General features: G+C 32.5%; 37 protein-coding genes and 2 pseudogenes. 37 read left to right on the forward strand and 2 right to left on the reverse strand.

Going from position 1 to position 43353, the window contains the following annotated elements:
• The first annotated feature begins 414 nt into the window (after nucleotides 1-414).
• The 12 genes from rnjB (at nucleotide 415) to rny (ending at nucleotide 15436) form a co-directional block, all read left to right on the forward strand.
• On the forward strand, nucleotides 415-2088 hold the full coding sequence (rnjB, locus tag SBL16_RS11430; protein WP_016930684.1) for a ribonuclease J2: 1674 nt from the start codon (nucleotides 415-417) through the stop codon (nucleotides 2086-2088).
• 235 nt (nucleotides 2089-2323) lie between these two features.
• Nucleotides 2324-4741: a DNA translocase FtsK gene (locus tag SBL16_RS11435; RefSeq protein ID WP_317954159.1), complete on the forward strand. Its 2418-nt coding sequence runs from the start codon at nucleotides 2324-2326 to the stop codon at nucleotides 4739-4741.
• A 3-nt stretch (nucleotides 4742-4744) separates the two neighbouring features.
• Nucleotides 4745-5461 carry a GntR family transcriptional regulator gene (locus SBL16_RS11440; protein ID WP_037537329.1) on the forward strand — a complete coding sequence of 239 codons (717 nt, stop codon included), beginning with the start codon at nucleotides 4745-4747 and terminating at the stop codon, nucleotides 5459-5461.
• 25 nt (nucleotides 5462-5486) lie between these two features.
• Complete coding sequence (gene yfmF / locus SBL16_RS11445; RefSeq protein WP_107612115.1) at nucleotides 5487-6761, forward strand: EF-P 5-aminopentanol modification-associated protein YfmF; 1275 nt, start codon at nucleotides 5487-5489, stop codon at nucleotides 6759-6761.
• Nucleotides 6761-8050 (forward strand): EF-P 5-aminopentanol modification-associated protein YfmH, encoded by a 1290-nt coding sequence (yfmH, locus tag SBL16_RS11450; RefSeq protein ID WP_119472213.1) that lies wholly within the window; start codon nucleotides 6761-6763, stop codon nucleotides 8048-8050. The genes yfmF and yfmH overlap by 1 nt, the downstream gene beginning before the upstream one ends.
• Entirely contained in the window at nucleotides 8050-8754 is a 705-nt protein-coding gene (ymfI, locus tag SBL16_RS11455; protein ID WP_107612117.1) for an elongation factor P 5-aminopentanone reductase, read from the forward strand. The genes yfmH and ymfI overlap by 1 nt, the downstream gene beginning before the upstream one ends.
• A gap of 173 nt (nucleotides 8755-8927) precedes the next feature.
• Nucleotides 8928-9758 carry a YmfK family protein gene (locus SBL16_RS11460; RefSeq protein WP_037551607.1) on the forward strand — a complete coding sequence of 277 codons (831 nt, stop codon included), beginning with the start codon at nucleotides 8928-8930 and terminating at the stop codon, nucleotides 9756-9758.
• 21 nt (nucleotides 9759-9779) lie between these two features.
• Nucleotides 9780-10172, forward strand: coding sequence for a helix-turn-helix domain-containing protein (locus SBL16_RS11465; RefSeq protein WP_053017099.1), 393 nt, complete (start codon nucleotides 9780-9782; stop codon nucleotides 10170-10172).
• Nucleotides 10173-10205: 33 nt separating this feature from the next.
• A complete protein-coding gene (gene pgsA / locus SBL16_RS11470; RefSeq protein ID WP_037551603.1) occupies nucleotides 10206-10781 on the forward strand; it encodes a CDP-diacylglycerol--glycerol-3-phosphate 3-phosphatidyltransferase in 576 nt (191 codons plus the stop codon).
• 154 nt (nucleotides 10782-10935) lie between these two features.
• A complete protein-coding gene (locus SBL16_RS11475) occupies nucleotides 10936-12078 on the forward strand; it encodes a CinA family nicotinamide mononucleotide deamidase-related protein (RefSeq protein ID WP_317954166.1) in 1143 nt (380 codons plus the stop codon).
• 175 nt (nucleotides 12079-12253) lie between these two features.
• The gene (gene recA / locus SBL16_RS11480; protein WP_037551602.1) at nucleotides 12254-13300 is read left to right on the forward strand and encodes a recombinase RecA; all 1047 of its coding nucleotides are present in this window, start codon (nucleotides 12254-12256) and stop codon (nucleotides 13298-13300) included.
• Between the two features lie 576 nt (nucleotides 13301-13876).
• Nucleotides 13877-15436 carry a ribonuclease Y gene (rny, locus tag SBL16_RS11485; RefSeq protein ID WP_011275913.1) on the forward strand — a complete coding sequence of 520 codons (1560 nt, stop codon included), beginning with the start codon at nucleotides 13877-13879 and terminating at the stop codon, nucleotides 15434-15436.
• Nucleotides 15437-15706: 270 nt separating this feature from the next.
• On the opposite strand, the gene SBL16_RS11490 is transcribed toward rny, so the two are convergent.
• Complete coding sequence (locus SBL16_RS11490; RefSeq protein WP_037537291.1) at nucleotides 15707-15922, reverse strand: hypothetical protein; 216 nt, start codon at nucleotides 15920-15922, stop codon at nucleotides 15707-15709.
• Between the two features lie 159 nt (nucleotides 15923-16081).
• On the opposite strand from SBL16_RS11490, the gene SBL16_RS11495 reads away from it, so the two are divergent.
• The 17 genes from SBL16_RS11495 to hfq all read left to right on the forward strand — a co-directional run bounded on the left by SBL16_RS11495 (nucleotide 16082) and on the right by hfq (nucleotide 35974).
• Nucleotides 16082-16876, forward strand: a complete 795-nt coding sequence (locus SBL16_RS11495; protein ID WP_037537290.1) for a TIGR00282 family metallophosphoesterase — start codon at nucleotides 16082-16084, stop codon at nucleotides 16874-16876.
• A 134-nt stretch (nucleotides 16877-17010) separates the two neighbouring features.
• Nucleotides 17011-18771 carry a 2-oxoacid:acceptor oxidoreductase subunit alpha gene (locus SBL16_RS11500; protein WP_107612118.1) on the forward strand — a complete coding sequence of 587 codons (1761 nt, stop codon included), beginning with the start codon at nucleotides 17011-17013 and terminating at the stop codon, nucleotides 18769-18771.
• Complete coding sequence (locus SBL16_RS11505) at nucleotides 18772-19638, forward strand: 2-oxoacid:ferredoxin oxidoreductase subunit beta (RefSeq protein ID WP_107612119.1); 867 nt, start codon at nucleotides 18772-18774, stop codon at nucleotides 19636-19638.
• Between the two features lie 226 nt (nucleotides 19639-19864).
• A complete protein-coding gene (locus SBL16_RS11510; protein WP_053017102.1) occupies nucleotides 19865-20476 on the forward strand; it encodes a poly-gamma-glutamate hydrolase family protein in 612 nt (203 codons plus the stop codon).
• A gap of 60 nt (nucleotides 20477-20536) precedes the next feature.
• Nucleotides 20537-20833, forward strand: coding sequence for an MTH1187 family thiamine-binding protein (locus SBL16_RS11515; protein ID WP_011275907.1), 297 nt, complete (start codon nucleotides 20537-20539; stop codon nucleotides 20831-20833).
• Nucleotides 20834-21130: 297 nt separating this feature from the next.
• Nucleotides 21131-22675 carry a tRNA (N6-isopentenyl adenosine(37)-C2)-methylthiotransferase MiaB gene (gene miaB, locus SBL16_RS11520; protein WP_037537282.1) on the forward strand — a complete coding sequence of 515 codons (1545 nt, stop codon included), beginning with the start codon at nucleotides 21131-21133 and terminating at the stop codon, nucleotides 22673-22675.
• Nucleotides 22676-23041 carry a RicAFT regulatory complex protein RicA family protein gene (locus SBL16_RS11525; protein ID WP_107612120.1) on the forward strand — a complete coding sequence of 122 codons (366 nt, stop codon included), beginning with the start codon at nucleotides 22676-22678 and terminating at the stop codon, nucleotides 23039-23041.
• A 21-nt stretch (nucleotides 23042-23062) separates the two neighbouring features.
• Nucleotides 23063-23554: an energy coupling factor transporter S component ThiW gene (gene thiW / locus SBL16_RS11530; RefSeq protein ID WP_107612121.1), complete on the forward strand. Its 492-nt coding sequence runs from the start codon at nucleotides 23063-23065 to the stop codon at nucleotides 23552-23554.
• 267 nt (nucleotides 23555-23821) lie between these two features.
• Nucleotides 23822-26473: a DNA mismatch repair protein MutS gene (gene mutS, locus SBL16_RS11535; RefSeq protein WP_107612122.1), complete on the forward strand. Its 2652-nt coding sequence runs from the start codon at nucleotides 23822-23824 to the stop codon at nucleotides 26471-26473.
• A gap of 12 nt (nucleotides 26474-26485) precedes the next feature.
• Complete coding sequence (mutL, locus tag SBL16_RS11540) at nucleotides 26486-28498, forward strand: DNA mismatch repair endonuclease MutL (RefSeq protein WP_317954176.1); 2013 nt, start codon at nucleotides 26486-26488, stop codon at nucleotides 28496-28498.
• 15 nt (nucleotides 28499-28513) lie between these two features.
• Nucleotides 28514-29047, forward strand: a complete 534-nt coding sequence (locus tag SBL16_RS11545) for a glycerol-3-phosphate responsive antiterminator (RefSeq protein ID WP_037537275.1) — start codon at nucleotides 28514-28516, stop codon at nucleotides 29045-29047.
• A gap of 226 nt (nucleotides 29048-29273) precedes the next feature.
• Nucleotides 29274-30092 carry an MIP/aquaporin family protein gene (locus SBL16_RS11550; RefSeq protein ID WP_107612124.1) on the forward strand — a complete coding sequence of 273 codons (819 nt, stop codon included), beginning with the start codon at nucleotides 29274-29276 and terminating at the stop codon, nucleotides 30090-30092.
• Between the two features lie 130 nt (nucleotides 30093-30222).
• On the forward strand, nucleotides 30223-31722 hold the full coding sequence (gene glpK, locus SBL16_RS11555) for a glycerol kinase GlpK (protein ID WP_053017106.1): 1500 nt from the start codon (nucleotides 30223-30225) through the stop codon (nucleotides 31720-31722).
• 152 nt (nucleotides 31723-31874) lie between these two features.
• Entirely contained in the window at nucleotides 31875-33548 is a 1674-nt protein-coding gene (locus tag SBL16_RS11560) for a glycerol-3-phosphate dehydrogenase/oxidase (RefSeq protein ID WP_107613425.1), read from the forward strand.
• 292 nt (nucleotides 33549-33840) lie between these two features.
• Entirely contained in the window at nucleotides 33841-34764 is a 924-nt protein-coding gene (locus SBL16_RS11565) for an alpha/beta fold hydrolase (protein ID WP_107612126.1), read from the forward strand.
• Nucleotides 34765-34779: 15 nt separating this feature from the next.
• Nucleotides 34780-35778, forward strand: a complete 999-nt coding sequence (miaA, locus tag SBL16_RS11570; RefSeq protein WP_037537267.1) for a tRNA (adenosine(37)-N6)-dimethylallyltransferase MiaA — start codon at nucleotides 34780-34782, stop codon at nucleotides 35776-35778.
• Nucleotides 35732-35974, forward strand: coding sequence for an RNA chaperone Hfq (gene hfq / locus SBL16_RS11575; protein ID WP_011275895.1), 243 nt, complete (start codon nucleotides 35732-35734; stop codon nucleotides 35972-35974). Before miaA ends, hfq begins: the two co-directional genes overlap by 47 nt.
• A gap of 192 nt (nucleotides 35975-36166) precedes the next feature.
• Here the strand turns inward: hfq and SBL16_RS11580 are convergent, their stop codons facing one another.
• The gene (locus tag SBL16_RS11580; protein ID WP_037537208.1) at nucleotides 36167-36643 is read right to left on the reverse strand and encodes a glutathione peroxidase; all 477 of its coding nucleotides are present in this window, start codon (nucleotides 36641-36643) and stop codon (nucleotides 36167-36169) included.
• A 109-nt stretch (nucleotides 36644-36752) separates the two neighbouring features.
• Here SBL16_RS11580 and hflX point away from each other — a divergent pair, with 109 nt between their 5' ends.
• The 8 genes and pseudogenes from hflX to SBL16_RS11620 all read left to right on the forward strand — a co-directional run bounded on the left by hflX (nucleotide 36753) and on the right by SBL16_RS11620 (nucleotide 42871).
• Nucleotides 36753-37991 carry a GTPase HflX gene (gene hflX, locus SBL16_RS11585; protein ID WP_317954184.1) on the forward strand — a complete coding sequence of 413 codons (1239 nt, stop codon included), beginning with the start codon at nucleotides 36753-36755 and terminating at the stop codon, nucleotides 37989-37991.
• Between the two features lie 19 nt (nucleotides 37992-38010).
• Nucleotides 38011-39249 carry an aminotransferase class I/II-fold pyridoxal phosphate-dependent enzyme gene (locus tag SBL16_RS11590; RefSeq protein WP_107612128.1) on the forward strand — a complete coding sequence of 413 codons (1239 nt, stop codon included), beginning with the start codon at nucleotides 38011-38013 and terminating at the stop codon, nucleotides 39247-39249.
• Between the two features lie 203 nt (nucleotides 39250-39452).
• Nucleotides 39453-39818 carry a MerR family transcriptional regulator gene (locus SBL16_RS11595; protein WP_011275891.1) on the forward strand — a complete coding sequence of 122 codons (366 nt, stop codon included), beginning with the start codon at nucleotides 39453-39455 and terminating at the stop codon, nucleotides 39816-39818.
• Between the two features lie 20 nt (nucleotides 39819-39838).
• Nucleotides 39839-41179 carry a type I glutamate--ammonia ligase gene (glnA, locus tag SBL16_RS11600; protein WP_011275890.1) on the forward strand — a complete coding sequence of 447 codons (1341 nt, stop codon included), beginning with the start codon at nucleotides 39839-39841 and terminating at the stop codon, nucleotides 41177-41179.
• A 117-nt stretch (nucleotides 41180-41296) separates the two neighbouring features.
• Nucleotides 41297-42145, forward strand: a pseudogene (locus SBL16_RS11605) (minor capsid protein); the annotation flags it as partial.
• Nucleotides 42145-42354: a hypothetical protein gene (locus SBL16_RS11610; RefSeq protein ID WP_002433602.1), complete on the forward strand. Its 210-nt coding sequence runs from the start codon at nucleotides 42145-42147 to the stop codon at nucleotides 42352-42354. The pseudogene SBL16_RS11605 and the gene SBL16_RS11610, both read left to right, overlap by 1 nt.
• A 55-nt stretch (nucleotides 42355-42409) precedes the next feature.
• Nucleotides 42410-42503, forward strand: a pseudogene (locus SBL16_RS11615) (hypothetical protein); the annotation flags it as partial.
• A complete protein-coding gene (locus tag SBL16_RS11620; protein ID WP_107612129.1) occupies nucleotides 42494-42871 on the forward strand; it encodes a DUF4355 domain-containing protein in 378 nt (125 codons plus the stop codon). The pseudogene SBL16_RS11615 and the gene SBL16_RS11620, both read left to right, overlap by 10 nt.
• Nucleotides 42872-43353: the final 482 nt, after the last annotated feature.

Genomic DNA, 43353 nt, shown 5'->3' on the forward strand with positions numbered 1-43353 from the left:
TATTCAAAAAATTAAAATTGAACGGTTTAGTTAAGTAATGCTTATTTTATTTGTAAATGCTTGACTAATCGTAGGAAGGGAGTTGGACAGAAATAATATTTTCTCAAAATTTATTTCGTTGTCCTACCCCGTCAAAGATGACTAGGTTTGAAAAAAGCTTGATTCAAGCGCATTTTCAAATCAGTCAGCTACTGACAAAATGTTAAAGTAGGCTGAGACATTTTATTTTGTCCCAGCCTCTTTTATTAGTTTTCAGGAATCATTAAAATTAAGAATTATATAATATCTAATACTAAATTCGATTGTTACTATAATGCCTCAAGAAATACTTTAATAGTGTACATCCAACATAAATTAAACTATAATAAATTATGAGTTTATATGGACGGGGATTTTATAATAGGAGGTAACATTTTGAGTTTAGTGAAAAAAAAGAATGACGATATTCGCATCATTCCACTTGGTGGTGTCGGCGAAATCGCAAAAAATATGTATATCGTTGAAGTAGACGATGAAATGTTTATGTTAGATGCGGGGTTAATGTTCCCAGAAGATGAAATGTTAGGTGTAGATATTGTAATTCCTGACATTCAATATGTCATTGAAAATAAAGAAAAACTAAAAGGTATCTTTCTAAGCCATGGTCATGAACATGCTATTGGTGCAGTTAGCTACATTTTAGAACAAATTGATGCACCAGTATATGGCTCTAAATTAACGTTAGCACTTGTTAAAGAGAATATGAAGTCGCGTAATGTTAAAAAGAAAGTACGTTATTATACTGTAAATCATGATTCAGTAATGAGATTTAAAAATGTTAATATCACTTTCTTCAACACTACACACAGCATTCCTGATAGTTTAGGAATTTGCATTCATACTTCATACGGTTCAATCGTTTATACAGGTGAATTTAAATTTGATCAAAGTTTACAAGGACACTACACGCCAGATATCAAACGTATGGCTGAAATAGGAGAAGAAGGTGTCTTCGCATTAATCAGTGACTCAACAGAAGCTGAGAAACCAGGATATAATACACCTGAGAATGTTATTGAATCGCACATTTACGATGCTTTTGCGAAAGTAAAAGGACGCTTAATTGTGTCATGCTATGCTTCAAACTTTATTAGAATTCAACAAGTTTTGAATACTGCAAGCAAATTAAATCGTAAAGTTTCATTTTTAGGTCGTTCACTTGAAAGTTCGTTTAATATTGCACGTAAAATGGGATATTTTGACATTCCTAAAGACTTGTTAATCCCTATTAACGAAGTTGGAAATTATCCTAAAAATGAAGTCGTAATTATTGCCACTGGTATGGAAGGCGAACCTATCGAAGCATTGAGCCAAATGGCCCAACAAAAACACAAAATAATGAATATTGAAGAAGGCGATTCAGTATATTTAGCAATCACAGCATCAGCTAATATGGAAGTTATCATTGCTGATACACTAAATGAATTAGTGCGCGCAGGTGCATATATTATTCCTAACAATAAAAAGATTCATGCATCTAGTCATGGTTGCATGGAAGAATTAAAAATGATGATTAATATTATGAAACCTGAATACTTTATCCCTGTTCAAGGTGAATTTAAAATGCAAATTGCGCATGCTAAATTGGCTAACGAATCTGGTGTGGCGCCGGAGAAAATTTTCTTAGTCGAAAAGGGAGACGTTATTCATTACGACGGTAAAGATATGGTATTAAACGAGAAAGTTAATTCTGGCAATATTCTTATCGATGGTATTGGTGTAGGAGATGTCGGTAATATCGTATTGAGAGATCGTCATTTACTTGCAGAAGATGGTATTTTTATTGCAGTTGTTACATTGGATCCGAAAAATAGACGAATTGCTGCTGGTCCTGAAATTCAATCACGTGGTTTTGTATATGTCCGTGAAAGTGAAGAACTAATGAAGGAAGCAGAAGATAAGGTTCGTGAAATTGTTGAAGCAGGTCTTCAAGAGAAACGTATTGAGTGGTCTGACATCAAACAGAATATGCGAGATCAAATCAGTAAATTACTATTTGAAAGTACAAAACGTCGTCCAATGATTATTCCAGTTATTTCAGAAATTTAAGATATATACAATCAAAAAGAGGTCGGGACAACATCACAGTTGTGTAATAATTTAAAAGGTTATGAAAACTCATTACTTAAATTATTCACTTTAGTTTATGACGATAAGTCTAAATGTGGTTGGTATTGTTCCAACCTCTTTCATACTTTTAAAAATACTATTAATACATATCGGAATACTATAAATATTTGTATTAGAAGAAATACTAAGTGAGAAATAAAGAAGGTGTACTATTTTGCCACAAACTAAGAAAAAAACAACAACTCGTAAAAAGGGTGCAACAGCTCGTAAATCGACTAAGAAAAAGCAACAGAAAAAAGATAGCTCAATTCGCTATATCGTTGCAATCATTATAGTCATTTTGTCGGTTTTGGGAATGTTCCAATTAGGAATTGTTGGTCGAATGATTGATAGCTTTTTCAATTATTTGTTTGGAATGAGTCGCTATTTAACATACATATTACTAAGTTTGATTACAGTCTATATTGCAATGCAAAAGAAATTTCCTAAAACAAGACGGACTTTTGGGTTAATATCATTACAATTTGTCTTATTAATTACAACACAAATTATTTACCATTTTCAAAAAGGTGCAGTATCTGAAAGAGAACCTGTTTTATACTATGTGTATAAGGCTTATGAACATAGTCATTTCCCGAATTTTGGTGGGGGATTAATAGGATTTTATTTACTTAAAATATTTATTCCACTCATTTCAATTGCTGGTGTTATCATCCTTACATTAATTTTATTAAGTTCTAGTATTATTTTATTGCTTAAACTTAGACATAGAGATGTTGTTAAAGCATCAATTGATAAAATGAGAAACTCAAGTCAAAGTGCATCATCTAATTTCAAAGTAAAAAGAGAACAAAACAAACTTAAAAAAGAAGAACGTCAACGTGAAAAAGAAGAAGAGCGTGAACGCTTACGACAACATCAATTAGAACAAGAACAACTTGAGTCAGAACAAATCAAAGATGTTAGTGATTTCCCTGAAGTTAATACTGAACCAGAAGATATTCCTATATATGGACATAGTGAATCGCAAGAAAGTAAACAAACAACTACTAATAAACGTAAGAAAAGACGTTTTGGTTTAAATAGTGAAAATATTGATAAAGAGAATAGTAGTAACGAGGAAACAAATCTAGAGGATAAAAATTTACCAGAGTCGAATTCAAATGATAATCATCAAATGAATGGAACAATTTCCGAAGCTGGTGAAGAGTCGAATGTGGCATATCACATTCCTCCATTATCATTACTTAATCAGCCAGCTAAGCAACAATCTACATCTAAGTCTGAAGTTCAACGTAAAGGCCAGATACTCGAATCAACAATGAAAAATTTTGGTGTAAATGCAAAGGTTAAGCAAATTAAAATTGGTCCAGCTGTTACACAATATGAAATCCAACCAGCCCAAGGGGTTAAGGTTAGTAAAATTGTTAATTTGCATAATGATATTGCACTCGCTTTGGCAGCGAAAGATGTGCGAATTGAAGCACCAATTCCAGGTCGATCAGCTGTTGGTATAGAGGTACCAAATGATAAGATTTCTTTAGTTACGCTTAAAGAAGTTCTTGAATCTAAATTCCCAGCGAGTAATAAGCTGGAAGTTGGACTTGGTAGAGATATTTCTGGTGAACCAATGACAATTCAATTAAATGAAATGCCCCACCTATTAGTTGCAGGATCAACTGGTAGTGGTAAGTCAGTATGTATCAATGGCATTATTACTAGTATTCTTTTAAATGCAAAACCTCATGAAGTTAAACTTATGTTAATTGATCCTAAAATGGTGGAATTAAATGTTTATAATGGAGTACCACATTTATTAATACCGGTAGTTACAAATCCACACAAAGCTTCTCAAGCATTAGAGAAAGTAGTTGCTGAAATGGAACGACGATATGATTTATTCCAGCATTCATCTACACGTAATATTGAAGGGTATAATAAATATATACGCCGTCAGAATGAAGAACTTGATGAAAAACAAGCAGAATTACCTTATATAGTAGTCATTGTAGATGAGTTAGCTGATTTAATGATGGTTGCAGGTAAAGAAGTTGAGAACGCAATTCAACGAATCACTCAAATGGCTAGAGCAGCAGGCATTCATTTAATTGTTGCTACTCAAAGACCATCTGTAGATGTAATCACTGGTATAATCAAAAATAATATACCATCACGTATTGCGTTCGCAGTAAGTTCTCAAACTGACTCCAGAACAATTATAGGCTCTGGGGGAGCTGAAAAATTACTTGGTAAAGGTGATATGCTATATGTAGGAAATGGTGAATCAGCTCAAACGCGTGTACAAGGTGCTTTCTTAAGTGATCAAGAAGTACAAGATGTAGTTAACTATGTTGTTGAACAACAAAAAGCAAATTATGTGAAAGAAATGGAACCAGATGCGCCAGTAGATAAATCAGAAATGAAGAGTGAAGATGCTTTATATGAAGATGCATATATATTTGTAATTGAACAACAGAAAGCTAGTACTTCACTATTGCAACGACAATTTAGGATTGGCTATAATCGTGCTTCTAGATTAATGGACGATTTGGAACGTAACCAAGTTATCGGATCACAAAAGGGCAGTAAACCTAGACAAGTATTAGTAAATTTAGATGATGAAGAGGTGTAAATGATGACAGAGTTAAACTCAGCTTTTAAAGTGAAAGAATATATTCTTAAGCAGATTAAAGAACAATCTTTAAAACCTGGTGATAAACTACCTAGCAATTTATCGATTGCTAGAGAATTAAATGTAAAAACTGATGATGTCTATGAAGCGATTGGTGAACTCATAACTGAACAAGTCTTGACTGATAACTTTGAAGAAGGACCAAGCGTAAAAACATTGCACCCCTTCTTCTATCCATTGAATAAATTATTTAGCATCAACGATATGATTAAAGAAGCTGGCTACCACTCAGGCACGGAATATTTAAGTTTAGAGCAACAACCTGCCTCCATACTGGATGCACAAATGTTAGGTATCAATGATAAACAACCTATTACAATCATTGAACGACTGCGTACTGCCAACCACCAACCAGTAATTTATTGTTTAGATAAAATAGCAGAAGATTATCTAACATGTGCAGATTATCAAGTGAGCGATGGTTCTATGTTAAATGCAATAGAGACTAATACGGGACATAAAGTCGCTTCAGCTGAAACAGAGGTTGAAGCCATTAGTTATGAACCACATATTTCTGATATTCTAAACGCATCTCCACATGAAGGTTTAATGCTATTAAAGGTTGTACATTATGACGAAATGGGTAAACCTATTTTATACTCATTAAATTATGTGAAAAGCAGTCTAGTTAAATTTAAACTGACGCGTACAAAAATATAGAAACAATATTGAGGAGTGTGGATGAATGTTAGAACAACAAACCAATAATGAGCATCAAATACATATTGATGTGTTACCTACAGATAAATTTAAGACAACTATGATTACCTTTAAATTTATGGCACCTTTAGAATATGAAACTATTACAGCACGATCATTGTTAAGCAAGTTGTTAATACGTGCTACAAAAAAATGGTCCACGGATAAAGCATTTAGTAAACATCTATCTGAACTATATGGTGCATACATACATAGTTTTGTCTCAAAATTTAAAGATAAACACGTTATCACTATCTCATTAGAAATAGTTAACGAACGCTATTTAAAAGATTCAACACCCTTATTTGAAAAAGGGTTAAATGTACTATATGAAGTGATAATGAATCCACTTATAGAGAATAATGCCTTTAACACAACGTTTGTAAATCAAGAAAAATCATTATTATCAAAGAAAATTGAAGCTGTAATTGATAATAAAGCACAATATTCTTTCTTGAATTTATTAAAATATATGTTTAAAGATGAACCTTATCGTCATTTAGCGACAGGTCAGATTGAAAAAATTAGTACAATCACACCTGAAAATTTGTATAATACATATCAAAACATGATTAGTAATGACCTATGTTCCGTTTATGTAGTAGGTAACGTAAATAAACAAGAAGTTAAACAATTAATTCAATCTAAATTTACGATTAATCCATTTAAAATAGCGAAAACTAATCAACTTAATTTAAAAGATTCAAGTTCAGAAACACAATATATAGTTGAAGAAGATGAAGTCGATCAAGCTAAATTAAATATGGGTTATCGTTTTCCAACACGATTCGGGGCAAATGATTATTATGCATTGGTTGTATTAAACACGATGTTCGGTGGCGATCCATCATCTATATTATTTAATGAAGTCCGTGAAAAGCAAAGTCTAGCATATTCAATACACTCTCAATTAGATGGTAAAAACGGTTATCTTTTTGTATTAAGCGGTGTTTCAGCAGATAAATATGAACTAGCTAAAGATACAATTTTAGAGGAGTTTGATAAGTTTAAACGCGGTGAATTTGATATAGATAAATTAGAACTTGCTAAAAAAATTATCATTTCTCATAGGCACGAAATAACCGATCGACCTAAAAGTATCATCGAGGTCATGCAAAATCAACTACTTTTAGATTATAAACAAACAGACGAAAACTACATAGATCACATTCAAAGAGTAACAAAGGATGATGTGATATCAATGGCTAATAAAGCAGAACTAGATATGATATATGTACTTACAAAGGGGGATCATTCTTAATGAGGGAAACATACTATGAACTGATTGATGAACGTGTTTTTGAACATGAATTAACTAATGGTTTACGTTTATTTGTTATCCCCAAAAAAGGATTCCAAAAGACGTTTGTAACGTATACTACTCAATTTGGCTCTCTTGATAATACTTTCAAACCTCATAATCAAAATGATTTTGTGACCGTACCAGATGGTGTCGCTCACTTTTTAGAACATAAGTTATTTGAGAAAGATGATACTGAAGATTTATTCACTGCATTTGCCAATGATAATGCACAAGTAAACGCATTTACTAGTTTTGATCGCACTAGCTATCTGTTCAGTGCAACAGATAATGTTGAAAGGAATATTTTAAGATTATTAGAAATGGTTGAAACGCCTTTCTTTTCTAAGGAAACGGTAGATAAAGAAAAAGGTATTATTGCTGAAGAAATAAAGATGTATCAGGAGCAACCTGGTTATAAAATTATGTTTAATACTTTACGTGCTATGTATCAAAATCACCCTATTAAAGTTGATATAGCAGGAAGCGTTGAAAGCATTTATAACATTACTAAAGATGATTTATATTTATGTTATGAAACATTTTATCATCCATCAAATATGGTGTTATTTGTCGTTGGAGATGTCAATCCTGAAAACATACGTGACATAGTTGAAACTCATGAAAATAAAAGGGATAAAACGAATCAGTCTAGCATTGAACGAGCAACTGTTGATGAACCAACAAATGTAATAACACCATTTGTTTCAGAAGAAATGAAATTACAATCTCCTAGATTAATGTTAGGTTTTAAAAATGAACCAACTGAAGCGTCACCACATGAATACGTACAACATGATTTAGAAATGACACTATTTTTCGAATTAATATTTGGTGAAGAAACTGAATTTTATCAGACCTTATTAAATGAAGATTTAATAGACGAATCTTTTGGATATCAATTTGTACTCGAACCTACATATTGTTTTTCAATTATCACCAGTGCAACGCAATATCCAGATAAGTTAAAAGAAGTGTTGTTAAGTGAACTAAACAAGTATTGTGGCAATCTTGATGATCAAGAAGCATTTGAATTGTTGAAAAAACAATTTATTGGAGAATTTATTTCAAGTTTAAATTCTCCTGAATATATTGCAAATCAATATTCTAAATTATATTTTGAGCGCGTCAGTGTATTCGATATGTTAGATATTATAGATAATATAACATTAGATAGTATTAACGAAACTGCATCTAAATTTTTAAATATCAATAATATGGTTGATAGTCGATTGGAGCCTAAAGCTTAATGAGAGCGTTAGTACTTGGTGGGTCAGGCACTATAGGAACAGCAATTGTAGAGCGTTTATTAGAAGAAGGTAATGAAGTAATTATTCAATATTTTCAATCAGATTTAAAAGCATTACAAGATAAGTACAAAGGCGAAGCAGTCGAATTTATACAAGTTGATTTGACGCAAAATATTGATTTGGAAACTACGTTTGCTCACATCAAACATTTAGATTGTTTGATATACAGTAGTGGTACAGCTTTGTATGGCTTATTGCAAGATATGTCAGATAAAGATATTGATCTTAGTTATAACATTCATGTTAAGCAGTTAATTAGATGTTGTCGTTATTTTATAGACTTAATACGTCAAAGTGAGTTTGGTCGAATTATTGTTATTTCATCCATTTGGGGTGAAACAGGTGCGAGTATGGAAACAATTTACTCGGCAATGAAAAGTGCACAAATCGGTTTCGTCAAAGCGCTAAGTCAAGAATTAGCGATGACTAATGTCACTGTTAATGCTATCACGCCTGGTTTTGTAAGTGGAAATATGTCACAAGTTTTTAATTCAGATGAATTGAAAGCTATATTAGCAGAATTGCCTCAGCAAAGAATGATTAATTCTTGTGAAATTGCGCATACGTGTGCTTATCTATGGAATCCTTTGGCGAAAAGTATTACTGGAACTGTTCAAAAAGTAAACGGTGCTTGGTATATTTAAGTTATGACAATTAGGGATGTGATAGCATTTAACGTCACTACTCTATTAGCTATAGTAAATTTCCCTTACACAGTAAAAAAAGATTTTTGAACCAAGTTCTAAATGCTATAATATGATTACTAATTTTAATATTCCGATGGTAGGTTACCATTTAAAACAAGGGGCGGATATTGATGACAGTAGCCGAAAAGAAAGAATGGTATCTTGAATATGAAATCACAGTTAACCGAGCAGGTTTACTGGGTGATATTTCGAGTTTACTTGGTATGTTAGGTATAAGTATCGTTACGATTAACGGGGTTGATCAAGGTCGACGGGGTTTATTAATTAAAACGGACAGTCTTGAGAAAGTTAATCGCTTTGAACATATAATCAATGAGCTTAGTGAGATAGAAATTACTAAATTAAGAGTACCTGAATTACGTGATAGATTGGCTGTTAGACATGGACGTTATATTGAACAAGACGCCGATGATAAAAAAACTTTTCGTTTTGAACGTGAAGATTTAGGTTTATTGGTAGATTTTTTGGCTGAACTTTTTAAAGAGGAAGGTCATAAATTAATTGGTATCAGAGGTATGCCGCGTGTCGGAAAAACGGAATCAATCGTAGCAGGAAGTGTATGTGCGCATAAGCGATGGCTATTTATTAGTTCTACATTGATTAAGCAAACTGTACGAAGCTCTCTTATTAAAGGAGAATATGATTCTAACCATGTTTATATTATTGATGGCGCTGTCACTGCTAGAGAATCAAACCCTAAGCATCAAGAATTAGTGCGTGAAGTAATGACCTTACCATCAATCAAAGTGGTTGAACATCCAGATTTATTTGTGGAATCGGGTAATTATAGCATGGATGATTTTGATTATATTATTGAATTAAGAGAAAATGAAAATCAAGAAATTGAATATGATCAAATGAAACAACAAACAGTTAAAAGTAAAAACACGCTAGACTTTGGAGAAGACATGTTTGGCGGAGGATTTGGATTTTTTGAATAGTGGTTGTGGAGGCTTTTAGAAGTGAAGACAATTGGTGAAACATTAAAAGGTAGACGTGAAAGGCTAGGAATGACGTTAGCAGAATTAGAAGAGCGCACTCAAATTAAACGTGATACGTTGAAATTAATCGAACAAAATCAGTTTGATAAATTAGCTAAAGTTGATTACGCAGAGGGGTTTATTCGACGTTATGCGAGTGTGGTAAATATTGATTCACAACAACTGATTCAAGCGCATCAAGAGGAAATACCAGATAGTCAACATCAATTGAATGAACTTCTATATAGATATCATAATGATGACGCGCCTACATATCGTACTAAGAATAAAGAACCTTTACAATTAATGATAATTATTGGTTGCATTATTGTAATAACTTTTATCTTATGGGTCTTAGCTGTGTTACTATTATAAAATGAGAGATAAATTTAGAAATGAGGCTTTAACATGAATATTCCAAATCAAATTACGGTTTTCAGAGTAATATTAATTCCGGTTTTCATATTATTTGCTCTAGTAAACTTTGGATTTGGCAATGTATCTATTTTAGGTGGATTTGAAATCCGTATTGAACAACTTATTGCTGCTATCATTTTCATTGTAGCTTCTTTAAGTGATTTCCTAGATGGGTACTTAGCTAGAAAATGGCAACTTGTAACTAATATGGGTAAATTCTTAGATCCACTAGCTGACAAATTATTAGTTTCCAGTGCATTAATTGTTATGGTTCAATTAGGACTTACAAATTCAGTAGTAGCAATCATTATAATTGCACGTGAATTTGCTGTTACAGGATTACGTCTATTACAGATTGAACAAGGGTTTGTTAGTGCTGCTGGTCAATTAGGTAAAATTAAAACTGCTGTAACTATGGTTGCAATTATTTGGATTTTATTAGGTGATTTATTAGCAACATGGATAGGCATCCAAATTGGACAAGTATTACTTTATATAGGTGTTTTATTCACGATTTTATCTGGTATTGAATACTTTTATAAAGGTAGAGATGTTTTCAAACATTAAATTAGTGAAATATAACCAAGAATGATAGCGATAGATAGATAATTCTATTCCTATTTATTCTTGGTTTTTTAGTTCAATTTTTAGAATAAATGTCATACTTTGCATTATAATGATAGATGTTGTGCAAGAATTATCGTTAGGGGGATAAATGGACATGAATATTTCAATAATAGCTGTTGGATCTGAGTTATTATTAGGACAAATTGCTAACACGAATGGACAATATTTATCAAGATTATTTAATAGTATTGGTAAAAGTGTTGTCGAACATACTGTGATTGGCGATAATCCTCAAAGATTAGAGTATGTTATCAAAGAGGGGTTAAAACGTTTTGATACACTTGTATTTACTGGGGGATTAGGACCTACAAAAGATGACTTAACAAAGCATACTGTTGCGAAGGTGCTTGGTAAAAAACTTGTGACAGATACGAATGCATTAGAATATATCGAGAATTATTTTAAAGAACAAGGACAAGAAATGACGCCAAATAATAAGCAACAAGCTTTGGTTATTGAAGGTGCAAAAGTATTACAAAACAATTATGGGATGGCACCTGGTATGTTGCTGGAATATGAAGATAAGAAAGTCATTTTATTACCTGGCCCACCAAGTGAAATGCAACCAATGGCAAAGAATGAGTTATTACCTTATTTAATGGATGAAGATAGAGTTATACACTCAGAACAATTAAGATTCGCTGGAATTGGAGAATCTAAAGTTGAAACAGAGTTAATGGATTTAATTGATAGTCAAGATAATCCAACTATTGCTCCATTAGCTGGTACGCATGAAGTTTATATTAGATTAACTGCTAATGCCAATACAGAAAAAGAATGCAAAAAGTTAATTGAACCTACTAAAGAGAAGATTCTTGCAAGAATAGGTGACTATTATTACGGTTCGGATGATATCGTTATTGAACAGGCATTGATGAATATTATAAATAAAAGTTTCAGTATATATGATGGCGTGACAAATGGTGCACTATATACACGTTTGAAAAACCAAGATTTAAATCATTTATTGAAAGGACAACTACCTGATTCATCAGTCTTTGTTTCTGATTTTGATGATATTCTAGATAAATTAAAATATGTATCTCAATATGTAAAAGATTTATATAAAACTGATTGGGGTATAGCGTTATTACACGATCAAGAACAAGTTTATCTTGGATACTATGATGACAGTGTGTTTAAATATGAGACATTTAAAATGCCTCTAAAACGTAATATTTTAAAAAGCAGAAGTCAAAATTATGCCATGATAAAGTTAATAAATTGGTTTAAATAGTTATTATTTTTGAAAATTAGAGTATATTTTTAGTACGTTTGTTCGATTTTATCTTGGCTTGTATTGTTAAAAGCGAACAAATATTCGCAAAATGCTTGTAATTAGTTTCAATTGAATGTATAGTATTAATTAAGATATTAATACGATGATTAACTCGTTAATAGGAGGTTTCGCTTTGGATAATGATCGTCAAAAAGCTTTAGATACAGTTATAAAAAATATGGAAAAATCATTCGGTAAAGGTGCCGTTATGAAACTAGGCGATAATAAAGGACGCCGTGTTTCAAGTGTTTCAAGTGGTTCAGTTACATTAGATAACGCACTAGGTGTAGGTGGATATCCTAAAGGTAGAATTATAGAGATTTATGGACCAGAAAGTTCTGGTAAAACAACAGTAGCTTTACATGCTATTGCAGAGGTACAAAAGAACGGTGGCGTTGCTGCATTTATCGATGCTGAACACGCTCTTGATCCGGTATATGCAGAAGCATTAGGTGTAGATATTGATAATTTATATCTATCGCAACCAGACCATGGTGAACAAGGTTTAGAGATTGCTGAAGCTTTCGTTCGAAGTGGTGCCGTTGATATTGTAGTAGTTGACTCTGTTGCCGCATTAACACCTAAAGCAGAAATTGAAGGTGAAATGGGCGATACGCATGTAGGACTTCAAGCTCGCTTAATGTCACAGGCGTTACGTAAATTATCTGGTGCAATTTCAAAATCAAATACAACAGCCATTTTCATTAACCAAATTCGTGAAAAAGTTGGTGTAATGTTTGGTAACCCAGAAACTACACCTGGTGGACGTGCATTAAAATTCTATAGTTCTGTTCGTTTAGAAGTTCGTCGTGCTGAGCAGTTAAAACAAGGGCAAGAAATTGTTGGTAACAGAACTAAAATTAAAGTTGTCAAAAACAAAGTTGCACCACCTTTTAGAGTCGCTGAAGTAGATATTATGTATGGTCAAGGTATCTCTAAAGAAGGTGAATTGATTGATCTTGGTGTTGAAAATGACATCGTAGATAAATCAGGTGCATGGTACTCATATAATGGTGATCGAATGGGTCAAGGTAAAGAAAATGTAAAAACATACCTTAAAGAAAATCCTCAAGTTAAAGAAGAAATCGATCGTAAGTTACGAGAAAAACTCGGTATTTTCGATGGAGATGTTGATGAAAAAGAAGAAGATGCACCTCAAACATTATTCGATGAAGAATAGTATTTACAATTTTAAGTATTGAAGTGTATATTTCGCAAACTATATAGCGATAAAGTTATAGTAAAATACATTAGTTCATTAAAATTCACTTTTAGTATATGAAATAAGCCTGCTACATTTGATAAGCTACCCCAGTATTAAGCATTGAATAAATGAAATACTAGGAGTCAGTTTTTATCACCTATCATTGTAGTAGGCTTTTTGTTTTTATATAAGAGCCTGGGACATAAATAATATGATGATGCTATTTTGCAAATTCGCAGTAGCTGACTGAACTGAAAATGCGCTTAAATCAAGCTTTTTTCAGTTCTAGTCATCCTTGCGGGCGGGGCCCCAACAAAGAGAATTTCACTAAGAAATTCTACAAGCAAAGCAAGTTGGGAGTGGGACGACGAATTTAAAAAGAATTCTGTCCCACTCCCAATGTATGTAAATTCGAAATACAGTGCAATTTCATATCTTGACACTAACAAGTTAATAAACGTACAATTAATATGTATAATTATTATACATTTATAAAAATCATGAAGAGATTTTGATATACAAAGCAAATACCTAGAAAAAGGGGGTGTTTATGTGAATTTATTAAACCTCCTACTCATTTTGCTGGGGATTATTCTAGGGGTTGTTGTGGGGTATTTTGTAGCCCGAAATTTATTGCATCAAAAGCAATTACAAGCTAGACAAACTGCTGATGATATTATCAAGCAAGGTCAAAAAGAAGCAGATAATATCAAAAAGGAAAAATTATTAGAGGCAAAAGAAGAAAACCAAATCATAAGAGAACAAACTGAATCAGAACTACGTGAAAGACGTGGTGAGCTTCAAAGACAAGAAGCCCGACTTCTTCAAAAAGAGGAAAATTTAGATCGAAAATCTGATCTTCTCGATAAAAAAGATGAGATTTTAGAACAAAAAGAATCTAAACTTGAAGAAAGACAACAACAAGTAGATGCAAAAGAGAGTAGTGTTCAGACATTAATAATGAAGCATGAACAAGAATTAGAACGCATCTCCGGTCTCACTCAAGAAGAAGCTGTAAATGAACAACTTCAAAGGGTTGAAGAAGAACTGTCACAAGATATTGCAGTACTTGTTAAAGAAAAAGAGAAAGAAGCTAAAGAAAAAGTTGATAAAAAAGCAAAAGAATTATTAGCTACTACCGTTCAAAGATTAGCTGCTGACCATACAACTGAATCAACAGTTTCAGTAGTTAATTTACCAAATGATGAGATGAAAGGTCGTATCATTGGTAGAGAAGGTAGAAATATTAGAACTTTAGAAACATTAACAGGTATTGATTTAATCATTGATGATACACCAGAAGCGGTTATTTTATCTGGTTTTGATCCAATTAGACGTGAAATCGCGCGTACAGCATTAGTTAATTTAGTCTCAGATGGACGCATCCATCCAGGCAGAATTGAAGAAATGGTAGATAAAGCTAGAAAAGAAGTAGATGACATTATTAGAGATGCTGGTGAACAAGCAACATTCGAAATCAATGTTCATAATATGCACCCAGACTTAGTTAAAGTCTTAGGTCGTCTAAATTATAGAACTAGTTATGGTCAAAACGTCTTGAAACATTCTATTGAAGTGGCGCATTTATCTGGAATGCTTGCTGCTGAACTAGGAGAAGATGTCAGCTTGGCCAAACGTGCTGGATTACTTCACGATGTTGGTAAAGCGATAGATCATGAGGTTGAAGGTAGCCACGTAGAAATAGGTGTTGAATTAGCTAAAAAATATGCAGAAAATGAAACTGTAATTAATGCTATTCACTCTCATCATGGTGATGTTGAACCTACTTCTATTATTTCAATTCTAGTAGCAGCTGCTGACGCATTATCTGCGGCTAGACCAGGTGCTCGTAAAGAAACGCTTGAAAACTATATACGTAGATTAGAACGCTTAGAAACACTATCTGAAGGTTATGATGGTGTAGAAAAAGCATTCGCTATTCAAGCAGGTCGAGAAATTAGAGTTATTGTTTCCCCTGATGAAATAGATGACTTGAAGTCATACAGACTGGCTAGAGACATTAAAACGCAAATAGAAGATGAATTACAATATCCTGGTCACATCAAAGTGACAGTTGTAAGAGAGACAAGAGCAGTAGAGTATGCGAAATAGTTTTTAACAGATCCAAATTTTGGGTCTGTTTTTCTTTTCAGTTAAAATTCAATTATTAATTGAAAATAATAAAGTAGGTGAAATGTTGTCATTAAAAAAGAGTGAGATTGAATTCATTACGAATTCATAGTCTCACTCCAAATGGATGATTAGAACCAAAGTACAAACTAATTGAGGACATACTCAAAGTTCAATCATTTAATATAAATTTTCATTTTAAACTTAAACTATTTGATGTTTATGCTTATCCTTAATTGATAGTCTTAAAAATTATTTAAGTTGTAAATCTGTTTTTCTTAATTCAGAAATAATTTCTGCTGTATCATAGCAATTAGTAGCAATATTTGAATATCTTTCAGCTAAACGATAAGCGTTGATGTATAATTCAAGACTTTCTTTAGCAATATCTTCTGCATCTTCAGATTTAGATGGATTAGATTTTACCACTAATTCTGCAAACTTTTCTGGATCAATATTAATTGACATGTAAATTTTACAACTCCTATTACTTTTGATAAACCTATCTTAACATATGTTGTATACATGCTAAAGCAAATAGATATCAAATTTAAAAAGAGTATGAATATCCTCTTTTATTATAGACCTATATGAATTAAACTATTTTTATGAGAGGATGAACATTCAATGAGGATATTATTTATTGGAGATATCGTAGGTAAAGTTGGAAGAAATGCAATTGCTGAATATTTACCTAAAATAAAACAATCATATAGACCTACTGTAAGTATCGTTAATGCTGAAAATGCAGCGCACGGTAAGGGTCTAACTGAAAAGTTATATAAACAATTATTAAGAGATGGCGTAGATTTCATGACGATGGGTAATCATACATACGGTCAACGTGAAATTTATGACTTTATTGATGATGCAAACAGAATGATAAGACCCGCTAATTTTCCAAGTGAAGCGCCTGGTGTAGGCATGAGATTTATTCAAATTAATGATATTAAATTAGCAATTATTAATTTGCAAGGCCGTTCATTTATGCAAGATATCGACGACCCTTTTAAAAAAGCTGATCAACTTATTGAAGAAGCTAAAAAAGAGACTAATTTTATATTTGTTGATTTTCATGCAGAAACGACATCAGAAAAAAATGCAATGGGATGGTATTTAGATGGTAGAGTAAGTGCGGTAGTTGGTACGCATACGCACATTCAGACTTCAGATGAACGTGTACTACCGAATGGCACAGGGTATATTACTGATGTTGGTATGACAGGATATTACGATGGTATATTAGGTATTAATCGTGATGAAGTAATAGAGAGATTTATTACAAGCTTACCACAACGTCATGTTGTGCCAGATGATGGAAGAAGTGTTCTATCTGGTGTTATTATAGATTTAGATAAAGATGGAAAAACAAAACAAATTGAAAGAATTTTAATTAATGACGATCATCCATTTAATAAATAATTCAAAAGAAACTTATAGATGAACGAATATAGTCCATTAGTATGAATTTAAATAATTGCCACTGTTGTCATAGTAAGACGGTGGTTATTTTTGTTATGATTTATTATGAATTAATTCCACAGGAGGCATATGATATGAAATCACAAATATCATGGAAAGTGGGCGGACAACAAGGTGAAGGTATCGAATCGACTGGAGAAATCTTTGCCACAGCAATGAACCGTAAAGGTTATTATTTATATGGATATAGACATTTCTCAAGTCGTATAAAAGGTGGACATACTAATAACAAAATTAGAGTGTCTACTGCGCCTGTACATGCAATTAGTGATGATTTAGACATTCTAGTGGCTTTTGATCAAGAAACGATTGAATTGAATCATCATGAAATGCGTGAAGATAGCATTATTATTGCTGATGCAAAAGCTAAACCGACAAAACCTGAACAATGTCGTGCTCAACTTATTGAATTACCTTTTACTAGCACAGCTAAAGAATTAGGTACTGCATTAATGAAAAATATGGTTGCTGTAGGAGCAACAAGTGCAATCATGGATTTAGATACTGCAACATTTGAAACCCTTATAACTAATATGTTTACTAAAAAAGGTGAAAAAGTTGTAGAAATGAACATTGAAGCTCTAAATCAAGGTTATACATTGATGAAAGAACAATTAAATGATTTACAAGGAGACTTCAAACTACAAACGACTGAAGAGACTCCACACTTATATATGATTGGTAATGATGCTATTGGATTAGGTGCGATTTCAGCTGGTTCTCGTTTCATGGCTGCTTATCCAATTACACCGGCATCTGAAATTATGGAATATATGATTGCAAACGTCCCAAAAGTAGGCGGCACGGTAGTACAAACTGAAGATGAAATTGCTGCAGCCAATATGGCAATTGGTGCTAATTATGCAGGTGTCAGAGCATTCACTGCTAGTGCTGGCCCAGGTTTATCACTTATGATGGAAGCCATAGGCCTTTCAGGTATGACTGAAACACCTTTAGTCATTATTAATACTCAACGTGGTGGACCATCTACAGGTTTACCAACCAAGCAAGAACAATCAGATTTAATGCAAATGATTTATGGTACGCATGGAGATATACCTAAAATAGTAGTTGCTCCTACAGATGCTGAAGATGCATTTTATTTAACTATTGAGGCTTTTAATTTAGCAGAAGAATATCAGTGCCCAGTAATTATATTGAGTGACCTACAATTATCATTAGGTAAACAAACAGTTGAACGCTTAGATTATAATAAAATTCAAATACGCCGTGGCGAGTTATTACAATCTGATATTGAACGAGAAGAAGATGACAAACAATACTTTAGAAGATATGCATTAACAGGAAATGGTGTATCACCTAGACCTATTCCAGGTGTTAAAGGTGGCATACACCATGTAACTGGCGTTGAACATAATGAAGAAGGTAAACCGAGTGAAGCGGCTGAAAATAGACGTCAACAAATGGAAAAACGAATGCTTAAAACAACAAATTTACTAATTGAAAAACCTGTTGAGTTAGATGAACAACACGAAGAAGCAGATATTCTATTTATAGGGTTCATATCTAGTAAAGGTGCTATTCAAGAAGGTGCTGAAAGATTAAACGCTCAAGGTATAAAAGTAAATACAATGCAGATTCGACAACTACATCCTATGCCGAAAGATGTCATTCAAGCAGCTATCGATAAAGTATCTAGAGTTATTGTTGTTGAACATAATTATCAAGGTCAACTTTCAAATATCCTTAAAATGAATACAACTATTCAAGATAAATTAATAAATCAAACTAAGTATGATGGAACACCTTTCTTACCTCATGAAATTGAATCTAAAGGACAAAAAGTAGTAAGCGAAAGTAAGGAGTTGGTATAATTGGCTACATTTAAAGATTTTCGAAATAATGTGAAGCCAAATTGGTGCCCCGGTTGTGGTGATTTCTCAGTTCAAGCAGCTATTCAAAAGGCGGCAGCTAATGTAGGGTTAGAGCCAGAGGAAGTAGCAGTTATTACTGGTATAGGTTGTTCAGGACGACTATCTGGTTATATTAATTCATACGGTGTACATGGCATACATGGGCGTGCTTTACCATTAGCGCAAGGTGTTAAAATGGCGAACAAGGATTTAACAGTTATTGCTTCTGGTGGTGATGGTGATGGATACGCTATTGGTATGGGTCATACCATACACGCATTAAGACGTAATATGAACATGACGTATATTGTTATGGACAATCAAATTTATGGCTTAACTAAAGGTCAAACGTCGCCTTCATCTGCGGTTGGTTTTGTTACTAAATCTACCCCTAAAGGTAATATCGAGAAGAATGTTGCACCACTCGAATTAGCTTTATCATCAGGCGCTACTTTTGTAGCACAAGGCTTTTCTAGTGATATTAAAGCATTAACTAAACTAATTGAAGATGCGATTAACCATGATGGTTTTTCTTTTGTAAATGTCTTTTCACCATGTGTAACATACAACAAAGTAAACACATATGATTGGTTTAAAGAACATTTAACTAGTTTAGAAGATATCGAAGGCTATGATACTTCAGATAAACAATTAGCAATGAAGACTGTTCTAGATCATGAATCACTAGTTAAAGGTATTGTATATCAAGATACTGAAACACCATCATATGAGTCTCAAATTGAAGAATTAAATGAAAGTGCATTATCTAAACGCGATATTCATATAACAGAAGAAGATTTTAATAACTTAACTGCTCAATTTGTATAGAAATTGTAGGAGCTCACTTTAAAACGCTTTAAGTTTTGAAGTGAGTTTTTTTTATAACTTAAGAGTTTTTTTATTGAAAATAATAACACCATTGCTTAATGATGTATAGAAAATATTAAAATATTTTAGTTTAAGTAATCATTGTTAAAAATCATTTAAATACTTTTTAGAACCTATAAAATGGGAAAGAATAATAATAACACTATACTTAAGAGAGGTTTTTACAATGGATAAATATCATTCAATGAAAGAATTACAAAATGAGACAATTGAGAATGAGGATTGGGAGATAATTACTGAAGATAGAGATAGTAACGTAACGATTTTAGCAATACATGGTGGTGGAATTGAACCAGCTACTTCTGAAATTGCTAGGGTCATCGCTAATGAAGGGCAATTTAATTATTTCGCCTTTAACGGTATTCGTACAAAAGGAAACAATGAATTGCATGTGACATCTATAAACTATGATAATGATATCGCAATGAACTTAGTGAAATCTAGTGAACGTGCTGTAACAATTCATGGATGTCTTGGTGAAGAAAACGTTGCTTATATCGGTGGTAAAGATAATCAATTAAAAGAGCGTATTGCTAATGAATTAAATCAAATAGGTGTAGAAGTTAAAGAAGCACCGAGTCACATGTCTGGTGTTCAAGATGATAATATAGTTAATTGCACGAAAAATGAAGTTGGGGTACAAATAGAATTAACATCTAGTTTAAGAAAGTCTTTATTTAAAAATAATAAGTTTAATCGTAAAAGTAGAATGGATGAATCAAATTGGGATGATAAAATGTATGATTTTGGCCAAGCAATTAACTCGGCAATTAATTAAGGCAAGTTAAATAAGGGCGTGGTAAAATTAAGGTAATAATATTGAATGAGGTGATTGTTAATGCAAGACACATTAATGAGTATTCAAATCGTTCCGAAAACGCCAAACAATGAAGACGTTATACCTTATGTAGATGAGGCAATAAAAATTATTGATGATTCTGGATTGCATTTTAGAGTTGGCCCGCTTGAGACCACAGTTCAAGGTGATATGAGTGAGTGCTTAATTTTAATCCAAAAATTGCATGAACGTATGGTTGAATTAGAATGTCCGAGTATTATAAGTCAAGTTAAGTTCTACCATGTACCAGCTGGCATCACAATTGAAACATTGACAGGAAAATATGATAACGAGTAAGTAAAGTTTAAATGAGATAAGCCTGAGACATAAATCTGTGTCTTAGGCTATATTTTTTATAATGGCAGTAGTTGACTGTTCTAAAAAATACTTATAACAAGCTTATATAATGCTAGTTAATCTTGCTTTGCTGGGATTACATCTAAATAAATATTGTAAAAATATTATTTCTATCCCACCCCATTCCACTTTTTAAATGACAAATTTATTAACTATTTCAACTCTTTTTGCACTTTATTATTAATTTTAATATAATGAACTAATGATATAAGGGCATATAGAAAGGAATTTTTTAAAGTGAACGAAGAACAAAGAAAAGCTGGTACGATAAATATCCTTGATGAACGCGATAGAAAAGTAGAAAAAGATTATAGTAAATATTTCGAAAAAATTTATCAACCACCTAGTTTAAAAGAAGCACGTAAACGTGGAAAACAAGATATAAATTATAATCGTGACTTTCATATAGAAGACAAGTTTGAAGGGATGGGCAAAGGCCGCACATTCTTAATAAAAACATATGGCTGCCAAATGAATGCACATGATACTGAGGTAATGGCAGGAATATTACAAGCCTTAGGATATACTGCTACAGAAGATATCAACGAAGCGGACGTTATTTTGATAAATACATGTGCGATTCGTGAAAACGCTGAAAATAAAGTGTTTAGTGAAATTGGTAACTTAAAACATTTAAAAAAGAATAGACCAGAAGCATTAATTGGTGTATGTGGATGTATGTCACAAGAAGAGTCAGTAGTAAATAAAATACTTAAATCATACCAAAATGTGGATATGATTTTTGGAACTCATAATATTCACAAATTACCTGAAATTTTAGAAGAAGCATACCTATCTAAAGCAATGGTTGTCGAAGTTTGGTCTAAAGAAGGCGACATTATTGAAAACCTTCCTAAAGTACGTGAAGGTAGTACAAAAGCATGGGTTAATATTATGTATGGCTGTGATAAATTCTGTACATATTGCATTGTACCTTTTACTAGAGGTAAAGAACGTAGTCGTAGACCAGAAGATATTATTGAAGAAGTTCGCGGTTTAGCGAGAGATGGTTATAAAGAAATAACTTTGCTTGGTCAAAATGTAAATTCATATGGTAAAGATATTAAGGATTTAGAGTATGGATTAGGAGATTTATTAGAAGACATTTCCAAAATTGATATTCCAAGAGTACGTTTTACTACTAGTCACCCATGGGACTTTACAGATAGAATGATTGAAGTAATAGCTAAAGGTGGCAATATTGTACCTCATATCCATCTACCCGTGCAATCAGGAAATAATGCTGTATTGAAAATTATGGGACGTAAATATACAAGAGAAAGTTATTTAGATCTAGTTAATAGAATAAAAAAATCAATACCTAATGTAGCTTTAACTACTGATATCATTGTTGGATATCCAAACGAAACTGAAGAGCAATTTGAAGAGACACTATCACTATATGACGAAGTTCAATTTGAGCACGCTTATACGTATTTATACTCTCAAAGGGATGGTACACCTGCCGCAAAAATGAAAGATAATGTACCTGAAGACGTTAAAAAAGAACGATTACAACGTTTAAATAAAAAAGTAGGACATTATTCAGAAAAAGCCATGAATCAATATGAAGGCAAAACTGTAACTGTTCTATGTGAAGGTTCAAGTAAAAAAGATGATACAGTTTTAGCAGGTTATACTGAAAAGAACAAGTTAGTTAACTTTAAAGGACCACGTGAAGCAATCGGTAAGTTAGTAAATGTTGAAATTGATGAAACAAAGCAATATTCATTAAATGGTACATTCAAAGAATTTAACGATGCACCATTGGTGACAAATTAAATGTATAGTAAAGATGATATTTTAAAACAAGCCGATCAACTCACGAGTAAAATTCAAGATTTAGATTTAATAAAATCTTATCAAAATATAGAGAAACAAATTCATGAAAATCATAATATTGAAAGTAAAATGAACCGCTTAAAAAAACAACAGAAGCAATCTGTTAATTTTCAAAATTATGGGAAACAACATGCTTATCAACAATCAGAAAATGAAATTGAAGCGCTTGAACATGAAATTAATGAATTACCAATAGTGGAAGAATTTCGTTCTGCTCATTATGAAGCAAATGATTTATTACAACTAATGATAAGCACAATGGAAGATCGTTTGAATGAACATAATGAAGATGAACATAAGGATTAATGGAAGAAAGGGATAAGCACTATGAACAATAGAAAATTGACACTTACTGCACTGTTAATTGCCACTAATGTTGTATTAAGCAGTATTATTATCATACCCTTAGGTCCTGTCAAAGCAGCACCTGTTCAACATTTCATCAATGTGTTATGTGCAGTATTTGTAGGACCATGGTACGGTTTAGCCCAAGCATTAATTTCATCAATCATAAGAAATTTATTTGGTACTGGTAGTTTTTTTGCATTTCCTGGAAGTATGATTGGCGTGCTATTGGCTAGTGTATTCTATATGTATAGAAGACATATCTTTATGGCTGCTGTTGGTGAAGTAATTGGTACAGGCATTATAGGAAGTCTTTTATGTATACCAATGGCCTGGGTTTTAGGTATGCAAGATTTCTTCGTCAAACCTTTAATGATAGCGTTTATTATTTCAAGTTTTATCGGAGCTGCTATTAGTTATTTCTTACTTATAATGTTGAAAAAAAGAGGTTTACTAGATAGATTTAAAAAATAATAGTTTGGAAATAAGAGATTGTTTTAGTTGATTTGAGGTTATCATTCCAAAAAGTAAAGTTCAGTCGTTTATGAAACGGATGTGGTCTTTATTTTGTTGTGATAATCTTTTTTATTTGTAAATTAAGATGAATCATTTTTAACTAAACTCTAAAAAGTAAATAAAATCAATAAAATGAACTCACGAGCGTTGTAACATTTCATATGTTAAAATATATGAGTTAAAAGCATGTAATAAATCGGAAAAAATTAGTAAGGTTGTGAAAATATGTCTAACACGACACCGATGATGCAACAATATTTAAAAATTAAATCGCAATATCAAGATTGCTTATTATTCTTCAGATTAGGCGATTTTTATGAAATGTTTTTTGAAGATGCTAAAGAAGCGTCAAGGGTATTAGAAATTACATTAACTAAAAGAGATGCTAAAAAAGAGAATCCAATACCTATGTGTGGCGTTCCGTATCATTCCGCTAATAGCTATATTGAAACATTGATAAATAATGGTTATAAAGTAGCAATTTGTGAACAAATGGAAGATCCTAAACAAACTAAAGGTATGGTAAAACGTGAAGTAGTTAGAGTTGTAACACCTGGAACAGTCATGGAACAAGGTGGTATGGATGAAAACCAAAATAACTACATTTTAAGTTTCATTAAACAAGATAGTAACTACGCCCTTAGTTATTGTGATATTTCTACAGGAGAGTTAAAGGCCACTCAAATTGAAGATGAAGATACATTGATTAATGAAATTGTAACTATTAATCCTAATGAAATCGTTGTTAACCAGGAAATTGATGATAATCTTAAAAAACAAATCTATTTAACTACAGAAACTATAACAATTAGAGAATCTATTTCCGATGCAAGCTATGAAGTGAATCAATTAACTAATAATCATATGTATCTAGCAACACAACTATTACTCGATTATGTTTATCATACTCAAAAACGAGATTTGTCTCACTTAGAAACTGCAATAACGTATGCTGCAGTGGATTTTATGAAGATGGACTACTATGCTAAAAGAAATTTAGAATTAACTGAAAGTATTAGATTAAAATCTAAAAAAGGAACACTTTTATGGTTAATGGATGAAACTAAAACGCCGATGGGAGCACGTCGCCTTAAGCAATGGATAGACAGACCATTAATCAATAAAGAAAGAATTGAAGAAAGACTAAGTGTAGTAGAATCATTCATGAATCACTTTATTGAGAGAGACACATTACGAGGATATTTAAATCAAGTATATGATATAGAAAGACTTGTTGGCCGTGTCAGTTATGGCAATGTCAATGCGCGTGATTTAATTCAACTTAAACATTCAATTTCAGAGATACCTAATATTAAATCTTTACTTGAAAGTATGAATGACGTAGCATCAAATCAATTTAGTTCCCTTGAACCGTTAGAAGACTTATTACAAGTGTTAGAAGATAGTTTAATCGAAGAACCGCCTATTTCCATTAAAGATGGTGGTCTATTTAAACAAGGCTTTAGTAAACAATTAGATGAATACTTAGAAGCTTCTAAAAATGGAAAAGATTGGTTAGCACAACTACAAGCTAAAGAAAGAGAGCGTACAGGTATTAAATCTCTTAAAATTAGTTTTAACAAAGTGTTTGGTTATTTTATAGAAATTACACGAGCAAATTTACAAGGATTTGAACCTAGTAAATTTGGCTATCACCGTAAACAAACATTGTCCAATGCCGAACGCTTCATTACAGATGAATTGAAAGAAAAAGAAGATGTTATTTTAGGTGCAGAAGATAAAGCGGTAGATCTTGAATATCAACTATTTGTTCGCCTAAGAGAACACATTAAAACATATACTGAAAGACTTCAAAAACAGGCTAAAATCATCTCTGAACTTGACTGCCTACAAAGTTTTGCTGAAATTGCACAAAAATACAACTATGTTAAACCTGAATTTAGTGATAATAAAACGCTAAGTTTAGAGAACTCTCGCCATCCTGTTGTTGAACGTGTGATGGACTACAATGACTATGTACCTAATGACTGTAAATTAGATAAAGATAACTTTATATATCTAATAACTGGTCCTAACATGTCTGGTAAGTCAACTTACATGAGACAAGTAGCAATCATAAGCATCATGGCTCAAATGGGGGCTTATGTTCCTTGTGATAAAGCAGAATTACCAATATTTGATCAAATATTCACTCGTATAGGTGCTGCAGATGATTTAGTATCAGGAAAAAGTACATTTATGGTAGAGATGTTAGAAGCACAAAAAGCTTTAACTTACGCAACAGAAGATAGTTTAATAATCTTCGATGAAATTGGTAGAGGAACTTCAACATATGATGGGTTAGCGCTAGCTCAAGCAATGATTGAATATGTTGCTCAAACATCTCATGCGAAAACTTTATTCTCAACACACTATCATGAACTTACGACTTTAGATCAAGAACTACCAAGTCTTAAAAATGTTCATGTGGCTGCAGATGAATATCAAGGTGAATTAATCTTCTTACATAAAGTAAAAGATGGTGCTGTAGATGATAGTTATGGTATTCAAGTAGCGAAACTAGCTAACTTGCCAGATGAAGTTATTAATCGTGCACAAGTTATATTAGATGCTTTTGAACAAAGTCAAAATGCATCTGATAATGAAGAGTATTCTAACGTTACTGTTCTTAAAGATTCAGCCTCAGTGGAAGGGTTTGAAGATGATGACGCACAAAATGCAAATAACAATGATAAAAAGTCTCAAACAACAAAGTATGAAAATGAGAATGAATTTGAGCAAGCGTCTTTCGATTTATTTGATTCAGAAACAATGACTAGTGAAATTGAGGAACAGATTAAAAATCTTAATATATCAAACATGACGCCTATTGAAGCATTACTAAAACTAAGTGAATTACAAAACCAATTGAGATAGAGGTGTTTGAAAATGGGCAAAATTAAAGAACTACAAACCTCTTTAGCTAATAAAATAGCAGCAGGCGAAGTAGTAGAGCGTCCAAGCTCAGTTGTGAAAGAATTGCTAGAAAATGCAATCGATGCTAAATCGACAGAAATTAATATTGAGGTAGAACAATCAGGTATATCCTCAATTAGAGTAGTAGATAACGGTACTGGAATAGAACAAGATGATTTAGATTTAGTGTTTCATAGACATGCCACTAGTAAATTAGATGCCGATGACGATTTATTTCATATCAGAACGTTAGGATTTCGTGGGGAGGCATTAGCGAGCATATCTTCAGTTGCTAAAGTTACACTTAAAACTTGCACTGATAATGAAAATGGACATGAAATCTATGCAGAAAAGGGAGAGATTTTAAGTCGTAAACCTGCTAAAGCTAAAAAAGGTACAGATATTACTGTTTCATCACTTTTCTACAATACACCAGCTCGCTTAAAATATATTAAAAGCTTATACACAGAGTTAGGTAAAATTACAGATATTGTGAATCGGATGGCAATGAGTCATCCTGATATACGAATTTCTTTAATATCTGATGGAAAAACGTTATTAAAAACGAATGGTTCAGGTAAAACAAATGAAGTTATGTCAGAGATTTATGGTATAAAAGTAGCAAAAGATTTAGTGCATATTCAAGGTGATACAAGTGATTATCACCTTGAAGGCTTTGTGGCCAAGCCAGAACACTCAAGAAGTAACAAACATTATATATCAATTTTTATCAATGGAAGATATATTAAAAATTTTGTACTAAATAAAGCTATTATTGAAGGTTATCATACATTACTGACAATAGGACGCTACCCGATATGTTATTTAAACATAGAAATGGATCCTATATTAGTAGATGTGAACGTCCATCCAACTAAATTAGAAGTCAGATTATCAAAGGAAGAGCAATTATATCAATTAATAGTTGAGAAAATCCGTTATGCATTCAAGGATAGAATTTTAATTCCACAAAACGATTTGGATAGAACGCCTAAAAAAAATAAAGTCTTAAATCAATTTGAACAACAAAAATTAGACTTTGAAAGAAGGCAGCGTAACACTAATCAAGACAATTCTAATTCTCATTATTATGATATGAGTGAATCTGAAGTACAAAATTCAAATTTAGATAATAATGAGTTAATTAATGAAAGTACGGAAAGTTTCGTATATAATAATAAACGTTCAGATGACAAAGATTACTTCCAAATTCAAAAAGAAATTTTGAATGACTTAGACAATGGTGATGTTTCATCATTAAATGACGAATCTACAAACGATTCAGAAGAAGTTGTAATTGAACAAAACAATAGTGATGAAGCGTCATCAAAAGCTTATCAAACATTATACAGTCAGCAAGATAATAATGATATTAAAGGTAAAGTAAGTAACACACCATCTCGACGCGTTCCGTATATGGAAGTCGTTGGACAAGTGCATGGCACTTATATCATTGCTCAAAATGAGAATGGCATGTTTATGATAGATCAGCATGCTGCACAAGAACGTATCAAATATGAATATTTTAGAGAAAAAATTGGCGAAGTGACTAATGAAGTTCAAGATTTATTAATACCACTAACATTCCACTTTTCAAAAGATGAACAAATGATTATTGATCAATATCAAGATGAATTAGACAAAGTGGGTGTTCATTTAGAGCACTTTGGCGGTCATGATTATATCGTTAATAGTTACCCAGTTTGGTTCCCAAAAGCTGAAGCTGAAGAAATTATTCAAGATATGGTTGAGTTAGTATTAAACGATAAAAAAGTAAATGTTAAAAAAATGCGTGAAGATGCTGCCATCATGATGAGTTGCAAAAAATCAATAAAGGCAAATCATTATTTAAAAAATAATGAAATGGCGGATTTGATTGATCAGTTACGTGAAGCAGAAGATCCATTCACTTGTCCTCATGGCAGACCTATAATCATCAATTTCTCAAATTATGAACTTGAAAAACTATTTAAACGTGTAATGTAGAGAGGAAAATGCCGCATGAAGGAATATGTTTTACCAGCGATACGCAACATGAAAGATTTAGAGAAATTAATAAAAACAGATTATAAGATATGCGTATTATTAGATATGCATATCGGCCATTTGAAAAGTGTTATGGCATTACTTAAAGCGAATCAAATTGAAACTTATATTCATATTGATTTAATTAAAGGGATGGCTGTCGATGAATTTGCTTGTGAGTATATAATTCAAACTTATAATCCTAAAGGGATCGTTTCTACCAAATCTAAAGTAATTCAGAAGGCTAAATCGTTAAATAAGTTAACGATTTTTAGGGTGTTTATTATAGATAGCCAAGCATTAAGTAGAAGCATCAACTTAATTAAGAAGGTTGAACCAGATTTCGTTGAAGTATTACCTGGGATTGCACATAAAGTAGTTAAAATTATTGATGAAGAAACCCCTTCAAAAGTTATAGCAGGTGGTTTAATTAATGAAGAAAGTGAAATTGTTCAAGCACTTGATAGCGGGGCAAGTTACGTTACAACAAGCAATCGTTTATTATGGTAGATAGTATCGTTAACAATTTTGCTTTAATTTAAAATCTTAAAAAGCAATCATAACTATTTTTTAAACAATTTAAATGTGACAAATTTTTAACGAAAGTATTGACAACGCTTACAAACTTTCTGTATGATTTAAACAAGTTAATATTAGATTAAGAGACGAAGAGATTTCTGCAATGCCTTTATTAGCGCTTTTGTAGGAATCTTTTTGTCTTATAGGAGGATTCGTCATGAATGAATATTTAGCAGAATTTATTGGTACTGCTATTCTTATCCTTTTCGGTGGTGGCGTTTGTGCTAACGTCAATTTAAAGCGAAGTGCTGGACAGGATTCTGATTGGATAGTAATTGCAGCAGGTTGGGGATTAGCCGTGTCAATGGGCGCATACGCAGTTGGTAAGTTTTCAGGTGCACATTTAAATCCAGCGGTTTCAATTGCTTTAGCGATGGATGGAAGTTTTAGTTGGGCTAAAGTACCTGGCTATATTATCTGTCAAATGCTTGGAGGTATCTTTGGTGGTGTATTAGTTTGGTTAATGTATTTACCACATTGGAAGGCAACTGAAGATCAGGGTGCAAAGTTAGGTGTATTCTCTACAGCACCTGCAATTAAGAATTATTTTGCAAACTTTTTAAGTGAGATTATTGGGACAGCAATCCTATGTTTAGGTATCTTATTTATCGGTGTAAATAAAATTGCAGATGGAATGAATCCACTTATTGTTGGTGGCTTAATCGTGGCTATTGGCTTGAGCTTAGGTGGTCCGACTGGATATGCAATTAATCCAGCACGTGATTTAGGACCAAGAATCGCTCATGCTATATTACCAATTGCAGGTAAAGGTGGTTCTAATTGGGGATACGCGATAGTACCTGTATTAGGACCTATAGCTGGAGGTATGCTTGGAGCAGTAATTTATAAAGTGTTTTATAAAGGTCAATTTGATTTAATTTGTGCAGTAGGTATTTTACTAGTAATAGCAACATTAGTATTAGGTTTAGTATTAAACAAATCTAATAAATCAAATGATATTGAGTCTATTTATTAATTAATTTAATAAATATCTTAAATTAGTGGTTAATTTTTTTGGAAAAGTGCTATACATATAGTACACTTCCTTATTATTCAAAATTAAAAAATAAGTGTTTTTATTCACATAGCAGAAAGGGAGAAAATTTATGGAAAAATACATCATGTCGATTGACCAAGGAACAACAAGTTCAAGAGCTATTCTATTTGATAAAGAAGGCGATATTAAAGGTGTTGCACAAAGAGAATTTAAGCAATACTTCCCTAAATCAGGTTGGGTAGAGCACGATGCAAATGAAATTTGGACTTCGGTATTAGCAGTTATGACTGAAGTATTAAATGAAAATGAAATTAACGCTGACCAAATTGAGGGTATAGGGATTACCAACCAACGTGAAACTACAGTTATTTGGGATAAAAATACTGGACGTCCAATATACCATGCAATTGTTTGGCAATCCCGTCAAACACAATCAATTTGTCATGAATTAAAGGAACAAGGTCATGAAGAAACATTCCGCAATAAAACTGGATTATTGTTAGATCCTTACTTCGCTGGTACAAAAGTTAAATGGATTCTTGATAATGTTGATGGAGCTAGAGAAAAAGCTGAAAATGGTGATTTATTATTCGGTACAATTGATACTTGGCTCGTTTGGAAGTTATCTGGTGGAGAAGCACATATTACAGATTATTCAAATGCTAGTCGTACTTTAATGTATAATATTTACGATTTAAAATGGGATGATGAGCTACTTGATTTATTAAATGTACCTAAACAATTATTGCCGGAAGTTAAAGAATCTAGTGAAATTTACGCTCATACTAAAGATTATCATTTCTTCGGTCAAGAGGTACCGATTTCAGGTATCGCTGGTGACCAACAAGCAGCACTATTTGGACAAGCTTGTTTCGAACGTGGAGATGTTAAAAATACTTATGGTACAGGCGGCTTTATGTTAATGAATACTGGTGAAGAACCAGTTAAATCTGAAAGTGGATTGTTAACTACTATTGCATACGGCTTAGACGGTAAAGTCAATTATGCACTTGAGGGTTCTATCTTTGTTTCAGGTTCAGCAATTCAATGGTTACGTGATGGACTAAGAATTATAAATTCTGCACCTCAATCAGAGAATTATGCTACACGTGTTGATTCTACAGATAATGTTTACTTCGTACCAGCATTTGTAGGATTAGGTACACCTTATTGGGATTCAGAGGCTAGAGGTGCTATATTTGGTTTAAGTCGCGGTACTGAAAAAGAACACTTTATTCGTGCGACTTTAGAATCTTTATGCTACCAAACTCGTGATGTTATGGAAGCTATGTCTAAAGACTCTAAGATTGAAGTGAACAATTTACGTGTTGACGGTGGTGCAGTTAAAAATAACTTTATCATGCAATTCCAAGCTGATATTGTAAATACTGCTGTAGAACGCCCTGAAATACAAGAAACGACAGCATTAGGTGCAGCTTATTTAGCAGGATTAGCTGTTGGTTTCTGGGATAGTAAAGATGAAATAGCAAATAGATGGCAATTAGAAACAGAATTTACACCACAGATGTCTGAAGAAGACAGAACTAAGTTATATAAAGGTTGGAAAAAAGCAGTTGAAGCTACTCAGGTCTTTAAATTGGAAGATTAATCTCTAAACATGGCTTAGTTTATTGAAGTGTGATATGATTAAATTAAGTTAATACATCAGTCGAGATTTGAGAGACCTGTTGCATACAGTTTGATTCTGTATGGATAGGTCTCTCTTTTTTCGCTTAAATAAAATATCGGAGGGGTATATTTATGGCTTTATCAACATTAAACAGAGAAGTAATTAAGAAAAATTTACAAAATGAAGAATACGATGTCGTTATTATCGGTGGCGGTATTACAGGTGCAGGTATTGCGTTAGATGCGTCTCAACGAGGAATGAAAGTAGCTTTAGTAGAAATGCAAGATTTTGCTCAAGGTACAAGTTCTCGTTCTACTAAACTTGTTCACGGTGGTTTAAGATATTTAAAACAAGCTCAAATCAAAGTTGTAGCTGAAACGGGTAAAGAACGTGCGATTGTTTATGAAAATGGCCCTCATGTAACTACTCCTGAATGGATGTTATTACCAATGCACAAAGGCGGAACGTTTGGTAAATTCACAACTAATTTAGGTTTAACTGCTTATGATCGTTTAGCAGGCGTAAAAAAATATGAACGCAAGAAAATGTTAAGCAAAAAACAAACATTAAACAAAGAGCCATTGGTTAAAAAAGATGGCCTTAAAGGTGGCGGTTATTACGTTGAATACCGTACTGATGATGCACGTTTAACAATTGAAGTTATGAAACGTGCTGAAGAAAATGCTGCAGAGATTTTAAATCACACGAAATCTACAGATTTCATTTACGATTCTAAATCAAAAGTAAGAGGTATCGAAGTGCAAGATCTACTTACTGGTGAAATGTATGAAATTAACGCTAAAAAAGTTATTAATGCAGCAGGTCCTTGGGTAGATGAAGTTCGTAAAAAAGATTATACACGTAACAATAAACAATTACGTTTAACTAAAGGTGTCCATGTAGTCATTGATCAATCTAAGTTTCCATTAAGACAAGCTGTTTATTTTGACACTGAAAAAGATGGTCGAATGATCTTTGCAATTCCACGTGAAGGTAAAGCATACGTTGGAACTACAGATACTTTCTATGATAATGACAAAACAAAACCTTTAACAACACAGGAAGATAGAGATTATCTAATTGATGCGATTAACTATATGTTCCCAGATGTTAATGTTAAAGATGAAGATATCGAATCAACTTGGGCAGGAGTTAGACCTTTAATTTTAGAAGATGGAAAAGACCCTTCTGAAATTTCACGTAAAGATGAAATTTGGGAAGGTAAATCAGGCTTATTAACAATCGCAGGTGGTAAATTAACAGGTTATCGTCATATGGCGCTTGAAATCGTAGATTTATTAGCTAAGCGCTTGAAACAAGAATATAAATTGACTTTTGCTGAATGTAAAACAAAACATACACCAATTTCTGGTGGTGATGTAGGTGGTAGCGCTAACTTTGAAAGTTTTGTGAAACGCAAAGTTGAAGAAGGTAAAGCGATTGGACTTCAAGCCGATGTTGCCAAACGTTTAGCTTCTAAATATGGTTCTAACGTAGATAAACTATTTAACATCGCACAAATTGCACAAGACAAAGATTTAAATTTACCTTTAGAATTGTACGTTGAATTAGTATATAGTGTACAAAATGAAATGGTGTTTAAACCAACTGATTTCTTAATTCGTAGATCTGGTAAACTTTATTTCAATATCAATGAAGTTAAACAATATAAAGATGCAGTCGTTGAAGAACTTGCTAAATTACTAAACTATACACAAAGTCAACAAAACGAATTTACTAAAGAAATTAATATTGCAATTGAAGAAGCAACTCGTGGAAATGAACAACTTGCAGTACTAAAATAAAATTAGTATTTATGTTTTGAAATTTAACATTTTTGATTAAATTCAAATATGATACTGTTAACTAACTAGTAAATTAATTTTAAACTTCAAATTCGTAGTTAATATCTGAACTGAGAGAGCTTTAATATGAAGCTCATCTCGGTTCATTTTTTATAAAATAAAGTAATTTTATGTTACAAAGCTTTAGTTGTTAAAATGAGACTAACAATTTGATAACATTAAGAATGAAAGGTATATTAAAAAGAATATAAGCTTTAAGGATTAAGTTATAATTTCACAAGGAGGCATATGCGTGAGTCAACAATCATTCAAAATTACCGTTGAAGACGGCACTATGATTGAAGTAAAAGTAGATAAGGCTAAGATTGCAACATTTGGTGTCGTCCATATCTTTCACGGGATGGCCGAGCATATGGATCGATATGAAGCACTTGTGCAAGCTTTAACACATCAGGGATATGATGTTATTCGACATAATCATCGAGGGCATGGTATTGATATTTATGAAAATGAAAGAGGTCATTACGATGATATGAATATCATTGCACAAGATGCATATGAAATAGCTCAAACACTTCACGGTTCAGATCACAATATTCCATATATCGTTTTAGGACATTCAATGGGCTCAATTATTGCGCGTTTATTTGTAGAGAAATATCCAGACATTGCGCAAGGTTTAATTCTCACTGGTACTGGTCAATATCCAAAATATAAAGGGATTCCAGCCATCATCGTTTTAAAATTAATAACTTTAATTTTTGGGAAGCGCAGTCGCCTAGAATGGGTAAATCAATTTGTTTATAAATCGTTTAATAAAAAGATAGACCAACCTGAAACAAGTAGTGATTGGCTATCATCTAAACGCGATGAAATTAATAAATTTGTTAAGGATGATTACACTGGTTTCTTAGTTTCAAACCAACTAATTTACCAAACCGTTAAGAATATGATACTTACAGCAAATAATAATCAACTTAAAAAAATGAATGAACTATTACCAATACTTCTTATTTCTGGTAAGGATGATCCATTTGGAGATTATGGGAAAGGTATACGTAAATTAGGAAAGAAATTCAAACGTGCTGGAATAAACCATATAACAGTCCAACTATATGCTAATAGAAGACATGAAATTTTATTTGAAGATGAAAAAGAAATGATTTGGAGTCATATGTTTGAATGGATCCAAAAACAAGTGTTAAAGAAAAAATAAAGTGAGGGATAACTATTGAGTGACGTCAATAAACCGTTTTTAGTAGTTATAGTAGGTCCAACTGCATCAGGTAAAACAGAGTTAAGTATTGAACTTGCTAAACAAATTAACGGTGAAATCATTAGTGGGGATTCCATGCAAGTTTATAAACAAATGGACATTGGTACTGCTAAAGTTACAAATGAAGAGATGGATGGAATTCCTCATTATATGATTGATATTTTAAATCCAGATGACTCATTTTCTGTGTACGATTTCAAATTACGTGCTCAAGCACTAATAGAAGATATTACTTCAAGAGGAAAGATACCGATCATAGCAGGAGGAACAGGGTTATATATACAATCGTTAATATATGATTATCCTTTTGATGATGAGACAGTTTCAAAAGAAGTTGAACAGAAAACACAGTTACAATTACAAAAATTAGAACCATTAACTAATCAAGAAGTGCATGATTATTTAGCTACATTTGATCCACAATCTGCGAAAGACATACATCCAAATAATAGAAAAAGAGTGCTTAGAGCGATTGAATATTACTTAAACACAAAAAAACTTATAAGTTCTCGCAAGAAAGTACAACAATTTACAGAAAATTATGATACATTATTAATAGGGATTGAAATGTCGCGCAAAACATTATATTCAAGAATAAATAAACGTGTAGATATTATGTTGAGCCACGGATTATTTAATGAAGTGAAGAATCTAGTAGAACAGGGTTATGAATCTACTCAAAGTATGCAAGCAATTGGTTATAAAGAGCTGGTACCTGTTGTGAATGGTGAGTTATCAATAGACCAAGCAGTTGAAACGTTAAAACAACATTCTAGACAATATGCTAAGCGACAATTGACATGGTTCAAGAATAAATTGACTGTTCAATGGTTTAATAGAGAGACAATGTCACTTCAAATGATGTTAGATGAGATTACAACCCAAATAAATAAAAGGAGTTCTAAACATGATTGCAAACCACAACATCCAAGATCAAGCACTAGAGAACTTTAAATCACAACAAACAGAAGTTACAGTTTTCTTTTTAAACGGCTTTCAAATGAAAGGTGTTATTGAAGACTTTGACAAATATGTTGTAAGTTTAGTTTCTCAAGGTAAACAACATTTGATATACAAACATGCGATCAGCACATTTACTGTAGAGACTGAAGTTTCAGATTCTGAAGAATCAGTAAATAGTGAAGAATAAGTTGTAATTAAAGTGCAACGTTGCAAGTTCTTAAGAGCGTAGACAACGGTCTTAATGAAAGTGTAACTTGTAATAAACTCATCAAATTTTAGCACTTTTGACAAATAGAGGAATGTTTGTAATATAAAAAGCTTCATTATAGAGTTGCTATTTCACTCTATAATGAAGCTTTTTATTGTATTAAAACAATATCTATAATAATTTTTCAATATCTTTTTCGATTTGTGCTGGTTTCTTTTGAGGTGAGAAACGACTTACAACGTTACCATCACGATCAACTAAGAATTTAGTGAAATTCCATTTGATTTTTTCACTTAACATTCCTTTAGCTGCATCAGTTAAGTAGCGGAATAAAGGATGTTGATTTTCACCTTTGACATCTATTTTTTCATGGATAGGGAAAGTCACACCGTAATTAATTTTACAATTTTGATTAGCTTCTGCACCTGAACCAGGTTCTTGACCACCAAATTGATTACATGGAAAACCTAATATCACAAAACCTTGGTCTTTGTATTTTTCATACAATGCTTGTAAGCCTTCAAACTGTGGCGTGAAACCACATTCACTTGCAGTATTAACGATTAGCATTACTTTGCCTTTGTATTCTTCTAATTTATAATCTTCACCATTGGACTTTTGTACAACAAAATCATATATATTTTCCATAGTATCACCCTTTCGATATAGGTTTAATGTAACATAATTTTAGTGGATAGTCTTTGCATAGACACTATGATAGAATATTTGAGAAACATATAAGAAGGAGATGTATAACATGACTCAGCAAACTACTCATGAAACAAAGAAAAAATTAGAAACTGCTGTATTAGTCGGTGTACATGCTCAAAATGAAAACGAATTTAATTTTGATTCAACGATGGAAGAATTAAAAGCCCTATCTTTGACTTGTCAACTAGATGTTAAAGGACAAGTTACTCAAAATAGAGAACAAGTCGATCATAAATATTACGTTGGTAAAGGTAAGATTGATGAACTTAAAGCTTTTATTGAATTCCATGGTATAGACGTCGTAGTAACGAATGATGAGTTAACTACCGCTCAATCAAAAACATTAAATGATAATTTGGGCATTAAAATTATCGATAGAACACAATTGATTTTAGAAATATTTGCCTTAAGAGCTAGCAGTCGCGAAGGTAAATTACAAGTAGAATTAGCGCAATTAGATTATTTATTGCCAAGACTTCAAGGACATGGTAAGAGTTTATCAAGACTAGGTGGTGGCATAGGTACACGTGGTCCTGGTGAAACTAAGTTAGAAATGGACAGACGTAACATTCGAACACGTATGAATGAAATTAAACATCAATTAAAAACTGTAGTGGAACACAGGGAACGTTATCGTAACAAACGTGAACAAAATCAAGTCTTTCAGATTGCACTCTTAGGTTATACAAATGCGGGCAAATCGTCATGGTTCAATGTATTATCTGGCGAAGAAACCTTTGAAAAAGATTTACTCTTTGCAACATTAGATCCTAAAACACGTCAAATTCAAATAAATGAAGGATTTAATTTAATTATTTCAGATACTGTAGGTTTCATTCAAAAGTTACCAACGACGTTGATTGCCGCCTTTAAATCAACTTTAGAAGAAGCAAAAGGTGCAGATTTATTATTACATGTTGTTGACGCAAGTCATCCAGAATACCGTTCTCAATATGATACAGTAAATCAATTGATTAATGACTTAGATATGAATCAAATACCACAAGCGGTTATATTTAATAAGAAGGATCAATGTAGTGTTAGTGATGATAAACCATTATCTGCATCTCCATCTATCTTTGTCACTAGCCGTAATGAAGAAGATAAATCTAAAGTTAAGGCATTTTTAATAGATCAAGTTAAATCAACACTAAGTTTCTATGAAGAGATTGTCCCAAGTACAAACGCAGATAGACTTTATTTCTTAAAGCAGCATACACTCATTGAAGAAATGAATTTTGATGCTGAAAATGAAACTTACGTCATTACTGGATATAAAAAATGATAAAAGGAAGTATATGAAAATGTCAGATATTACATCAATGGTTAAAGACGTAGAGAAGACGTTGGCACCATATTTTAAAGAAATAGAAGAAATTGCATATAGCAATCAGGAAAAAGTTCTGAATGCTTTTCATTACGTTAAAGCTACCGAGAGTGATTTAGTTGGAAGTACAGGGTATGGATATGATGATTTTGGTCGGGACCATTTGGAAGAAATCTATGCACATACATTTAAAGCTGAAGATGCTATTGTGCGCCCGCAAATCATTTCTGGTACACATGCGATTACTCTAGCACTTCAAAGTACACTTAAATACGGAGATGAACTATTATATATTACTGGAAGTCCATATGATACGTTGCTTGAAGTAATAGGGGTAAATGGAAATGGCATTGAAAGCTTGAAAGAACACGGTGTCGAATTTAAAGAAGTCCCTTTAAAAGATGGACAAATAGATATAAATACTACAATTGAAACCATTACAAACAAAACAAAAGTAGTGGCAATTCAACGTTCCAAAGGATACGACCAAAGACCTTCAATCACTGTTGACGAAATTGAATCAGCTATTCATGCAATTAAAAAACAATATCCGAACGTCATTGTTTTTGTAGATAACTGTTATGGAGAATTTGTCGAGGAACGTGAACCTATTGAAGTTGGTGCAGATCTGATAGCAGGTTCACTAATCAAGAACCCAGGCGGTGGTCTAGCTAAGATTGGTGGTTATATAGCCGGACGTAAAGATTTAATCGAACGTTGTGGTTATCGATTAACAGCTCCTGGTATCGGTAAAGAGGCCGGCGCTTCTTTATATTCATTACAAGAAATGTATCAAGGATTCTTCTTAGCACCACATGTAGTTAGTCAAAGTTTGAAAGGTGCATTATTTACAAGCTTACTCCTTGAAAAGATGAATATGAAAACAGTTCCTAAATATAATGTTAAACGTACTGATTTAATACAAACTGTCCAATTTGATACTAAAGAACAAATGATAGCATTTTGCCAAAGTATTCAACATGCTTCACCAATTAATGCTCATTTTAGTCCAGAACCAAGCTATATGCCTGGTTATGAAGATGATGTCATTATGGCAGCCGGTACTTTTGTTCAAGGGTCTTCAATTGAATTGTCTGCAGATGGACCTATTAGACCACCGTATGAAGCTTATGTACAAGGCGGATTAACATATGAACATGTTAAATTAGCTGTTACACGTGCAGTTAGTTATTTAAAAGAACAAAACTTGATATAGAAAAATGTATCCCTACTTGAGTTGAGTAGGGGTTTTTTGGAAAAATTTATAATTCAATATAAATCACCTGGTATAAAAGGCTTTGTAATTAATATTAAATATAGCTTTTAAAATTACATGTAAGAAAACCTAACATATTTTTGTAATACGCTTTAAACTATGCTAAATTAGTATCAAGTTCAAAAGTAGAGGTGAGGTTATTAATGTCTAACGATAAAATCAGACGTAATATGGCCGTGTTCTCTATGAGTGTTGTTTGTAAATTAACAGAACTCACTGCAAGACAAATCCGCTACTATGAAACACATGAACTTGTCATGCCCGAGCGTACAGAAGGAAATAAGCGATTATTCTCGTTAAATGATTTAGAACGTCTCCTCGAAATTAAATCTTTGATTGAGAAGGGATTTAACCTTAAAGGAATTAAACAAATCATAACTAATAATCAAGGGCATTTAACATCAGATGAACAAGAGATTAGAAAAAGAATGATTGTAGACGCAACGCAGAAACCACCTGGTGAAGCTTTGCCAATAAATCGTGGGGATTTATCACGGTTTATTAAATAAATTTTTGGAGGATTTCTACCATGCCTAAACGTACATTTAGTAAAGATGACATTCGTAAATTTGCAAAAGAAGAAAACGTAAGATATTTAAGATTACAATTCACAGATATCTTAGGTACAATCAAGAACGTTGAAGTACCAGTTAGCCAATTAGAAAAAGTATTAGACAACGAAATGATGTTTGATGGTTCATCAATCGAAGGTTTCGTACGTATCGAAGAATCTGACATGTATTTATGCCCAGATTTAGATACTTGGGTTATCTTCCCATGGACTGCCGGTCAAGGTAAAGTAGCTCGTTTAATTTGTGATGTTTATACTACTGACGGTGAACCATTTGCTGGTGACCCACGTAATAACTTAAAACGTGTGTTAAAAGAAATGGAAGATATGGGCTATACAGATTTCAACTTAGGGCCTGAACCAGAGTTCTTCTTATTCAAATTAGATGAAAAAGGTGAACCAACATTAGAACTAAATGATAATGGTGGTTACTTCGATTTAGCACCTACAGACTTAGGTGAAAATTGCCGTCGTGACATCGTGTTAGAACTTGAAGATATGGGATTCGATATCGAAGCAAGTCACCACGAAGTTGCGCCAGGACAACATGAAATTGACTTTAAATATGCAGATGCGATTACTGCTTGTGATAACATCCAAACATTTAAATTAGTTGTTAAAACAATTGCACGTAAGCATAACTTACATGCAACATTCATGCCAAAACCATTATTCGGTGTTAACGGAAGCGGTATGCACTTCAACGTATCATTATTCAAAGGCAAAGAAAATGCATTCTTCGATCCAAATGGTGAAATGCAATTAACAGAAGATGCTTATCACTTTACTGCAGGTATCTTAAATAATGCGCGTGGATTCACAGCTGTATGTAACCCATTAGTAAACTCTTATAAACGTTTAGTTCCTGGTTACGAAGCACCTTGTTATATCGCTTGGAGTGGTAAAAACCGTTCACCATTAGTACGTGTGCCATCTTCAAGAGGATTATCAACTCGTATTGAAGTACGTTCAGTAGACCCAGCTGCTAACCCTTACATGGCATTAGCAACTATCCTACAAGCTGGTTTAGATGGTATTAAGAACAAAACTAAAGTCCCAGAACCAGTTAACCAAAATATTTATGAAATGAACCGTGAAGAACGTGAAGCTGTAGGTATCCAAGACTTACCTTCAACACTTTACACTGCTTTAAAAGCTATGCGTGAAAATGACACAGTTAAAAAAGCGTTAGGTAATCACATTTACAATCAATTTATTAACTCTAAATCAATTGAATGGGATTATTACAGAACTCAAGTTTCTGAATGGGAACGCGATCAATACATGAAACAATATTAATTCGCTAAGCAAATTGGGGAAAGACTTAGTGGTATAAGGAGTTAAGGCATCTTGCCTTAGCTTCTTTTTTGTGTTTGAAAAGCTAAATTTACTTGACCATTTTTGTGAAGAAATTCAAATTGGTCAACTAGATTATGGCAAGATATGGCTGTAGTTCAAAAAGAAGTGGAAACAACGACGAGCAATGTATTACATAGAGGGAGACATCCTAATGAGTATGTATCTGAGTTTAAAAAGCAAACAAATTCCACTACTTATAATGCTAGTAGATTGTTAGTTACTGAATCTGCACGTGTTCAGGCTGAATCACAGAAGCTAACTTATCTTAAAGAATAAGGTGAAGATGGCGAGTACAAGTATGTAGCAAAAATTGACAAGAAAACATCTAAAATATGTCACACATTAAATGGTAAGGTATTTAAAGTTAAAGATATGATACCTGGAGTTAATGCTCCACCAATGCATCCATGGTGTAGAAGTACTACAGTACCGCATGTGGGAAACTGGCGGGATAAATTCTTTAATGAACGTAAAGGTAAGTATCAAATACAGGATAATGTATTAGAAAAAGAAAAAATACAAGAAAAAGCAAAAAAAGAAATGCTTGATATGGTACGTAGTGGTAAAATAAAATTAGATATAAACCCAGAAAAACAAAATAGACATTTGTTAGGTCATAAATCATACGAAGAATACAAACTGAAGAATTTAAAAAATGGAAAAGCAACTCCTAGTTTTACATTACTAACAAGCGATGAACTTAATTCTTTGATAATTCAAAAAAGCGGTAGTGGGAGACTGATAACTGATTCAAAAGGAATATGGAAAAATAAAGAAATAATTGACTTCGGAAAAATTATTGGCAAAGATTATATTGAGGGCAAATTTAAAACTACAAAAGTAGGTACAGTACATTATTCAAAAACTTGTACTCATATTATTCCAAACGGAAAAGAGGAGAAGTGATGAAATTATGGTCTTACATAGGTGAAAATGTATTGATAGAGTTGACAAATGGACAACAATTCATTGGTAAAGTTACAAACTATGATGATGAAGTAGACAACGAAAGTGGAGAAGATTCTATACATTTAGATGATGGAAAATTGTTATATGATTTTGATGAAAGTGAAATTAAATATATAAAGATTATAGATAAAGCATCTATTCGATAATAAAAGGCCAAGATGCTATTTTTATACACTTTTTTAACCTTCTACAGAAGGTTATTTTTTATGTCCAAAACGTGCTGATGACGTTATAAAAGCAAGTATGGAATGAAAAGTCGACAGACTATAAACGGAGGTATATCTCGTGGAAAACAACCAAAGTAATATTACTAAAGAAACAAAAAGCAATGAGAATTTAGAAACACCTAATGAACAAGCCCAACATAATGAGAAAACATTTTCCCAAGAAGAAGTATCTCAAATGATTAAAGACCGTCTAGCTAGAGAAAGAAGAAAATCTGATGAGCGTATTAAAGACGCTATTCAAGAAGCTGAAAAACTGGCCAAGATGAATAAAGACCAAAAAAGTCAATATGAGATAGAAAAACTTTTTAAAGAAAATGAAGCATTAAAAGCTGAAAAGGCATTATCTCAAATGAGAAATGAAACGCGTTCAATGCTTAGTGAATCGGGTGTAGAAAATTTTGATGATCAAATTGTAGACATAATAGAAAAACCCTAATTTAATTGCTGAACTAAAATGTGCCTCAATATCTTGCGATAAAATTTGAATTTACACTTGTGTGTTATATTATAAAATTAATATAATATAATTAAATAAAAAGTTGGTCTCAAAGTCTGAGAACTATTGACTCGAGTAAGACGCATGAAATAGTTAATAATTTATAAGTGGATGGGTTTTATGAGTAGAGAATTGAGAAGAAAGTTAACTTTTTATATTAATGTAGTTACTTTATTGTTAGCAATGGTTAATTATTTTAAGAAATAAAAGGAGCGTTTAACATTATGAAAATCAACAGGGATCAAATATCTCTATATTTAACGATAGGGATTTTTATATTAGCATTACTTGCTTTAATATCTAGCTTTATAAATTAAGAATAGAACCATAAATATTAATTTAAAATAAACATACTAAGATTAGCTGTGAAGAAATCTATGACGATAGATTTTTTCACAGCTATTTTTTATAGTTGTAGAGAG

This window comes from Staphylococcus sp. NWU MK-U1, assembly GCF_033283505.1.
In the GTDB taxonomy this organism is placed as follows: domain Bacteria; phylum Bacillota; class Bacilli; order Staphylococcales; family Staphylococcaceae; genus Staphylococcus; species Staphylococcus haemolyticus.

Coding starts and splice junctions, on each gene's coding strand:
- SBL16_RS11440 (WP_037537329.1), top strand. CDS start 4,745: ATGACAGAGTTAAACTCAGCTTTTAAAGTGAAAGAATATATTCTTAAG.
- yfmF (WP_107612115.1), top strand. CDS start 5,487: ATGTTAGAACAACAAACCAATAATGAGCATCAAATACATATTGATGTG.
- yfmH (WP_119472213.1), top strand. CDS start 6,761: ATGAGGGAAACATACTATGAACTGATTGATGAACGTGTTTTTGAACAT.
- ymfI (WP_107612117.1), top strand. CDS start 8,050: ATGAGAGCGTTAGTACTTGGTGGGTCAGGCACTATAGGAACAGCAATT.
- SBL16_RS11460 (WP_037551607.1), top strand. CDS start 8,928: ATGACAGTAGCCGAAAAGAAAGAATGGTATCTTGAATATGAAATCACA.
- pgsA (WP_037551603.1), top strand. CDS start 10,206: ATGAATATTCCAAATCAAATTACGGTTTTCAGAGTAATATTAATTCCG.
- SBL16_RS11475 (WP_317954166.1), top strand. CDS start 10,936: ATGAATATTTCAATAATAGCTGTTGGATCTGAGTTATTATTAGGACAA.
- SBL16_RS11490 (WP_037537291.1), bottom strand. CDS start 15,922: ATGTCAATTAATATTGATCCAGAAAAGTTTGCAGAATTAGTGGTAAAA.
- SBL16_RS11495 (WP_037537290.1), top strand. CDS start 16,082: ATGAGGATATTATTTATTGGAGATATCGTAGGTAAAGTTGGAAGAAAT.
- SBL16_RS11500 (WP_107612118.1), top strand. CDS start 17,011: ATGAAATCACAAATATCATGGAAAGTGGGCGGACAACAAGGTGAAGGT.
- SBL16_RS11510 (WP_053017102.1), top strand. CDS start 19,865: ATGGATAAATATCATTCAATGAAAGAATTACAAAATGAGACAATTGAG.
- SBL16_RS11515 (WP_011275907.1), top strand. CDS start 20,537: ATGCAAGACACATTAATGAGTATTCAAATCGTTCCGAAAACGCCAAAC.
- SBL16_RS11525 (WP_107612120.1), top strand. CDS start 22,676: ATGTATAGTAAAGATGATATTTTAAAACAAGCCGATCAACTCACGAGT.
- thiW (WP_107612121.1), top strand. CDS start 23,063: ATGAACAATAGAAAATTGACACTTACTGCACTGTTAATTGCCACTAAT.
- mutS (WP_107612122.1), top strand. CDS start 23,822: ATGTCTAACACGACACCGATGATGCAACAATATTTAAAAATTAAATCG.
- mutL (WP_317954176.1), top strand. CDS start 26,486: ATGGGCAAAATTAAAGAACTACAAACCTCTTTAGCTAATAAAATAGCA.
- SBL16_RS11545 (WP_037537275.1), top strand. CDS start 28,514: ATGAAGGAATATGTTTTACCAGCGATACGCAACATGAAAGATTTAGAG.
- SBL16_RS11550 (WP_107612124.1), top strand. CDS start 29,274: ATGAATGAATATTTAGCAGAATTTATTGGTACTGCTATTCTTATCCTT.
- glpK (WP_053017106.1), top strand. CDS start 30,223: ATGGAAAAATACATCATGTCGATTGACCAAGGAACAACAAGTTCAAGA.
- SBL16_RS11560 (WP_107613425.1), top strand. CDS start 31,875: ATGGCTTTATCAACATTAAACAGAGAAGTAATTAAGAAAAATTTACAA.
- hfq (WP_011275895.1), top strand. CDS start 35,732: ATGATTGCAAACCACAACATCCAAGATCAAGCACTAGAGAACTTTAAA.
- SBL16_RS11580 (WP_037537208.1), bottom strand. CDS start 36,643: ATGGAAAATATATATGATTTTGTTGTACAAAAGTCCAATGGTGAAGAT.
- hflX (WP_317954184.1), top strand. CDS start 36,753: ATGACTCAGCAAACTACTCATGAAACAAAGAAAAAATTAGAAACTGCT.
- SBL16_RS11590 (WP_107612128.1), top strand. CDS start 38,011: ATGTCAGATATTACATCAATGGTTAAAGACGTAGAGAAGACGTTGGCA.
- SBL16_RS11595 (WP_011275891.1), top strand. CDS start 39,453: ATGTCTAACGATAAAATCAGACGTAATATGGCCGTGTTCTCTATGAGT.
- glnA (WP_011275890.1), top strand. CDS start 39,839: ATGCCTAAACGTACATTTAGTAAAGATGACATTCGTAAATTTGCAAAA.
- SBL16_RS11610 (WP_002433602.1), top strand. CDS start 42,145: ATGAAATTATGGTCTTACATAGGTGAAAATGTATTGATAGAGTTGACA.